The organism is Vibrio sp. F13 (assembly GCF_020806305.2).
Classification (GTDB): domain Bacteria; phylum Pseudomonadota; class Gammaproteobacteria; order Enterobacterales; family Vibrionaceae; genus Vibrio; species Vibrio crassostreae_C.
This window is the reverse complement of record NZ_CP170176.1, coordinates 57,672-115,342: the sequence shown is the minus strand read 5'-3', so window position 1 is coordinate 115,342 and position 57,671 is coordinate 57,672. Positions and strand designations below refer to the sequence as shown.

Below are 57,671 nucleotides of genomic sequence, written 5' to 3'. Positions count from 1 at the left end.
AGGTTACGGAGTTGCTCTAAAGGCTTTAGAAATCAAATGTTGAGAATGAAAAAGCTAGGATATGGTCGGCAATGTATTTGTGTGTGGCGGTGGTTGGGTGCGTCACGCCCCAGAATACATAACTGTCTGAACCATAGGTCGCACAATCATTAGTTAAGCTGTGGCTTCTTAAATAGTCCGCGGCTGAGCTTCGATTGATATTAAGACAAGCATCACTCGCGTTTCGAAAGCCATGTTGTTCTGGGTTATCGGTAATGCTGGCGAACAACGCACTTGCATCGAACAACACCACGTTTTTCCCTATACCTTGGTAATACTCGGCTTGAGCTTTGATGAACTGGTTGAATTCTAAGATCTTGCCACGAACTTTTATTATCTCTTGTTCGGTAGAGTATTTGAATTGAGGGGCTTTGGTTGCATCGGGTAAGGTGAACAGCAGGATATTGTTCGCACCAGATTCTGTTAAGCGGATCAGCGCGCTGCTAAAGTCAGCCTTTACATCGGCGACTTCTCGGTTGTAATTCATGAAGTCATTGAGGCCAAACTCTAAAGTAAACAGTGAGTTTTCCGGACGATAGTTTTTGGCGACTTTCATGTAGGTCAGATAAGAGGTGACTTGATCATAAACACCAGTCAATGCCACGTATTGGTTGGTACCTGCGGCGCCACCCACAGCCCAGTTATACAGAGGGACATCTTTCGCTTTTGCTAAATACTCCGTCCAGACTAAACCATTCGAAAAGTGCCCTAAAAACCACGAATCTGCGTTCGGAAAAACCCATTGTGAGCCATTAAATAGATTACCAGTGTCGGACAGGCTATCACCAAAGGTGACAATACGATTGATGCTACTGGCTTGAAAAGCGTTGTCGTTGGTCCAGATTGAGTGGTTGTAAGAGAAGCGATTATCTGCGGCAAAGTAGGTGATGTCAGCGGCGTCATGTTGGATGTCGAGCGTCTGTTCGCAACGTTGTTTAATTTCCGATTGCGGGGCATCGCTGTAGAACATGTTTTTGAATGAAACGGAAGACCACCAATATCCGTTGATCGTGTAGTAATCACCACTCTCTTTCTTTGCCCACTTCCAGTCGGTGGCTGGGGAATCATGAGAGGCATCGGTTCGATACCAACATCTAACATATGAATAGGTCTCTGAGCCTTGTGCACTGAGTACTTGTGCAGATGTAATCGATTCAGGTGTTGGTATTGAGTCTTCAGCGGCATAAGCGCCAAAAGGCAGGGCTAACGTGAGTATTAAAGCCGTATTTTTCATCACTGTATTCTCTTTTATATTTAGATGAGCCAAACAGAAACGCTGTTGCTTGTTTCTTGTTTCTTGTTTCTTGTTTCTTGATAAGTGGATAAGTGGATAAGTGGATAAGTGGATAAGTGGATAACTGGTACGACCTATATCTAAAATCAATAATTAGCGTCAATATATTCAGGGTTGTGGTGTGTCGTTAATGGAATAAGCCTCAAGTTATCAACGAGTTTTTGGTTGAAAAATACCTGTTTCCAAACGGTTATTTGTCGAATAATTTTGGTTTATTGAGAATGTTGAATTGATATTTGAGTCGGGATATTGAAAGAACAATCTCATCAACCTTAGTTAAATGTTAATTTAATCAATTGCTTATGTTTTGTTCTCCTGATTCTGTTTGCCTGATGTTCATCGCACCTGTTTAATTCAAGTTCGCCATCACAAATATGAAGTCGTTACTTTCTGTTTTATAAAATCATCATCTACGGTTCTTTTACTCATCAGAGGTCTAATCTGTTTAAGGAAAGAGCATTGAAAAAGATATTAATTTGGACGATAGCCTGCCTATCCAGTTTTGGCGTATATGCCGGAACGAGCGCATCAGCATTAGAAGCCAGGGGATACACTGAAACGAAATACCCCATTATGTTGGTACATGGTCTGTTTGGTTTCGATACATTAGCGGGCGTTGACTATTTCTATGGCGTACCTGAATCCCTAACCAAAGATGGCGCGAACGTATATGTCGCTCAGGTCTCTGCAACCAACAGTTCAGAGGTCCGTGGTGAACAGTTACTCAGCCAAGTTGAAACGCTGTTAGCTGCAACAGGAGCAAGTAAGGTGAATCTGGTTGGTCATAGCCACGGTGGGCCTACGGCTCGTTATGTTGCGTCAGTTCGACCTGATCTTGTTGCTTCAGTGACCAGTATTGGCGGTGTACATAAAGGTTCTAAGGTCGCTGATCTCGTTCGAGGGAACGTATCTGAAGGCTCTGTCACAGAAGGTATCGCGGTTAAATTAGCAGGTGGATTAACGACACTGATTAACCTTTTATCTGGTGGAACGGATCTCGACCAAGACGGCCTCGCTTCTCTTGAAGCATTGACCACAGAAGGCTCGCTAGCCTTCAACCAGTTTTACCCTGAGGGCGTTCCGACGTCTGAGTGTGGCGATGGTGAGTGGCAAGCAAGTAACGGCGTTTATTACTATTCATGGACAGGGTCTTCCACTTTTACCAACCTTCTTGATCCTACCGACGGAGCGATGACAATCCTAGGCTTAGCCTTCAACGAACCTAATGATGGCTTAGTAGGAGCATGCAGCGCGCATTTGGGCAAAGTGATTGGTGATGATTACAAAATGAACCACCTAGATGAGATTAATGGGTTATTGGGAATTCACCACTTGTTTGAGACAGATCCTGTAACTCTATATCGTCAGCATGCCAATCGATTGAAGTTGGCTGGCTTGTAGTCTGCAAAGCCGTTTAATAAGAAAACAAGGGAAGTATGATGAAAAAGACCGCCATTTTGTCGATAACCACGATAGCCCTGATGAGCACAGCGGCGGTCTTTTTATATCTAAATAATCAAGATACACATACTGACGACGAACAACGCGTCTCCTCATTGAAAGTCACCTCTCAGCAAGATACCGACATCGATAACGCATCAGCAAAAGACATGATGGAATATTTCGTGTCAGGTAATACAGAATTAACCCTTGAAGATATTCGAGACAACGTGGCGAAACACCACGAACAATCATCAACAACCGTGGTTGATGAAGCACTGTTTGCCAAATATCTTGAGTATAAGTCGGCACTGACATCGTTGGACGTGCAGTTCGGTACCACATCCATTTCCGCTGATGATCTACGTGCACTCAATCAAGCGCTCCTTGACCTCCAAGCTCAGTTTTTCAGTGAGAGCGAGATAAGTATTCTGTTTACGCACGACAACAGAATGAGAGAAATCGCCTTAGAAAAGTTACTTCTGAAACAGGAGGGATTAGAGGATGAAGAATACCAACAAAGACTCGAATCCTATCTATCTGAGCAACCTGATTATGTTCAGTCGAGTCACCAGAATCAGGTGTTACTCCAACAGCTCTCTAGCTCTGAAGGTCTCGATGAACAGGGTAAATACTTAAAGAGAAGCGAACTTGTCGGTGAAGAAGTAACCCAGAGACTTGAAGCACTTGATAAACAAAGAGCGGCCTTTGAAGACTCGTTAGAGGTCTACTTCGCAGAACGAAATGATGTCTTGAAAGATTCATTCCTATCAAAAACCGAACAACAAGAGAAGATTGCGCAACTTAGGACTGAACATTTCCTACCAGAACAGCTTAGAAGGGTAGAAGCGATTGAAAGAATTCGAGCGGCTGAATCTCGTCAGTAGTGTCTAAAAGCGAAAAACCAGCCATGATGGCTGGCTTTTTGTTTATCGGCGAGTTCTAAAGAGCATACAGCCTGAATCTGTTTGCCTTGAACTTCGTACCTTGAAGCCTATACCTTAAAGTAATCCAACTGCTGCTTCTGTTGTTCTGCTAGGTTAGAAAGCTCGTGGCTTGCTGCAGCGGCTTGAGTAATGCCGGTAACGTTTTGGCTTACTAGGCTGTAGATGTTTGAGATGTTACGGTTGATGTCTGAGGTTACTTGGCTTTGCTCTTCGGCGGCAGAGGCAACCTGAGTGTTAATCTCAGTCATGTCCGTTACCGAGTTAGCAATGCCTGAAAGCGCCGCGCTTACTTCACCTGCAAGAGTTTGGTTGTGTTCCAGCATAGATAATGAGCTGCTCATGCTTTCATTCGCGTTACCGGATTGAACCTGCAAACCTTCTATGATGGTTTGGATCTCTTTGGTTGAATCTTGTGTACGTGCCGCTAGCATTCGAACTTCATCAGCAACCACTGCGAAACCACGACCGCTTTCACCTGCACGAGCGGCTTCGATTGCTGCGTTAAGCGCCAGCAGGTTAGTTTGTTCAGAGATACTTTGAATTACCTCAATCACTTTACCAATCTGTTCAGAGTGCTCTTTTAGCGTGCCCACAACATTTGCGGCTTCGCTTAGCTGAATCGCCATCTGTTCGTTAGCTTTGTTGCTTTCATTAAACAAGCTCATGCTGTGTGTCGCCATTTCGTCAGCTTGCTTAGACGCTGAGTCGGCTTGTACTGCGTTTTCATTAACGTGTGCTGCTGTGCTTTCCAATTGGTTCACAGCAGAAGCAACTTGCTCCACCTCTTGCTTCTCTTGGTCTGAGTTAACGCTGGACTGTGTCATTACAGCCGCTAGCTCTGTCGACGCAGAAGCCACTTCGATACTGATTCGAGACAGCGAGCTTACCGTGTCACGCAGCTGTTCAACAGACTGGTTTACGTCTTGCGCTAGGCGTGAGATTTCGTTGTCGCCATACTCTTCTGCTTTAACTAACAAGTTACCTTTTGCTACTTCCCGCATCGTTTCTTGAATGTTGCTGATCGGCTTAACAATGATACCAGCCAGCGTCCAACTGATAATTAGAGCTACAGACAGGATCACCAACAGTGCAATGGTCGCAGTAGTCAGCGTGCTAGCGTGTTGCTGGCCGTTGATGTCGACCTCTTGAGTGGCAAGCAAGTTCAGCTTTTTAGACAGAGTATTGATCGCTTGCACCATTTCATTACCCGCATGTCGGTATTGGTCGATTGCGATCTGGTAGCGGTTTTCAAAATCTGAAGATAGTGATGCATCGCCGTGTTTCGCTCTTAATAGCGGAAGCATGGTGGTACGAGAAAAATCGACATAGTGATTCATCGCTTTGTTCATCGCGGCCACTTCATCTTGCATGCCTGGCACTGTGTCTAATGAATTCAGTAGGCGAGTATTCTGATCGCGTTTTTGGTTTAGTGTTTCAACCAATGTTTTTACGTCATCAGCATTGAATAGACTGTAAATCGCTTTGATGCGCATGCCATAGCTGTTGTCGACGATTTCGCTAAGTTCTTCTTTATGTAAGATTAACTGGTCGGTTGCTACTGACACATCTTTGAATGCACTTTCTAGTTTTTCACCACCGATAATGACACCGGCTAAAAGTAAGACAACGGAAAATAGTACGGGTACAAGAATTTGTATTTTGATTGATAAGCCACTGAGAAGTTGGCGCATGTAATGTCCTTCTTTGAATAAAATAAAAAGATGAGAATTATTATTATTAGAATTAGTTGGCGATTCTAACTAATGAGACTGACAATTCAATCAGTAAAGGCTTTGATTTCGTTATATGCGATAGGTATTTGATATAGATGGTTGTTTATTGTTCTAAATGGCGATAAAGGTGGATCTTTTTATCCATCGTGTTAGGGCTAATTGATTGATAAATAGAGAAATATATTGGTTAGTATTCGATATAAATAGGGAAGGAAATCTAGCTTTTTGGTGCTCAAACGATGGTGAGACCTGCATTCACTAACTGCATCTGATGGGGGCGCGACTATCAATTCATCGAGTAGGAGAGAAATTAGCCATTAATTTGTAGTTGTCATATAGGCTTCAATTAAGTGAAACACAACTGTCACATTCGGATTCTAAAGTAGGCCTCGTTCAAGCAAAACATTACGGCAATAACGCCACTAAAGGAAATTTGTGATGAAAAAGACAGTTATCGGTGCAATCGCACTACTAGGCGCTCTAACAGTGAATACAGCTTCAGCTAAAGAAACTATCTCTGTAGTTGGCTCTAACAGTGCTTCTCCACTGGTTGAAGTTTTTGCAGAAACCTACATGAATAAAGGCGAACCAGTGTTCATCGAAATTCAAGCACCAGGTTCTTCTGCAGGCATCAAAGCAGCAAAAAATGGAAGTGCTGACCTTGGTATCTCTTCTCGTGACCTAAAAGAAGAAGAGAAAACAGCTGACCTGAAAGAGCTAGTTATCGCTCGTGACGGTATCGCAGTTGTTGTTAACCCGAACAACGAAGTATCTGCTCTTACTGCTGAGCAAATCACTTCAATCTACAAAGGCGACATCACTAACTGGAAAGATGTTGGCGGCGCTGATAAACCAATCGTAGCAATCACTCGTGATACTGCATCAGGTACACGTGGTGCATTCGAAGACATCATGAAGCTTAAGAAGAAGATTGGCGATAAGAAAGTATCGGCTATCTCTCAACGTGCACAAGTTGCAAACGGTAACGGCGCACTTAAAGTTTCTGTAGCAAGCAACCCATACGCTATCGGCTTTATCTCTCTAGGTACAGTTGACGAATCTGTTCAAGCTCTAACTATCGACGGCGCTGCTGCGACTGTAGACAACGTTAAGAACGGTTCTTACAAAGTTGCTCGTCCATTCCTAGTTCTTTACAAAGCAGGCGCTCCAACAGCTGAAACTCAACAATTCCTAGATTGGATGGTTGCAGATGAAGCTCAAGCTATCGCTGGTAAGAAAGGCTACATCACAGTTAACTAATCTTAACTGACTCAATCTTAATTATTGCTCAGCCTGCTTTAGGCTGAGCCTTTTCTTTCAACTTTGTTTATTTCGAGCTCTTATTGAGCCACAAAGTTTGAGATTTTATATATGACCATCGCAAATAGTGAAAAGCTTATGAATACTGAAGCGACTCAAATCAACAAGCCAAGTCTACGTGCTAAGAAGCGCATCGACTGGAGAGAAAGAATCTTCCACGGCTTGTTCTTATCGAGTGCTGTAATCGGCATCGTATCACTAGCCGTTATCGCTTACTTTATCGTTGCAGAGAGTATCCCTGCATTCCAAGAGGCCGGTGTTTCTGGCATCGTTCTGGGTGTTGACTGGTTACCTCCAGCTCTATTCGGTGTTGCAACCATGATTGTTGCATCGATTGTTTCGACACTTGGAGCTGTAGTTGTTGGTGTGCCAGTTGGTGTATTAACCGCTATTTTTATTGCTGAGATTGCTCCAAAGCGTCTTGCAGATATTATTCGACCAGCAGTTGAGCTTCTAGCGGGTATCCCGTCGGTAGTTTACGGCTTCTTCGGTCTAGTAATTATCGTTCCAATGATTCAAAACGTTTTCCAAGTACCAGCGGGTAACACTATCCTGGCGGGTATCATTGTTCTGGGTATCATGATTCTTCCTACCGTTATCACGGTTTCTGAAACTTCGATTCGTGCGGTACCTCGTACATACAAAGAAGGTTCACTTGCACTGGGTGCTTCGAAAATCTACACGATTTTTAAGCTACTCGTTCCTGCTGCACGTTCAGGCATTATGACTGGTGTGATTTTGGGTATTGGCCGCGCACTTGGCGAAACGATGGCAATCATCATGGTTATGGGTAACGCGCCAGCAATGCCAGAAGGCATTTTGGACTCTGCTCGTACGCTAACAGCAAACATTGCAATTGAAATGTCTTACGCAAGTGGCGTTCACGCTAACGCACTGTACGCAACAGGTGTTGTACTTCTAGTGTTCATCATGATGTTAAATGGTGCTCTACTTTATCTTAACCGTGAAAAAGCGAAGTAGGCGAGGATAAGTAATATGGATCGCGTAAAACTAAAACAAGCACGTCAAACCAAAGATAACATCCTAAAAGGTTTTATCTGGGCAGCTGCAGCTGTAACCGTTGGTTTCTTATTCTGGATTATTTGGTACATCCTATCGAACGGTCTGCAATACGTAGATTGGAACTTCATCACTGACGATTACACTCGTACTGGTGAAGAACGTGGTATTTTCCCAATGATCATTGCCACGATCTACATGGTAATCGCATCGATTGCGGTAGCCGCGCCACTGGGCATCATGACGGCGATATACTTAACTGAATATGCGAAAGTAGGTAGCCGATTGGTGAAAATGATTCGATTCTGTACTGAGTCGTTAGCTGGTATCCCATCGATCATCTTTGGTCTGTTCGGTATGACCTTCTTTGTTTCGATTCTTGGTCTTGGCTTCTCGATTCTGTCGGGTGCACTAACGCTAAGTATCCTGATTCTTCCTGTAATCATTCGTACTACAGAAGAAGCATTGATGGCAGTGCCACAAACTTACCGCGAAGGCTCATACGGCCTTGGCGCTTCAAAAATCTACACTATCTGGCGTTTGATCTTACCAAGCGCAATGCCAGGTATCTTAACTTCGGTCATTCTTAGTATTGGTCGTGTAATTGGCGAATCAGCACCTGTATTTTTAACAGCAGGTATGGTGGCACGTGTTCCTGAGTCGGTATTCGATTCTGGCCGTACACTAACGGTTCACCTATATAAGCTGACAACAGAGCTATTTACTATCGATGAGTGGAACCAAGCCTACGGCACGGCGACAGTCCTAATCGTACTGGTTCTCTTGATCAACATGGTTACAAAACTGATTGCGAGACGCTTCAACACGGCAACTTACTAAGCTCATTAGCTGGCTCATAAATAAAGCGAGCCCCCGTGATAAAGAAAGCATCAAGTTAGACACGAATTTAAGAATTTAGAGATTACGAACATGAATAAATTTGATATTGAGAACCTAGATCTGTTTTACGGCGACAACCAAGCGCTTAAATCTATCAACCTGCCAATTCCAACTCGCCAGGTTACTGCTCTGATTGGCCCGTCTGGCTGTGGTAAATCAACACTATTGCGTTGTTTGAACCGCATGAATGACCTAATTGAAGGCGTTACGATTAAGGGTAAGCTGGATATGGATGGCACTGACATCTACGGTAATATCGATGTCGCTGACCTACGTATCCGCGTAGGCATGGTATTCCAAAAGCCAAACCCGTTCCCAATGAGCATCTACGAGAACGTGGCATACGGCCTACGTGCTCAAGGGATCAAAGACAAGAAACACATTGATGAAGTAGTAGAAAGTTCACTACGCAGTGCGGCACTTTGGGATGAAGTGAAAGACCGTCTTAAAGCACACGCATTTGGTTTGTCTGGTGGTCAGCAACAACGTCTATGTATTGCTCGTACGATTGCTATGGAACCGGATGTAATCCTGATGGATGAGCCTACATCGGCACTTGATCCAATCGCGACACACAAGATTGAAGAATTGATGGAAGACCTGAAGAAAGACTTCACTATCGTTATCGTAACGCACTCAATGCAGCAAGCGCGTCGTATCTCAGACCGCACGGCTTTCTTCCTAATGGGAGAGCTTGTAGAGCACAACGAAACGAGTGTTATCTTCAGCGAACCAAAAGATGATCGTACTAAAGGTTACGTAAACGGTGACTTTGGTTAATTCGATTAACTCAGTGCTGTTTTAGTTTTTTAAAGGACAGCACGCTAACTGAAACGCAGGTTAGATAATCGAATAGATCGACAGAATTATCACTATAACTATAAGCGATGGAAGTTTTGCCCCACTATAGGTGGGGCTTTTTTATGTGTCTAAAAAATCCCCAATGTCGATGTGATTTTGGGCAGAGAATCCCATTTTTGTCGTCCTTCTCATGCTTGTGATAATGTTAAAGGTGAAACTGCGACCCGCTTAACATCTCATTTTTACTTACATTGATTGCATATCAAGCCTTCTGTATTTTTGCTTTATTCTTAATCGCCAATGGAAGGAAGCTGTGCCTGTTAAAGCCTTTGCAAAACAAATATCTGCGACACGCGACCATCGTCTGTTGGCTGAGTCTCTTTTTGACTATCTGGTTAAGGTACTTACTCCAAAAGGGATAGGAATATTTGCTGAACCGACGCCGGAGAGCGACGCATTACCGCTTTTTTCTTATGGCGACCTAACCTCATTGGCGAGCTACCCCTCTACATTTTGGCCGTGGGTCTCGCAGTTTGATACCGCAGACGGGGTTTTGCCAATGGCTATCAATACCTGCAAGTGGGAACACATGAAAGTGCTTGGTGGGGAGTCGTTTATCATGATGCTCGACAACGCACCTGCCTCCAGAACTTATTTAATTGTTCAAAATTGCAATGCTGAGAAGGTTAATCAAACCTTTGACCAAGATCTTGATGTCCTTCAACTAGCCGCAGCTCGCTGGCAGTGTATTCGTGCGGAAAAGAACGCTGCGCTGGAGATAAAATACAGAGACACACGTGAAGCGCAGTACCTTGATGAAATTAAGCTGCGAGAGCTATTTGTTGAGAACATGAAACTAGTCCATCAGGTCGCGTTAGAGCTTTCTAATCCTGACTCTTTGGATGCTTTGTATAAGGCTTCTGTTGAGGCAGTGCGCGACCGTCTAGGCTTTGACCGTGCGATCTTCATGTTACTCGATATGAAAAAGCGCTGCTTTAGTGGCACTTACGGCACCGATGAGCGGGGAAAAACTAACAGCGAGCATCATACTCAGTACGATTTACATCAACTTGAAGCCGAATACATTGAGGCGTTGTCTGACAATCACATCAACCTAGTTATTATTGAGAAAGCGCCGCTATACACCGAAGGCAAGGTCGTAGGGCAAGGTTGGAATGGCATGTTGATCTTACGTGAAGGGGATAAACCCGTCGGTTGGATCGCAATGGACAATTACATTCACCGTTCACCCATCACTAATTATCAAAAGCAGATGCTTGAATCCTTTGGTTCTCTGCTTTCTCAGATCTACATTCGTAAACGGCAAGAACAGAATATACGGATGTTGCACTCAAGCATGGTGGAGTTGTCTCGTTGCGATAGCGTCAGTGAAGTGTGTAAATCGGCGGTGAGCTTTGCTATTCAGCATTTAGGCATCGACCGACTGGCCGTTTTCCTCACCGATAAACATTGCAGTTACATGCAAGGCACGTGGGGCACGGACATAAAAGGCGACATCGTCGATGAATCCTACTATCGCTCTGAGCTGGTGGAGCGTGACATTGTAGCTGCAGCTCGCGCTTGCCCTAATCAAGTTGCCTTTGAAGAATCGGTGCCTATTTATCACGATTTCAATATTGTGGGTGTCGGTTGGACGGCAATGACGATGCTCACCACCAATATGGGTGAGCCGATTGCGTTTATTGCCGCGGATAATTTGCTAACTCGCAGCCCTTTAACCTCACAACTGCGTGAAGTGATACGTATCTTCGCTTCGAGTTTAGCGGAGGTGCTACAGAGAACTATGGCGCAAGAGGAGCTCAAAAAGCTCAATGAAACGCTAGAGCAAGAGGTCAGTAAGCGCACTCAAGAGCTTGAACGAGCCAATGAGCAGTTGGATATCATCTCTAAGCTTGACCCTCTGACACGCCTTGGAAATCGTCGTATGTTGTCGCAGGTTTTAGATGATCTCAATTGTGATGATCAAGGGGCATTTGCCACAGAGCACGAAGTCACGTTTGGACTCATTCTTGTTGACCTTGATCACTTTGGTTTGTACAACACGGTTTACGGGCATACGGAAGGTGACGCTGCTCTGCGCACTATAGGCAAGATACTGAATGCCCATGTTCACAATGATAAAGAAACCTTCTGCCGGATTGGCGGAGAGGAGTTTATGTTGTTGATGATTGGCACGAATCACTCAGAGACAAAGCAACGTGCAGAGTCGATTAGAAAATGCATTGAAGAGGCAAAAATCCTGCATTGTGAAAGTAGTACCAGCCCATATTTAACGGCATCCGTTGGCTATGCCTCGATAACGTCTGACCAGCATCAGTTCGATTTTGATTTGTTGTATGGCAAGGCAGATAAAGCCTTGTATCAAGCCAAAGACTCGGGGCGAAATCGAATTGTTTCTGCCTTAAAACGTAAAAAAGTCACAGCCTCTCTTTCTTAAAATAAAGGCCGTTGATCTCAAGATGATCAACGGCCTTTGTGTTTTACTGTTCTTGATGAACAGCGTCGACTAAAGATTTTCTAGCGAACTATTATGCTTTTTACTCGCAACTCTCTTGGGCTTCTTCACCGTTTTGATTGCCAGCTCAGGGCTCCATGTTTGGGCTGGTGAACCGGCTTCACCATAAAGGCTTTGGTTTAGCTTGGTGAGTTCGGCTTCAACGGTTTGTAACGTCTCATCACTTAGATCTGTATTTTCATATTTCCATTGCTCAAATAAGGTTCTGGTCATCACGCCATCTTTCGTTCTTAGAGCTTCAATAAGCGCTTCTGCGGTATCTGATTGACGTTCAACAGTGTGTGTTGGTTTTGTCGTTACACCGCGGCGTGACCAGAAGTAGAATGCCAATGCTGAGCTGATTAGCCACAAAGCTGCAAATAGGGCGGTGAGATAAGGCCAGATCCCAGGGCTATCCACAGTAACAACCGTCGGGCTTACTTGTTGGGCGGGCGTAGCAGTTACTGGTGGAGTGCTTGACGTTGCGCGATCACTTGCTTTTACCGCTAACTCTAGCCCCTGCGCTTTGCTTGTTTGTTCTGATTGCAAATCGGTGTTAAACCAAGCTTGAGACACATCAGGAAGCGAGATGTTTCCTGCCTCTTTCGGAATCAAGACTTGCTTGTAAACAACGACAGAATCACCTGACTGAGTTGTGCCAAATTGCGGCTTCTCTTCATAAACACGTACCGAATTAGGGTAGGTGATATTCAGTTTTGGCAGCTGGTGTTGCGTTAAGTTGCTAGCCGTCATCGTGATGGTACGAGTTAACGAATCACCCGCTTCCATTTCAATGGTTTGGTTGTCGCCTTCTAAACCATTACTATTTCCCAGTTGATTGCCTTGGCTATCTGACCATTGTTGAATCAGTTTGAAGTTTGATGTTGGTAACCACTCACCTTGGTAGCCTTTTGGTACGTCCTTCACAGTTACATCTAAGATTTCAACGGGCGTGTCGAGCTGGAACAGACGCGTTGTACTGGAGTTGTTGGTTGAGTAAACAACGGCTCCATTCAGCTTCGGTCCATTCAGCTTAAACTGTCCGGCCTTTTGTGAAGAGATACGGAAAGACTGTTGAACTACCGTCACCTCTTGTCCATTGAGAACGTCTTGAAATTGCTTCGATTCACCAATAGGTTCCACATCTAAGCCTGAAGAGCTCGGTGGCGCGATTTTCGGATCTTGCAGCCTTCTTGGGTCAGCTTTGATGATGAGTTTTACATCAAGCTCAGCCACTTCTTCTGGGTACAGCGAGTTCTTGCTGAGATTAAGCTGGAACTCTGCCATATCATGTTGAGTTGGAGCGGCTTTGTTAATTGCAACATTGATGGTGATAGGCTTGGTTTTTGCCCCTTCAATATCAAAACTCGGGATTTGCAACTTACCCAAACGCAGTGGAGCAAGGCTAATGTTCCATTCACTTGATACCGAACGGCTGCCATTGACGATTCGCATCGAAGACCCAAAGTTTGGTGTGCCAACATAGAAATCCTGCTGGAGCGCTGTTAGATCTAGAGCATCAGAGGAGACCTTTTCATCGGTTGCAACTCTAAGAAGGAACACTTCATCTTTGGTGACACTGTTATGTGAAACGCTCGCCACGGCGTTTGCAGCCAATACTGAGAAGGACGAGAAAGCTCCCAACAACAATGTTAGGAGTACGGATAAAAATGGCTTGTTTAAAAATCGCATGGTTACCACTTTTTGTTCTGGTTGTTAGGAGCACTTTTTTGTCGTGCTTGTAAAATCATTTGCGCTTTAAGCAGTTGGCTCGGGTCACGGGCGCTTTCTACTTGCTCAAGTTTTCGCATGTCAGGGTCGCTCGACAGAGGTTGATCTGAGGTTTGTGCTACAGCTTGCTGACTACTTTGCTCACCATCTTCTTTTGAAGCTTGTTGTGCGCTAGCACTTTGAGGTGTAGCGCCTTCTTGGTCACTCTGTTTCGGCTGATCACTGTTACTTTGTTGCGTGGCTTGCTTGTCGTCTTGTTTAGACTTTTCAGAGTCAGAGTGATTTTCAGGTTGGCCTTGAGATGAGTTTTGGTCTTGGCTACCGCGTTGATCTTGGTTACTGCTTTGATCTTGCGACTTGCCACTGGAGCTTTGTTGTTGATCCTGAGAGCTTTGCGAAGAATCATTTTGCTGACCTTGCTGACCTTGCTGACCTTGCTGACCTTGCTGACCTTGCTGACCTTGCTGATTTTGGTCATTTTGGTCTTTGGAGTCAGAATCGCCTTGCTGTTGCTGTTGCTGTTGCTGTTGCTGTTGCTGTTGCTGTTGCTGTTGCTGTTGCTGTTGCTTCTGAGCCTGTTCGACAATCTCTAGGTTCTTCTTCGCATAAGCATGTTCAGGGTTGCTTTCAAGAATACGTTGATACTCTTGGATCGCTTGGTCGTACTTACCTTGTTGGGCTTGAGCGTTAGCAAGGTTGTAGCGAGCATCTTCACTAGAAAGCTCTTGCAGCGTCTGCTCTGCGGCTTCGAAATCACCGGCTTTGTATTGAGCAATGCCTTTCCACTCTTGTTGGGTGAACTGTTCAGCAGCTTGTTGGAAGTCCTCGTCCTGATACAGCTGATAGCCTACTTGATCATTGGTTTTCCACGGGTTCGCAAACGCAGTATTTGGTTGGCTAAAAGAGATAACTCCAGCTAAGGCACACCAAATAACCCCTTTCCTGAATAATCCAAGTGCCGGAAGTAATAGCAAAGGCAGTAACCAGAAACCGTTGTTCACTCTGGTGTTGAGTGAGTTCTTGGTCTTGGTTACTTCCGATGTTGTTGCAACGCGGTCGAGGTAGCTCGCGATGTGTTCAACATCTGAGTTATCAAATTGAACTTCAGTGAACGTGCCACCATAGCGGCGTGTAAGCTCGCGCATGTTCTTCAAGTTGGTTCTTGCCACCACGGTTTGTCCTGAGTCGCTTTGCAGCATCGACCCCGTAGGTAACGAGATTGGCGCACCGTTTTCACTCCCTACAGCTAGAATCGACAATGTCCAATCGTTGCCAGAGAGTAGGGAGTCGATCTGCTTCTTCTCTTGGTCATCGATGTCATCAGCAATCAATACCAAATCACCTTGGTAGATCTTCGCGCGAGTCATCATATCAATCGCAAGCTTAACGGCTGATGCGGCATCACCACCTTGATAAGGCATGATATCTGGCGATAGGTTAGGCACTAGGTTTTTGATGGTGTTGATGTCTGACGTTAGCGGGCTAATGGTGTAAGCATCCCCAGCATACGCCACCATGCCTGTTAGCCCTTCTTTCCACAATGAAAGCAGATCCAGAGCCTTGTATCGCGCTTGAGTTAAGCGATTCGGCTTAATGTCGGTGGCATACATAGACATCGACATATCCATGATCACAACTCGTGCCTGCGTTTTTTCAAAGCTCGGCTGTTCGTTTTTCTCGAAGCTTGGTCCAGCTAATGCAATAACGCCGACCAGCCACCAAATTCCGACGTAAGTACTGCGATTTTTCGATGGCTTACTCGATTCTGGTGCCAAGTATCGCGCGATGTGTGACGCGAGTAATCCTTGCTTAGATTGTGTCTTGCTCAGCCACCAAATAGCGGGCAGCACGACAAGCGCCAAGAACCAATATGGGTAGATAAAAGTAAAGTTAGACATTGTTTCTCCTAATGGCTAACAGCATAAATGCGAAGAACATTGCCGCCGACAGTGGCCATACAAACCACTCTTGTTGCGGTCGCCAGATCTTAGTGGCGTTCGTCACGGGCTCTAACTGGTTAATGGTGTCGTAAATCGTCGCTAACTCTTTGCTGTCACGCGCTCGGAAGTACTGACCGCCGGTGCGTTTGGCAATTTCTATTAGTGTACGTTCATCCAAGTCTTGAGCAGTATTGACTTTGCGCGTCATGAAGAACTCTTTGACCATCATCTCGCCTGCACCGACACCCACGGTGTAAATCGTTGCGTCGTATTTCTTTGCAATATCCGCCGCTTCTAATGGGTCTAATACCCCGGCGGTATTACTGCCGTCGCTGAGTAGAATCATTACACGTTGGGGCGCATCGCTATCGACAAAGGTTTTGGTGGCAAGACCAATACCATCACCAATCGCGGTTTGAGTACCAATCAGTTTTAACACCGCTTGATTGAGCTGTTGTGAAAGCGTATCTCTATCTAGCGTAAGCGGGGTCTGCAAGTAGGCGTGATCAGCAAATAACACCAGTCCAACTCGGTCGCCTTTTCGTCGCTCAATAAAGTCACTCAATACGCGTTTCACCGCCGACAAGCGGTCGATGTATTCGCCATTGAACTGCATGTCTTCTTGGCTCATCGAATAGGAGAGGTCGACAACCAACATCAAATCACGATGTTTCGGTTGAAACTCTACCGGTTCGCCATACCATACAGGGCGCGCGCTCGCCGTAACCAGCAGAAGCCAGATAATCACGGACAACGCCTTTGGTAAGCGACTGCTCGGTGTTTTGGTATTACTGTCTTCTGGCAGAAATGGAAGCCTTAGGGCATTGCTCGATTCTGACTTTGGTGAGAACAAGTAAACGAGCAACGGCAGTGGCGCGATGAAGAACATCCACCACCAAACGAACTCGATGTTTAGCAAGTCCCTGCTTAGAAACATAGTGCTTAGAAAATCACTCATAACGACCTCGCTTTGGAGGAAGTGCTTTGCGAAGCCAAGTTTCGCAATCATTAACCAATTGCTGTTGAGCCTTTTTCTGTTCGTCGTTCATTAGGGCTACATCTTGATAGAGCGCTTGTTGCCACTGGGATTGTTTTGCTACAAATAACGGCTTCGCCAATTGCGCATCTAAGAACTTCAACCAATCATCACCAGACAAACCTGCAATTTTTTCACGAGGGAAATAGCTCAGTGCTGCTTGACGAACGATGTCTTGAGCTTTGCTCGGAGACAAGCCATCTTGGGACTGACTATTACTAAAGTAAGACAGCGCTTCTTGTTTCGCCTGTTGATTGTTTTTTCTACGTTTTAGAATGAAAAACACCAAGGCAATCAGGAAAATGGCTGTGATAATGACTGCCCACCAACCCCACGCCAAAGGCCACCAAGTCGGGGCGTCTGGCGCAATCACCGGACTTAAATCTAAGGGCTGTTTCATGACTGAGCTCCTGATATCTGGCTCATGAGTGACTGCGCACTCGACAGCGAGCTATAAGGTATCGCGAGAGATAACCCCATCTGTTGCAGCTGCTGTTTCTTAAGCGAAAAAGCATGGTTAAGCTTTTGCTTTTCTTTATTAGAAGAGAAATTAAACCATTGAGTTTTGCTGCCATCGGTGACCTGTTTAGAACCTTTATAGGCGGTTTCACCCTGCTCTAGCGGATCGTAGAAATGCACCAGACGTACTCTGTTGTGTCGGCGAATTTGACTGATAAGTGAGTAGTCACTTTCTTGGTAACGCACAAAGTCACTGAGCATAATAATATCGCTTCCTTTAGGGCAAAGCTGGTGCAGAGATTTCAGTCCATGCTCTAAGGTCGTGTCATTATGATTGTCGTGATTAGTCAGTGCCGTATTATTGATTTCTATGACTTTTTGCAAAATACGCAGTGGAGCATGGTTGCTTGCACTTGGCTTAATCTCAATGACCTCTTTGCCAGTATCGATCACCGCGCCAATTCGATCTTTTTGAGCCACAGTAAGCCAGCACAGTTGGCTAGCAAAGTGTGCAAGTTGAACCGATTTCAGCAACAAGGTTGAGCCGAAAATCATACTGCTTGATAGATCCAAGAATAAAATGACAGGCTGTTCTCGTTCTTCAGAGAAAAGTTTGGTATGCGCTTTGCCCGTTCTGGCTGTTACACGCCAATCAATGCTGCGAATGTCATCTCCCGCTTGATATTGACGAACTTCAGAGAAATTCATCCCGCGACCTTTACGGTTGCTCTCGTGTTGGCCGTTAAGCTGTGACCAAAGGCTCTTGGCGGGAGGCAACCAGCGAACAGACTGCGCTTTGTATTGCAGCAGCTCATCCAGATTTAACGTGACGCCGTCACTATGGTTGGGTAGTTGATTATTCATGCGCGTATCCCTATGCGCTGCCAACCAATGAAATAAGGTGTGCGATCACTTGGTTTGCGGTGACACCTTCAGCTTGTGCGTGGTAGCTGCGCAGTAGACGGTGGCGTAACACAGGGAATGCCATCGCTTGAACGTCTTGTGGCGTGACGTAATCTCGTCCTGCAAGCCAAGCGTGAGCGCGGGCACAACGGTCTAACGCAATGGTTGCACGAGGGCTGACACCCATGTCTAACCATTGATCAAGTTGGTCACTGTATTGCTTAGGTTGGCGAGTCGCCATAACCAGTCTGATGATGTACTGCTCAATGGTGTCTGCCATGTGAATGTTGAGCACTTCTTGGCGCGCTTCAAAGATCGTTTGCTGAGATATCTGTTGTGGCTGAGCTGATTCGTTACCTTGAGCCTCACCACGGTTGAGTCGTAAGATCTCAAGCTCGCTTTCCATATCTGGGTATTCAACCTCTAGGTGAAGCAAGAATCGGTCTAACTGAGCTTCCGGTAGCGGGTAAGTCCCTTCTTGTTCAATTGGGTTCTGTGTTGCCATTACCAAGAACAACTCAGGCAGCGCATAGGTTTTTCGACCGGCAGTTACTTGTTTCTCTGCCATTGCTTCCAGCATTGCCGCTTGAACTTTCGCCGGAGCTCGGTTGATCTCATCCGCTAGAATCAATGAGTTGAAAATCGGGCCTGATTGGAAAGTGAACTCCCCAGTCTCAGGGCGAAAAATGTCGGTACCCGTCAAATCAGCTGGCAACAGATCGGGAGTGAATTGAATACGGTGGAAGTCACCCTCAACACAGTCAGCCAATGATTTTACTGCGCGAGTTTTTGCTAAGCCGGGAGGTCCTTCAACGAGGATATGACCATCTGCTAAAAGGGCGATCATCAGTTGCTTAACGAGCTCTTTTTGACCAATGATTTGAGACTCTAGATAGTTTTGAAGGACTTCGAAATTTGTTTTGTGCATTTTGGACTCTCTGGGTATCCATTTGATTTTTATTTTGAGTATTGGTCACTGATTTCGAGGAAAAAGTTCCAGTACATTTGCGTAATTTATTTTTTCAAAATTGGAAATATTTACAAGTGGTTAGCTAAAAACATCGTTAGGTTGTGATTATTACTATATCAATTGGTTTTTATATACAAAAGCTCGGCGGTGGGGAGTGGTTTGAGTTCGGTTGGGTCTCAGGGGGTGAGAACTAAAATTGACTCTCGACAATGCGGTATTTGCTTAGTTAATTCATGCTCAAGGTGAATGTTTCTAATTGTTACATCATATTTGCAGTTTTTTGAGAAGAAAGTCTCTAGTTTTATTGGTTGTGGCCGATACATCACTCAGATTGTGCATTGCTTGTTGGAGTGCACTAAAAAAGTCCTGTTCAGGGTATACCAATAACGAGCGATTCTTTTTAAAGGTCCAAATATGTTTAAAACTAACTCTCTGAGTATCAAGCAAAAAGTTGTACTTGGAATTACCTTTGCGGTTCTTGCATCGACAGTGATTGTCGGCGCAATGGCACAACAACAAGCAAGAGATGTATTAAGTCATCGATTGATCGATATTGAACTTCCAGGAATGCTAGAGCGAATCAATGGTGAAATTGACCGAGAAGTCTCTCAGCTATTACTAGCGGCGGAGCAAATTGCTTCAAATGAATTTATTTCTGATGCTATCGAATCGACCGATCGCGATCCCGCACTAGAAAATAAACTGGTGAAACAGCTGAACAATGTTCGTAACCAGTATCAGTTGAACGATGCCTCAGTGGCGAACCGTCAAACTGCTTACTACTGGAACCAAAATGGCTTCCTACGTCAGTTAAACCAACAGCAAGATGGTTGGTTCTTTGGCTTTACGCAATCTGGACAGCCGACCATGGTGAGCATGTTCCAAGAAGCCAATGGCGAAGTGAAGATGTTTGCTAACTACCAACAGCCTTCTGGTTTGGCTATGTCTGGTCTATCAAAGTCGATGGATGACATGGTTAACCTGCTGAACGGTTTCAAGATTGAAAATACCGGTTTTGTCTTCTTAACCGATAGCCAAGGTGATGTTCAAATTCATCGCGAGCGTTCTCGCAGTGACTCTTCACTTCAACAACTTTACGGTCCTCAAGCAAGCCAACTACTGAACAAGTCGGGCTTCAACCTGATTACTACAGAAAGCCAAGGCCAAGAGCTGTTCGTGGCGAGCTTGTATGTGTCTTCAATGGACTGGTTCGTTATTGGTGTGGTACCAACCGGTGAAGTGTTTGCTGAGCTTGATGCGACTGCGCAGAAGATGTTGATCATGACTGCGGTTGTGGCGTTAGTCTTTATCCTAATGGGCGTAGTTCTGGCGAACAGCATTACTCAACCGATCAAGCTTTTGGCTAAGCGTTTCGGCGACTTAGGTGAAGGCGACGGTGACCTTGCACAGCGTATCGAAGTGAAAGGCAACGATGAAATTGCACAGCTTTCAAAAGGCTTCAACGGATTCATTGAAAAGATTCACGAGTCGATGAAAGAGGTGTGTTCGACAAGCCAAGCGCTTCAAGTGGCAGCAGAGAGTGTCTCTAACAAAGCCCACATCACCCACGACAACAGCCAAGAACAGCGTGACCAAACGCTTCAAGTGGTGGCTGCCATTAACCAAATGGGTATGACCATCAGCGAGATTGCATCGAACGCGGCAACCGCAGCAGAAACGGCTACCCAAGCTTCAGGCAATACGGAAGTAGGTCGCTCTGTGGTGAACAAAGCAAAAGACGCGATCAGCCGTTTGGCGCAAGATATCGAAAGCACGGGTCAGGTAGTAGAGCAACTGGCTTCTACAACTCAAGACATCGGTTCTATTCTGGGTGTTATCCGTGATATTTCAGAGCAAACTAACTTACTCGCATTAAACGCAGCGATTGAAGCAGCCCGTGCCGGTGAGCAAGGTCGTGGTTTTGCGGTTGTAGCGGATGAAGTACGTAACCTAGCAAGCCGTACCGCAGATTCAACGGAAGAGATTCAAAAGATGATCAACCAACTGCAAAGCGATGCGAAAGATGCAGTAACGGCAATGAGTGCGGGTAAGGTGATTACCCTTGAAGGTGTATCGGCGTCGGATGAAGCGGTAGACGTGCTGAGTGGTATTTCAGACCGTATCGTTGATATCACAGACCGTAACACTCAAGTGGCAACGGCAACGGAAGAGCAATCAACCGTAGTTCACACCATCAACCAGAACATTGAAGAGATTAACGCAATCAACGAAGTGACAACGGGCACGGCTGAGCAACTTGCAGAAGCGAGCCAAGAGCTTCGAGACCTTTCTTCTCGTCTAGATAAGATGGTTGGTTCGTTTAAGCTTTAATCCCTTTAAGCTGTAGCATGGCTTAGAAAGAGACATAAACTAAGAGCTGGATTCATTTAATCGTGAATTCAGATCTTTTTATTTACGGGCTTGTTTTCTTCTAACTGACGTTCGCTTGATCTGGTTTCAGGCTTTGCACTCAATCGCCCTAGCATCATAGGGCGTAAATGAGTAAAATCTCGTTAGGTTTAATATTTAGGTAAGTATCATGAGCGATTTTGAAAAAGAACTAGAGCAGATGACTCAAGAGATGGGCGATGAGCCTGAGGTGAAACTGCCATCACTTGAAGAGCAAAAAGCAATTGTTGCTGAGTTCAAGCGACTAGAAGCGGAAGGCAAACTGACACCTGAAGTGTTAGAGAAGCATTTTGGCCAGTTCAACAAACAGAATGATACGCCAATTCACTAAGTTGATTTAGACAGGTTTCATGTCTGAAAGAAGTGATATTAGCGGTTGGGTTCATAGCCTAACTAACAGATAAAGGTCTAGCGCTTGCTAGACCTTTTTTATTGCCGCTAGCGAAAGACCGAGTGGCTGACTCATGAACTATTCAATGTAAGTGAAACTCGTATCCAACACATAAAAATATCCAGCACATAAAAAAATCCCCCTTACTGAGTAAGAGGGATTCGATATGGGCAAGTTATATCCTAAAAGGCTAAGCGATTAGTCTGTGCCGTATTCTTTGTACAAACGACGACATGCGCGGCCATCGCTGTGGAACAGGTGACAACGGTGCGCTGGAATACCAATCGCCAACTTGTCACCTGATTCGATTTTCAACGTGTCAGGCTGGCGATAGATAACATCAGCATCGGCACTTTCAAGGTTTAGGTAAACCTGAGTTTCGTTACCTAGCTTCTCTACCATCATCACGTCAGCTTCAATCGTCGCGTCACCTGATTCAGCAGACATCAAGTGTTCAGGGCGAATACCCAGAGACATACGATCGCCAGCATTGACAGTCGTACCATCAACAGGGATCCAGAAAGTCATACCGTTAGAAAGTTGAACTTGTACGCGTTCTGCTTCAGCTTGTTCAATGTGTACCGACATGAAGTTCATCTTCGGTGAACCAATAAAGCCAGCAACGAAACGGTTTTGAGGGTAGTGGTAAAGGTCAAGCGGCTTACCGACTTGAGATACATAACCACCATCAAGAACAACGATCTTATCCGCCATTGTCATCGCTTCCACTTGGTCGTGGGTAACGTAGATCATGGTACAACCCAGTTGACGCTGTAGCTTGGTGATTTGCGAACGCATTTGAACACGTAGCGCGGCATCTAGGTTTGATAAAGGCTCATCAAGTAGGAATACGTTTGGTTGAGAAACCAGAGTACGACCAATCGCAACACGTTGACGTTGACCACCAGAAAGCGCTTTAGGTTGGCGCTCAAGAAGGTGACCAAGCTGAAGGATTTCTGCAGCATGTTCAACGCGTTTGTCGATCTCAGCTTTATTTGCGTTTGCTAGCTTAAGACCGAAAGACATGTTGTCGTATAGGTTAAGGTGAGGGTAAAGCGCATAAGACTGGAATACCATACCTACGCCACGCTTTGACGGTTCAACGTCATTCATGCGTTGGTCGCCAATGTACAAATCACCAGACGTAATGTCTTCTAGACCTGCGATACAACGTAATAGCGTCGATTTACCACAACCTGATGGTCCAACGAATACTACGAATTCACCTTCGTTGATGTCTAAGGTTACGTCCTTAGAAATCTGTACATCACCATATGATTTATAAACGTTTTTTAACGTGACACTCGCCATCTAGCTTGTCCTCGATCGATCAAATTTTAAGTTTTACTGCTTATCATTATAAGAAATTTTTGGGTCAGCAGTAACTGTAGGAATTGGTAAGTATTGAGTGAGTAAGAAAAAAGTGGGTGAGACTTGGCTTCTTTAACCAAGCCCACCCGTCATAGCCAAACTGATGCCCATTTCCCCCACATCCAGCTAAACCTCCCCCGTGATTCAATCACAGATTTAGCTCGATGCTAATATAAGACACCAGCGGGCAGTGAAGCCAACTAAATGAATAATGCGTCAACGCATAACACTTGCCGGTAAAGGGTTCTTACTATCCACTCTTGGATGAATGCAGTTTCGGTGAATTGGCGTAAGGGTACATCCTCCTAATGGAAAATTAACTAGGGGGAGTAGGAGGGGAGGAGTAGATAAATGGGGTTATTAATAATTGGCGATCCAGTTCAAATAAATCCACCACGTAACGGTGATGTTGATCACGATGAGTATACGTTTTGTGATTGCAGTCTCTAATCTGACCGGATGGCGATCACGAATTTAAGCCATAATAGCTAGGGCGTAGTGGCTGGGATGATGAGCTAGGGTCTGTTTTCTCAGATCATAACCTCCGAAAACTGGCTCGTCTTGGTAGATGTGCCCTACGTATAAATATAAAAAGGATATTCACATGAAAAACGCTCTAAGCGCTGTAGCTCTAGGTACAATAGTTGCTCTGGGTTCTTTTGGTGCAAATGCTGCTATCGAAGAAGGACAACTAACAATCTGGGTAGGTGGTGACAAAGCTTATGAAGGCATGGCTGAAGTAGGTAAACGCTTCGAAGAAGATACTGGTGTTAAAGTAACCGTCGCTTTCCCTGACAAGCTAGAAGAGAAATTCCCTCAAGTAGCAGCAGCTGGCGATGGCCCAGACATGATCTTCTACGCACATGACCGTTTTGGCGGCTATGCAGAAGCGGGACTTCTTGTTGATATCAAACCTTCTAAAGAAACTAAAGAAGGCATCGTAGACTTCGCATGGGACGCTGTTTCATACGAAGGTAAAACAATCGCATACCCTGTTGCTGTTGAGTCAGTTTCGCTAATTTATAACAAAGCGCTTGTTCCTAACCCACCTAAGTCTTGGGAAGAAATCCCAGCACTTGATGCTGAACTTAAAAAAGACGGCAAGAAAGCGATCATGTGGCCTCTACGTGGCGGCGCTTACTTCACATGGCCTCTACTTGCAGCTGACGGCGGTTACGCATTCAAACAGACTGCAGAAGGTTACGACATTAAAGATGCGGGCGTAGCGACTGATGGTGTTCAGAAGTCTCTAGGTTTCATCGAGAAGATGGTACAAGACAAGGTTATCTCTGCAGACATGGATTACTCAGTTGCTGAGTCTGAATTTGTTGCGGGTAACGTTGCAATGACAATCAACGGCCCTTGGGGTTGGGAAAACATCAAGAAAGCTGGCGTAGATTACGGCGTAACAACACTACCTAAGTTCAACGGTAAAGCGTCTAAACCTTTCGTTGGTGTATGGGCAGGTGGTATCAGCACTGCGTCTCCAAACCGCGACCTAGCTGTTGAGTTCATGGAAAACTACCTACTAACAGATGAAGGTATGAAGAGCCTGAACGACGACAAGCCACTAGGCGCTGTTGCTCTTAACTCTTTCCAACGTCAACTAGACAGCGATACTCGTATTGCAGCAACAATGGACAACGCGATGAACGGTGAAATCATGCCTAACATCCCTCAGTTCACAACATTCTGGTACAGCATGGAAGAAGCGATCGGCAACGTAGTTGACGGCCGTCAATCAGTAGACCAAGCACTAAAAGCTGCTGAAGGTCGTATGGTTAAGTAACACCCAGGCACTACCTTTTAAGGAGAGGGTAACCTCTCCTTACTTTTCTATTTTTTATCTATATCGCTAGCAGGTTCCTCTATGCAGTCAGTTCAAGGTACAGATGCTATCCCAGCACCATCAAGCCTTCCAGGCAGTAAAAGCGTCTTCATTAAATGGGGGTTGCTTGGTAGCGTTGGCTTAATAAACGGCTACGCTACAATTCTAATGTATTCTCGCGGTGAGCTCGCTTTTGCGCTGCTTACAGTGATCTTAACGGCTTTGGCACTTTACATTTTTGGTAGTAAAAAAACTTACGCCCACCGTTATATTTACCCAGGTATTGCCGGAATGATCTTGTTCATTCTTTTCCCATTGGCATACACCGTAGGGCTTGCGTTTACTAACTACAGCGCGAAAAACCAACTTTCTCTAGAGCGTACTCAAACCGTTCTTTTAGACCGTTCTTTCCAAAGCGGTGAGAGCTACCCATTTACTTTGTACAAGACAGATGACGGTCACCAGATCGTTGTAAAAGATGGCGATCAACTGTTAGCGACTGACGTATTTTCTCTAGACAATATGACAGAAACAGAGATGGACCTATCTGTTATTGAGTCTGCGCAAGGTGAAAAAGAGAAGATCAAAGCGATCATTCAAAACCGAGCAGCAATCAGTGGTGTTGATTTCAATCTACCTGACGGTGGTGACATCCGCATGAGTGGCTTACGTAAGTTTGCTTCTGTTGCTCCGCTTTACACGCTACAAGACGATGAAGAAACGTTAATCAACAATGAAACGGGTGAAGTTCTCAAGCCAAATATGGATGTGGGTTTCTACCAGCCTGTTGATGCAAATGGTGAGTTTACGGGTAATACCATCTCTCCAGGTTTCGTGGTTAGCATTGGTACGCATAACTTTGAGCGTGTATGGAAAGATGACGGCATTAAAGAACCGTTTATCAGCATCTTTATTTGGACGGTTATCTTCTCGGTATGTACCGTAGCGTTCACGCTAGTTATCGGCCTTGTATTGGCTAACATCGTGCAATGGGAAGAGTTGAAAGGTCGTTCTATTTATCGTGTTCTACTGATTCTGCCTTACGCCGTACCCGCGTTTATCTCGATTCTTATCTTTAAGGGTCTATTCAACCAAAGCTTTGGTGAGATCAACATGGTGCTCGAGAATATCTTCGGCTTAAGCCCGAACTGGTTCTCAGACCCTATCTTAGCGAAAACCATGGTGTTGATGGTTAACACATGGCTAGGTTTCCCTTACATGATGATTCTATGTATGGGTCTGCTTAAAGCGATTCCTGATGATTTATACGAAGCGTCAGCAATCGATGGTGCGAACTTCCTTGATAACTTCAAGCGCATTACGTTCCCATTGATGATTAAACCGCTTACACCGCTATTGATTGCAGCGTTTGCCTTTAACTTCAACAACTTCGTAATGATTCAACTATTGACGAACGGTGGCCCGAACATGATTGGTACTTCTGAGCCAGCGGGTTACACAGACTTGCTTGTAAGCTACACGTACCGAATTGCATTCGAAGGCGGCGGCGGTCAAGACTTCGGTCTAGCAAGTGCTATCGCAACGCTTATCTTCCTATTGGTTGGTGCACTAGCGTTACTAAACCTTCGTTTCACTAAACTGTCTCAAGATTAAGGAGCACGACAATGGCTATGGTACAAGGTAAAGGCCTTAAATACCGAGTGTGGGCAACGCATGCAGTGTTGTGGTGCTTCTTGGCAATGATTATCTTCCCACTACTGATGATCATCGCGATCTCGTTCCGTGAAGGTAACTTCGCAACCGGTAGTTTGATTCCAGATAACCCATCATTGGAACACTGGAAGTTAGCATTGGGTATGTCAGTAACGAACGCAGATGGCTCGGTAACGTCACCTCCGTTCCCTGTGCTAACTTGGTTATGGAACTCAGTGAAGGTTGCAGGTATCACATCGATTCTGATTGTGACACTGTCTACGACATCGGCTTACGCGTTTGCTCGTATGCGCTTTAAAGGTAAGAACACAATCCTGAAAGCGATGATGATTTTCCAAATGTTCCCAGCAGTATTGGCTCTAGTAGCAATCTACGCGCTGTTTGACAAACTTGGTCAATACATTCCGTTCTTAGGCTTGAACACACACGGTGGTCTAATCTTCTCTTACCTAGGTGGTATTGCACTGCACGTATGGACGATTAAGGGTTACTTTGAGACGATTGATAACTCTCTGGAAGAGGCAGCAGCCCTTGATGGTGCAACGCCTTGGCAAGCATTCAGACTGGTTCTACTACCGCTGTCTGTGCCAATCCTAGCGGTTGTGTTTATCCTATCTTTCATCGCGACAGTGGGTGAGGTGCCAGTAGCGTCTATCCTACTTACAGATGTGAACTCTTACACGCTAGCAGTAGGTATGCAGCAGTACCTATACCCTCAGAACTACCTATGGGGTGACTTTGCGGCAGCGGCTGTACTATCAGCACTTCCGATTACTATCGTGTTCTTACTTGCTCAACGTTGGTTAGTTGGTGGTTTGACGGCAGGTGGTGTAAAAGGATAAGCTGTACTCTATAAGAAAGAAAAAGAGCGACCGTTAGGTCGCTCTATATTGGCATTTTTATTACATCATTTGGTTTGGCCGCCGATCAGTAATAAAAATAACCCTCAAGTTACGCATAGCTGGCTACTAATCAGGTTCCTTACGCTATTAATGATTAGTGGTTTTTGTAACTCTAACCCAGGTATTTACTTGGGTTTTTTTATGCCTGCTACTTTTTGTTTTTTGTGTCAGCGTTATACCAATCCGGAAAATTAACTGATCAGGTCAGTCCAATCTCTTGTACACATTTTTGTGACGCGATCTTTGCACTCAAGAAATCCATTCCAAGCGCTACAGACCTTCGAAACAATATCGTTATAATCAATGAAGTTTTGGTTTGCTAGATAGTGTTGCCTTAACCAACTCCACACTTGCTCTATAGGGTTAAGCTCTGGTGAGTATGGCGGCAATTTGATAATACTGACATTATCAAATGGGTTAGCAATATCATCGGTATGCCATCCTGCGCCATCCATTATTACCACTGAATGACGGTCTTTTTCTGTGACTTTAGATATCTGCTCTAGATGGTTTATCATGATGTCTTTGTTAACCCAAGGGACGACCATTGCCTCACCAATCCCTCTCGATGGGCACACTGAGCCAAACAAATAAGCGTATTCAAATTGCTGCTGTTTTACTACGCGAGGTCTCGTTCCACGAGTAGCCCAAAGACGTGTTGTTGTGTTCTGCTGACCAAACCTAGCTTCGTCTTGAAACCAGACATCAACACTCTCTAGCCCAATATGGCCGGGGATCTTAAGGATCGTTTCGATTTGGAATTTTTTTAAAATCGTCCTGTATTTGCTGTGATTGTTTAGGGTGTTTGGAACGAGAAGTTATCCAAGAAAAACCCATGTGGTCGAGGAGATAATAGATGGAATTAGGGTGGTAGTGCTTGTCAAAGTGTTTAACGATGTAGTCATGTATATCGCTTCCAACAAGGCGGCCACCAGAAGGTGATTCAGCTTCTTTTTTTATGAAGGCACTGAGTTGAGCCCGCTGCTCATCGGTGAGGTATGCAGGCCTACCAGTCCGAGGTTTTTCTTGAAGTCCTTCTAGGCCTTCTTCAAAAAAAATCCGAACCCATTTATTGACACTGGTTCGACTGACTTTGAGAGATTTTGCAATTTGTGTACGAGAGAGGCCGTCTTTAAAGTGTGCTAGCGCAAGTAAACGCATCTTCATCTGAATGGTTTTTTGCTGGCTCGCAAGCTTTTTGAAGTCAGTGTTATTAAGGCTATCCATGGCTAAATTTCACAATAATTCATCAATCTTAATTAGATCACATTTTTACTTTAATTGGTATTACTCGTTAACTATCGCGCTCATATCTACTTTAAAACCCAAAGTTTCGAGTTACTTCTCTCCTAAATACCGACCACTTCATTTTGGTTACTTGTAGAAATGAACTAGTCTCACAAATCAGACACTCAGTATAAGTGGCTGTTGTACTATTGATATGTTGTGAATATTCCAATGCGTGATACTTCAATGATTTGTATGCAACAAAACCTGAAATTGCACTGAAAATGTATGGGTAAGCGAGAGGTAGTTACAGAATATCCAAGTGACATTCATGAGGGTTATGGAGGTAGGTTTATTTATGCTTCTGGTTTTTGGTGGGACTTAGAAGTTAGAACTCTTTACTAGAAGGAGCACAACCTAAGTGTTGCAACAACACATAGATACTTTCTTGATCGAGTGCCACGCGACGAAATAGATCGGCAAATGTCGGATCTCCACCGAAACACGTTTGGATATAGTGGTTGATTTCATTGCTGTCGTAGCCTTCGACGTACAAAGTTCTAACCCATTGGTACTCAACAGCCTTTAAATTGTTCAGTGTAGACTCGCTAAGAGTGGGGCGTATGACGCTCAAGAGTGGCTCCAAGAAATTCAAATGCATCTATTATGATTGGCGGTATTTAATCAGAGCAAAATGACGACTTTATTACAGTCAAAATAAATCAGTGAACAAGTGCCGATTCATTTCAACCTTTGGCTGGGTATCACGCTCTTATCGTCTGTATTGGGTGTGCAGCGGATTTGGCTGTGTAGAGCACGAAGGTATCAAATAGATCAATGCCAAGCAGGCGCTTGGCATTGTAATAAGGTTTTGTAGGGGGAGGGCAGCTGGTGGACCTTACTTAAGGTACTTCACGTGAGCTTCCATCTCTTCACCAATCTGTTTTCGCATGTTCATTAGGCGAATAGCCGAATCTCGTAATTCGATGTCTTCTGGCGTCTCTGGTATCCACTCTGGCACTTTAGTCGGATTACCATTCTCATCGACAGCGACCATAATAACGATACAGTGAGTTGTTAGGCGGTTATTGAGCTCTTTAGGGTCGCTTGCTTGCACGTCGATAGCGATATGCATTGAAGATGAACCTGTGTAAATGACCTTTGCACTTACTTCCACAAGGTTGCCTACATGAATTGGGGCAACGAATCGAATTCCGCCTGCATAGGCTGTTATACAGTATTTACCGCTCCAACCTGCGGAACAAGCGTAGGCTGCTAAATCGATCCACTTCATTGCTGCACCACCATGAACTTTACCACCAAAGTTCACATCCCCGGGTTCAGCTAAAAAACGCAGAGTAACGTCTCGTTTACCATTTTGTCGGCTATTGCTACTGCTCATCTATCTTCCTTCATTATTATTTTGCTGCGTAACATGCTTGTTACTTGCTAGTAACAATATACTTAAGATGACATAAGTTAAAGCGGATAATCTCATGGTTAAGACTATTTTTTTCAAACAGATGATCAGTTGATGAATATTGGTGCTTAAAGGCGTATCAGGCGAATGGCAAACATGGATGAAGTGATATCAAGCAAGAGAATAGAAATACTGATTAAGTCACTAGATAGGTCGATTGCAAAAAAAACACCTAGCGTAATGCTAGGTGTTTCTAAGCCGTGTGGTACTCATGTCGGTACTTTTTTGTGTTAGCCAACCAACCGCTGTTGATTTGGTTTAGTTAAAGTGGCTGTATCTCAGATACCACTAAAGTGGTAGTGATTATTGTTTTCTTATCAGCTCACTTTTACTGTTTTAAAAAGTATAGATCCTTCGCGTAGATATTTCCTTTCGGATTATTGTTTGGGAAGCCTTTTAGTGTATTTCGCACTAATCGTGTGTGATTTTAATTATATAAAGGTATAACTGCTGAAGAATAGTTGAGTAACGACTCATCGTGCTGATATAAAGTAAAGCGTTTAGACTAATCTTCCGTTTTACTCGCTTGCTGTAAGGGCTCATCATAGTATGGATTACAGTAGCCACTCTCATTTGCTGTGTGAAACGTGAGTTTGAATTTTTACCCTAATGTGAGCGTTGGGTAATGCGTTTAGCTTTGTTGAGGGAGAGGAGCCTCAAGCCTTGGTTTTCTTCTGATTTGAGCAAGGATGACACCTGAAATCACCATCACACCACCAATGATGTGGAACTGGTTAATCTCTTCGCCAAGCCATGTCGCGGCTAATACGATCGCTACAACCGGAAGCAAGTTCATGAACATCGCGCTTGAGTCAGCACCAATGGTGTCAATCGCTTTCACCCACATCCAAGGCGCTAAAATCGAAGCGGCAACCGCTGCGTAAGCTATCAATGGGAGCGCTTGTTGCGGTGGTAAAAGTTGTTCGCTGGTAAGCCAAAGTGGCGTAAGCATCGCGACAGCAAACAGACCCTGAATGTATATCACCACCCAGCTACTGATTGGCATTTTCCAGCGTTTCAGTAGTACACAGTAAGAAGCATAAACAAAGGCTGCAATTAGCATATAGCCATCGCCTTGAGTCAATTCTTGATGCATGAAGAATAACGGATCGCCTTTGCCTAACATCAGGGCTAAGCCTGATAGTGACAACACACCGCCAACAATACTCAAACTAGAAATCGACTTGTGCAGCAAAGGGACGCTTAAAAATACACTGACCAATGGAACCAAAGAAGTGATTAATGCCATGTTAGAGGCGGTTGTGGTTAAGCCTGCGTAGTAACCTAGAGATTGGTTCAACACCATGCCCAAAAAGCCGAGGAACGCTAATTTAGATAAGTTTGGCTTAATGACAGCCCACTGCTTCATCACTGGGCGAATACAGAAAGGCGTGAGAATTAACATCGCAAAAAACCAGCGGTAAAAACTCATTGCGCTAGGTTCTATGGTGCTTGCAGCAAGCTTGTTGACGATTGCATTGGCGCCCCAGATACAGACTGTAAAAAATGGTAATAGGTAATGCATGTGAATTCCGTGGCGAATGAGTTGGTGCGGCTAGTTTGACAGGTCGTTATACTTACAAGTATCTTTAGAAAGACATTAAGCGCGATAGGAAGACAAGTTTGAAAAAACACTCCAGAAACCTTCATCCATCCTTATTAATTGATAAGGCACCATCCAACGTATTTATGAATTTTGAAGCGTTTCTTTCGAACACTGAAACCCGAGTTCATAGCCACTCATGGGGACAGGTTCAATTGATCAGTGGTGGTATATTAGAGATGGAAGCGGAAAGCACTCGATTTCTAGCGCCACCACATCTAGCGATTTGGGTACCGGCCGGGGTGATGCATTGCAGTTATAACCGTAAGCCTTTGGACTACTGTTCACTAAATATCGCCCCAGAACTCACGCAACACCTGCCAGATAAAACCAGCCTTATAAAGATCACGCCGATTGTGTCTTCTATTATCGATGATTTTCGCGATCGTGGGATCAATGTTGCGGAAACCGAGCAAGACCAAAGGCTCGTTCAGGTACTGCTTGACCAACTTGCGCAGCGTGAGGTTGAACACCACTTCTTGCCTTCAACCGATAATAAGTATCTAGCGCCTATATTGGCTTCTGTTGAAGAGAACCCAACCGATGAAGTGACGCTGAAAGATTGGGCTGAACGTGTCCACACCACGGAAAGAACCCTTTCTCGCCACTGCCAGACCGAGCTTGGAATGAGCTTTACCGAGTGGCGACTGCGAGTGCGCTACCTATACTCAATGGACTTGTTGAGAAACGGCCAATCGGTTAAAGAGGTCGCTCTTACATTGGGTTATAACCAAGCAAGCCCATTTATCACCATGTTCAAACGTTACGCGAACCAAACGCCAGAGCAGTATAAGAACCGTTTGTTGTAGCTCGGTCTTGTTGCCAAAAGAACGGATGTTTGCGCTAGTTAGTGCGTAGATAGACCACAAGTGAATACGTGCAGTATGAGCTTATGGAATCGCCCTTAACAGCCCATATATTTCGCTCTGTTGTTCGGTGACATCCTCATAGTGTTGGTTCAATAGAGCACTGTTGCTGCCCACTTTGAACAGTATGTACGTTTCTCCGTCGACCTCGAACCAATTGAAGGTTCCATGCTGGTTATACGTGGTCATTGTTTTGTTTATCTTCATGAGATATACATTAGCAGCGCAAGACATGCAGACGTACATAAGCCAAAGAAAGAAAAGAAAAACCACGAGCCTAATACTGTTTTTTCTTTTCCTACCTCTTCATTACTTTGCTGCTAACCAAGTTCACGAACCTGAGCCTTGGTAAGGTTTAAGTCTAGTCTTTCTATGTATCTGTTGAGTTCGTCATTGTGTACTGAGCTAATCATGTTCTATCTCCCCTAAGCATTTGATTGGTATTTTAGGGGAGCTCAGTGTTTGGTTAAATTAGATATTTTGTAACAAGCGTTTAGATAAATAGAACATGATGAATGGCAAAAAGCCTCCGTGGTAGAGGCTTTGGTTAAAAGTGGTTTAGTTGATGGTTATCGCGATGTATTTGTTGTCAGATTCCACCTTTATTAATACACGACTTAATACCCAGTCAACTCCATATAGCCAGCTCCGGAATGAGAACCTTTAATCATGATTGGCCCCTCCCAATAAGGAACCGAAAGCGGCATTTTGGCATTTGGATTGAGTGCCGAGACGGTCAGTTCGATTTGTTGAATTGGAATCGAAATTTGCCATTCTGTCGGGTAATCGCGTCCTTCAATTTCTGTTTGATTAATAGCAGTTAAGCTGATGTCTTGCTGCTTAATCGTGATGCCGGAGCCATCTTGATTCATCAACCTTGCATGGGAATAATTGGCTTTGCCTGTTGTTGAGTTTCGAAGTTGAAATACCACCAAGCTGGTTTCATCACTCAGCCTCAGCGCAAACCAATCCCAACCTTGTTGTGAGTCGAGTAAAAACTGAGAGCTCCACTCTCTGTCTATCCAACCTTTACCAGACACCTGATGCGTGATGCCATCAATGGTTACTTCGCCCGATACATCGATGAATGGTTGGCTGTAGTAATAGGAAGCCACTTTGCCATCGCTACTTTTAGTGCTGTAGCCTTGTTCGCCTTGCTTTTGATAAGGCGCGTTGTTGGTTAACTTAAGCGAATATCCAAATTGACCCGAGTTAGCGACCAATGTAGCTGGGAACAGGTCATCGGTCGTCGACGTCCATTGCCAATCATCGAGGTAAACACGAAACGGCGAATCGCTTACACCCGCCAGTTCAGCTTGGTCACGTGACCATTTTTCATCGGCATAGTGTTTATTTTTAGTGGTGACAGCGCTGTGCGCCATGTAAATCTGCTGACTTTGCCACGTAGTTTCCTTGGTGCTATTGCCACTTTCATGTGGTGCAGCCGCAAAGCGGAACTGTGTCCATTGCACACCTAACACATTGTCTTCTTCATCAATTAAGTTTGCGGTTAAATACCACCATTCATGACGAAAATCTGGATGTGCTTGATGGTCGGCAGGGAAGGCGATGTCGATACCTTTAACTACCGGTGTGAATTGATCAGTCTCTTTTTGTGTTTCATCGTCGGTTTGTTTTCCAGTGCCAAGTATTGAGCCCATATTTTGAGCTGATGGTTGAGTGGATTCATCGCACCCTAAAAGGAGCAAGATGCCAAGTGTGAGAACGAAAACTCTCATTGTTCGATTCATCACAACACCTCACTCTGTAAACTGGATACCACGGGTTTGCTGACCAAACGCCACAGTGGAATCAAGGTCGCAATCACTGCCACTAAAATGGTGATGGTTGCGATGCTGAGTGCATCACTCCAATTCCATACGTAATTTAAGCTCCAACCAAAGGCGCGTAGGGTAACGATGTCCGTCAACACATAACCGACCATAGCGCCGAGTGGTAAAGCGATAACCAGAGTGAAGGCGACCAGAACAACGATTTGCCCGACCACCATTGCCATCAATTTTTTCTGACTAACACCGAGTGCATACAGCCTTGCAATGGCGGCTTTACGTGCATCGAGCAACATGAAACAGGCGCAGAACAACCCAATCACCGCCACCATTAATGTGACGCCATTAAGCGCCCGCGTGATGGCAAAAGTTTGTGAGAAGATCTCTAAAGCGATCGATTTGATCTGTGCTTGATTGTAAAGCTGACCTGGGTGCAGATTGAGTTGTTGGCGTAACTGTTCGTACACCACTTGTGGGTCGCCAGAGACTTTGATTCCCAAGCTGGTGGGTAAGTCAGTAAATCCGCTTTCGATCCACAAATTAGGTGCAAGTAACACTTCGCCATTCGGTGAGCCGTAATCGTGGAAAATCGCCCCGACGATGAGCGCTTTGTCTTGGATCGCGTCGAGCTTGAGTCGGCTTCCAAGCGGCAAGCCGAGCTTCACTGCCGTAGGTTCGCTGATCGCCACGAATTCACCTTGGTAAAAGCGCGTCCAGAAATCATCAAGGTGGGATTGAAATACCATGGTTTGCTCAAGTGTGTCTTTGTCTTTGGTGCCGAGCAAAGTAGGTAAGCCCTGCAAGTTATCATCGACATAATATTGCTTATAAACGGTTTCAACATTTTCAAACTGCTCTAACGCACGTTCCACATTCGCGATTTCACCTTGGGCAGGGCTAACGTAAATATCGGCATGTAAGCGCTGTTCAAGCCATTGCTTTAACGTGGATTCAAAGCTGCCGACTAAGGTATTCATTCCGATATTGGCGGTGACAGCGAGAAGCAACGCCATCATGGCAAGGGAGAGAGGGGAGATAAGTTCACGCAGCTCAGCGAACAGATATTGTATTAACCCCGATTGGGTGCGTTTTTCGCTCCAGTTCGCTAGCACGCTGAGCGTTTTGGGCAAATACAAAGGAATCGACACCACTAACACACCGAGCCATGCCATGGTGAGGCGGTGATGTTCGCTCATCCATAACCCTGCTAACGCTAGAATAGTTAATACTGACCCGATAACAAACAGCTGATTTTCGTTAGACGTTTCCGGCGCTTGATAGAAACCGCCATGGGAAGAGAGGGGTTGTCGCACGCGCTGTTTAAAGTGCTGCCAACACGCGACAAGCGTTGCGGCCAGCGTGAGTAGCAGTGCCTGCACTAACCATTGCCACTGCCATGTGCCGGGAAGCAGTGTTGCACCATAAAGTTGCTCAAGCGTTATCGCGACGGTTGGGTGTAGCCAATGGCTGAGTTGAATGCCGAAAATGAAACCAAGCGACGCGCCTAGTGTGACTAAAAGAGTCAGCTCGACTAACAGAGCTGAAAATACGATGCTTGGCGCAATGCCGGCTTGTTGAATTTGCACCAACAGCCGATTACGTTTCAGCAGACTATATTTCACACCGTTGTAAGCGATGAATAGGCCAACCAAAAACGCCAACAAACTCATGGCGGTGAGATTGAGGTGAAAGCTATCGGTAATTGAACCGAGATCTGTGCTTTGGTTGTTGGAAATCCATTGCCCTTGCTCGCCAATAAGGCTTTGCCATTTATCCTGTGTGTTGCTGTTCGTGTCGCTCTTAGTGTCAAAAATAGCGATGTAGCTCAGTTGCCCTTGCTTGTTAAGCAGTTGCTGAGCGAACCCAATATCCATCAACATTCTGCTACCGAGCTGCCATTCATCTGGTAGCACTACCACTTGAGTGAGCACTTCATCCAAAGTGAGTGCGTCTACTTCGTCCAAACTCTGGTGCTGAGATTGGCTAATCATCACAATGGGTTCACCCGCTAAGAGTTGCGGCAAAGGTAAGGCATTGTCTAACAGGGAAATGTTTGGCTCTTTGGCTTGAGTATTGCTTTTTTCGTCGATGCGAGCGTGGCGAGATCTTGAAGTGAGGGCGGCGATTAGCTCACTGCCTTGTACCGACCAACGACGACCTTGCTCGTCTCTCACTCGTCCTTCAATCACGGGTAGTGCTGCGCTTAATCCATTCTGTCTTAGCTTGAAGTAGAGCGATTCTGGTAAATAGTTTTGCCCTGCTGGTGGAATGATCAGGTTCTGCGCTTGGGCGCTAAGTTGTTCGGTCGATTCTGCATAACTGCGCTTGGCATTGAGGTTGATGGCTTGCACTGCGACAAACAAGGTGACCGCTAACACAATGCCGATCAGAATCGCTGCGGCTTGCAATGGTGATTGACGATAGTGCGCCGCGAATAGATTCAGAGTCAGTTTGGTATGGGTGAGCTGGTTCTGAGCGAAGCCAGTTTGCTTCATTGGATTACTCACAACGCTGCTGCTCTTGGGGTTAGATCGGCGTTCCTTAAACAACCATCATCTAACACCAATTTTGTCTGCATAAAGCTGGCGCATTCTGGGCTGTGCGTAACCAAAAGCACCGCAGTGTTGCCTTGAGTGGTGATTTCACTCAGCAGCTTCATAACCTCTAACCCTGCTTTGTGGTCGAGGTTGCCTGTGGGTTCGTCGACAAGCAATAGTTTGGGTTTATGGGCTAGCGCGCGCGCTATTGCGACTCGTTGTTGCTGACCGCCAGAGAGTGCGGATACATGTCTTTCGAGTAACTCGTTGATACCCAATGCATCAACTAAATAATCGCACCAGTCGCTCCATTTTTGTTGATTCAAATGGAGCGGGAAGGCGATGTTTTGTTTTACGTTGAGTGGGGTTAGTAAGTTGAACTGTTGAAAGATCACGCCTAGCTTTTGATGGCGGAATCGGCTCCACTGTGGATCTCTCCAATCTGATGTGTTCTCGTTATCGAGCCACAACTCGCCACCAGTTAGAGGTTCAAAGCCCGCGATTAGGTTGAGTAAAGTACTCTTTCCACTGCCACTCGCCCCTGTTAAAGCCACGCTTGCGCTTGTCGCCAAAGCGAAGTCGACATTTTCCAGCACGTGATGGGTATCGTTGCCATCAACAAAGCTTTTGCTGGCATGTGTAAGTGTGACAATTGGGCTTTCCATTTCCTTTCCTTATAACCAAAACCTACCATCAAAAGGTGTCGTTACTTGTGGCAATTACTGAAGCGACAAGCTCTATAAAACTGTAGACAACAATTTGAAAAAGAAAGCGATTTATATCGAATAATTAATAACTTGTACTGCGAAAAGAGAGAAATAGATCAGTGTGAGGAGGAATACAGGTGTTTGTGGGAGCTTAGAGTCACCTCAGAGGCTTTCGAATTTATCGTCAGACGGTTCGTGACCACGTTTAAGTGCAATAAATCATGGTTTAACGTGTTAAAGGTTTTCTTTATGAAAGTGTGTTGGGGGAGGGGGATAGTGCTGTTTTTCTAACTTGTTAATGCCCCCAAGTTTCTTAGAGTATTAATTCTCTTGTTTTACCCACTTTAGTTAGCCAAGTTCAACTAATCATTGTTTCATGTTTACTTGGTGGATTCTTATTACTGTCTCTGTGCAGACATTTCGTGTCCTCCCCTCTCCTGAGTTATACGCTTTGGTCTAAATAGGCAAGTATTCGCAATATCATTCAATCTATGTAAGTGGTGATTACAAGCTGTTCTAACAATTATAATTCCTTATTAATGAATGACTGTTTTTATAAGTTTCGGGCATTTGTGTTTAATAGTCCACAATATCAGTCACAAATCGGTCAATAACGGGCTTGATGGCGATTTCGTCACAGTTTTGCCATTTTTTCATTGGTAAATTAATAATCAAGCAAGCGGGAGACCATTATGAGAAGCTTACAAATTGTTGAACTAATAAATGATCAAAGAAGTGCAACCGTCGAAGAAATAGCAGAAGCCTTTAATGTTTCTGTGGAAACCATTCGTCGAGATTTAAAAAAGCTTGATGAATCGGGCGCACTTAAAAGAGTTCATGGTGGGGCTATTAGTGTTCAAGAAATTGATGAAGGTCTTTCTTTTCATGCGCGTTCTAAGGACTATATAGAAGAAAAGGAATTACTGGTAAGCAAAGCGTTAGATTATATTAAAGAAGAAATGGTAATAGGTTTAGACGCAAGTTCATCGAGTTGGTGTCTCGCTCGAGAGATTCCAAATATCAGTTGCACTATTATTACCAATTCTCTTCAGAATGTTATTGCCCTTGAAGGTAAAAGTAATATTAATGTAATTTGTACTGGTGGCAGTTATTCCGAGAAGTACAGTAGTTTCTATGGTCCACTAGCAGTGGAGACACTGGCTAATATGTCTTTGGACGTCTGCTTCTTTTCCTGCGTTGGGTTTGATTATGACTCAGGATTTTGGGATTCAAATGAATATAACTATCAAATAAAAAGAAGTTTTATCGATATATCTGATCAAGTTATTCTAATTGCCGATAAATCTAAATACAAAAAAAGAAGTCTTCTTAAAATATGTGATAACGAATCGGTAGATGTAGTAATAACTGATTTGTAATAACGTGAAACAAAATAAACTTTAAAATAAAAATAAATAATTTAATTAATAAATAAGGATATCTTATGAATGATACTCTCAATATAAGTTCGTCTGAAACACAGAGGAATAATAAAATAGAGGTAATACCAAAGGAAATTAAATTTGCTTTTTGGCTACTATGTTGTTGTTTTGCCATGTGGGGTTTGGCAAATAACATGACTGATGTACTTATTGCACAGTTTCGAAAAGTATTTACTTTAACCGATATGCAATCCGGTTTGGTACAAACGGCTTTCTATGGCGCTTATTTTTGTTTGGCTCTTCCCGCTGCGCTTTTCATACAGCGATACAGTTATAAAGCCGGAGTGCTTTTGGGCCTTGGATTGTTTGCAACCGGCGCACTGCTATTTTATCCCGCCGCGCAAGCAATGGAATATTTACCTTTCTTGCTGGCATTATTTGTTCTAGCTGGCGGTCTCTCCATTCTAGAAACAAGTGCCAACCCATACATATTAGCGATGGGTCCTGAAGAAACCGCAACTCGACGTCTAAATATTGCTCAAGCTTGTAACCCTATTGGTTCGATCACTGGGGTGTTAATTGGCAAATTTTACATCTTATCGCAACTAAACCCTGCAACGGATAGTGAACGTGCGGCCATGGCTGCTGACGAACTAGCGAAAATTCAATCTGACGAACTGTACGCAGTAATGATGCCCTATATGGGCGTAGCAGTTGTTATTGCTTTAATTTGGCTATTGATTCTTAAAACTAAGATGCCGGCCGCAAAGGACACAAGTACTACCGGTGAGTCTACATTTGGTCAGGCGTACCGCCGTATTGTCAAGCGAAGCCACTTCACCAAAGGCGTGTTAGCTCAGTTTTTCTATGTCGGTGCGCAAATTGGTTGTTGGTCATGGACTATTCGTTACGTGATGCAAGAAGTCGGCGGTACAGAAGCAGAAGCATCAACATACCTACTGACATCTATTGTGATTTTCTCTGTCATGCGCTGGGTTTGTGTCGCGCTGATGAAACACATTGAACCACAAAAACTACTTGCTGCTTTGGCTGCGATCGCTGCGATTTTAGTCGCTGTAATCATGGTAGTGGGTGGGTTAGCAGGAGCTTATGCACTAGTCGGTGTGTCTGCATGTATGTCTCTGATGTTCCCGACTATTTTTGGGCTATCACTGAGAGATTTAGGGTCTGATTCAAAGTTTGGTGGAAGCTTCTTAATCATGGCAATCCTGGGTGGTGCACTGCTAACCGCCATTATGGGGCAAATCTCAGATGCAGCAGGCATTGGTGCCGCATTTGTTATCCCATTCATTGGCTTCGTTTACCTAGTGTACTACGGCGCAAAAGGTTACCAAGTTAAGTAAAGAATTATCCACAGGGGCAGCATTAACCTGCCCCCTGAATTAAAGAAATAATAAGGAACATCAATGATGTCACAGTTAGTTAAAATCGGTATTCGTCCTACCATCGACGGTCGTCAAATGGGTGTACGCGAATCTCTTGAAGATCAAACTATGGGAATGGCTCAGCGCGCAGCTCATTTTATTCAAGAGAATATTCGCCATGCTAGCGGAGAGAAAGTGGAGTGTGTCCTTGCCGACTCTTGTATTGGTGGTGTAGCAGAATCTGCTGCGACGGCTGACAAATTTAAACGTGAAAATGTGGGCCTTGTACTGACAGTAACACCGTGTTGGTGTTATGGCACAGAAACCATTGATATGGACCCGCATACACCAAAAGCCATCTGGGGTTTCAATGGTACTGAGCGTCCAGGTGCAGTATACCTAGCCGCCGCGATGGCAGGCCACTCACAAGTGGGTTTACCGGCATTCTCAATTTACGGCAAAGAAGTGCAAGACGCAGGAGACGAGTCAATCCCAAGTGACGTACAGGACAAGATTCTTCGCTTCTGCCGTGCAGGTTTAGCCGTCGCGTCAATGCGCGGTAAATCTTATCTCTCGATGGGCTCTGTATCTATGGGCATCGCGGGCTCTGTGGTTAACCCTGAGTTCTTCCAGAAGTATCTGGGCATGCGTAATGAATATGTCGATATGACAGAAATCAAACGCCGTTTGGATCGAGAAGTCTATGACAAGAAAGAGTTTGAACTGGCACGTGCTTGGGTACGAGACTGGTGTAAAGAAGGTAAAGATTATAACGGCACACCTTTCACCGAAGAGCGTAAAGCAGAGGATTGGGATACCGTCATTAAGATGACCATGATCATGCGCGATTTGATGCAAGGCAACCCAAAACTTGCAGAGCTAGGCTTTGGTGAAGAATCGCTAGGACACAATGCTATTCTGGCTGGCTTCCAAGGTCAGCGTCATTGGACCGATCATTTGCCCAATGGCGATTTTTCAGAGGCCATCTTGAACTCCTCATTTGATTGGAACGGCATTCGTGAACCAATCTGTGTGGCAACAGAAAACGACGCGTTGAACGGCGTAAATATGATGTTTGGTAAGCTACTGACGGGTGAGGCTCAGGTTTTCCATGATGTTCGTACCTACTGGTCTGAAGATGCGGTAGAGCGTGTGACAGGGACCCGCCCAGATTCCGGTTTCTTGCACCTGGTTAACTCTGGCTCAGCAGCGCTCGATGGGGCAGGTAAAGCGAGAACAGCTGATGGTAAGCCGGCGATGAAACCGCACTGGGAACTGACACAAGCCGACGTTGAAGCGTCTCTAAATGCAACGAAATGGTGCCCAGCCATTGAAGAATACTTCCGTGGGGGCGGCTTCTCGTCTCAGTTCCTAACTGAAGGTGGCATGCCATTTACTATGCATCGAATCAACATTATCTCGGGTATTGGTCCAGTGCTGCAAATTGCTGAGGGGCACTCTATCGAACTGCCAGAAGATGTTCATAATACCCTAAATGAGCGCACTAACGCGACTTGGCCAACGACCTGGTTCGTCCCTCGCTTGACTGGCCAAGGCGCATTTAAATCGGTTTATGACGTTATGGCAAACTGGGGCGCTAACCACTGTGTTATCACTTCAGGCCACGTTGGCGGCGATTTAATCTCTCTCGCTGCAATGCTGCGTATTCCGGTATCGATGCATAACGTGGATAGCCAAGACATCTTTCGTCCGCATACTTGGTCTGCATTTGGTCAGGATGTTGAGGGACAGGACTATCGCGCTTGTCAGAACTTCGGCCCTATCTATAAGTAATTCAATAGGTAACTAATTTTGCCTGCCCCAACTTGGGGTAGGCCTTAAAGGGGTGAGTTATGTCGATTGCTATTATTCTTGATTGCGGAGCCACCAACGTCCGCTCTATTGCGATTAACCAGCAAGGTGAAATTGTTGCGTCGCACTATATTGCTAATGAAACGCTACAGAATGGCACTAAACATGTTTGGGATTTTCAACAGATTTGGAAAAAGCTTGTTGAGTGTTCAAAGCAGGTAACGGCTCAAATTAATTCGACGGATATTGTTGCCGTTTCTGTCACTACCTTTGGAGTGGACGGGGCGCCCTTCGATAAAGATGGAAAGCAGATCTATCCCATTATTTCTTGGAAATGTGCTCGTACCGCGCCTGTGATGAGCCAGATCTCGCAAGATATTGACCGCGATGAACTGTATTTGACCAACGGCATCGGGGATTATTCGTTCAATACCTTATTCAAGCTTAAGTGGTTGAAAGACAACGAACCAAAAGTCTATAGCAATATGGATAAGTGGGTGTTTATTTCGTCGATGTTGACACAAAAGCTGACGGGCGAATTAACAACCGATCGAACGATGGCTGGCACGTCGATGATGACGGACCTAGACAGCGGTGACTGGAATGAAGGGGTATTACAGTACCTAGAGCTGACGAAGGCGCACTTTCCTCCCATGGTTGAAGCGGGCGAAATAGTGGGTTGTTTAAAAGACGATGTCGCCTTCCTGCTTGGCATTCCAAACAGAGTTCCAGTGATTTCAGCAGGTCACGACACTCAGTTTGCTTTGTTCGGCTCTGGTGCCAAAGAGAATCAGTCTTTCTTAAGCTCAGGGACTTGGGAGATCTTGATGGCTCGTTCGCCACGTCCTCAGTTAAAACCTGACTATCTCAAAGAGGGCATGACAACAGAGCTTGATGCTAAAAATGATTTGTTTAACCCAGCAATCCAATGGCTCTCTAGTGCAGTAATGGAATGGGTCGCCAACACCTACTTTACGGATATTGCCGAGAGCAGCAGTAAATACGCGGTGATGGTTTCGGAAGGGGAAGCGGCCCCTATCGGTGCAAATGGCGTTAGGTTCGATCCATCCTTTTTACTTGGTGGTGACGGTAAAGGAAATGGTGCGATTACTGGCCTGTCCATTAATGCCACAAGGGGCGAGATATACCGCGCCGCTCTAGAAGGACTGGCCTTCAAACTCAAGAGCAGTCTGCACTATCTTTCCACGACTTGTCGCTTAAATACCGAGTGTTTAATGGTGGTGGGTGGTGGGTCTAAAAATAGACTGTGGAACCAAATAAGAGCTGACGTTGTTGGCATCCCTATCCATGTGGTTGAACAGCCTGAAGCCACAGTGACGGGGGCAGCGATGTATGCCTTTGCAGGGGCTGGGGTATTTATTGATGCCAATCATGCCCAAGAAAATATGAAGCCTGCTTACCAAGTCATCACCCCGTCTGAGAGCCGTGAACAATACGCCCAGTTATTGGAGGAAATACACAATGCTTAAAGGAATCCATCCGGCAATAAGCCCAGAACTGCTTGCCGTATTAAGTCGAATGGGGCATGGCGATGAAATTCTGTTTGCCGACGCCCATTTTCCTGCGGAGACGTTTGGATCGCATGTGGTGCTAAGAGCCGATGGCGTGAATATCGATACGCTGTTAGAGGGCACAATACCGCTATTTGAGCTCGACGTGTACTGCCAAAGCCCGCTGATCATGATGCAAGCAGTAGAGGGTGACCAGCTCGACCCAACAGTTGAATCGAAATACATGGCGGCAATCACAAAGACCACGAAAGACAAGCCTGCATTAGAACACATGGATCGTTTTGATTTTTACGACCGCGCCGAAAAGTGCTTTGCAGTTGTACTGACGGGCGAAACCGCTAAATACGGAAACATCATTTTAAAGAAAGGCGTAACGCCAGCTTAAGGAAGTAATACGATGACAATAACAAGAAATGAACTAGCACAAGACATTATCGATACATGCTTAGAGATGACTAAGCTGGGATTAAACCAAGGCACCGCAGGTAATGTCTCGGTGCGCTATGAAGGTGGTTTATTGATCACTCCAACGGGTATTGAATATGAGAATCTGACACCGGAAAAGATCGTTTTTGTAAGCGAATCCGGAGAATTTGAGGAAGGCAAAATTCCATCAAGCGAATGGGCTTTCCACCTAACCTGCTACCAAGCGAGAGAGGATTGCCATGCCGTTGTTCACAACCACGCCATTAACGCGACAGCAGTGTCTATACTCAATCGTCCAATCCAGGCGATCCACTATATGGTTGCAGCATCGGGCGCGGCAGAAATACCTTGTGTACCTTATGCTACCTTTGGCTCTCCTAAGTTGGCTGATTATGTAGATGCTGGCATTCGTCAAAGTAAATCTATTCTTCTTCAACATCATGGCATGATCACCGTTGGTGAAAATCTGAAGAAAGCATTGTGGTTAGCACATGAAACCGAGGTATTGGCTGAGCTTTATCTCAAGTGTGCAGCGATTCAGCCAGACGTTCCAGTGCTTCCAAACCAAGAGATGGATCATGTACTCGATAAGTTCAAGACGTATGGATTGCGAGTTGAGAAGTAATTGATATCGGCCCGATCCGTCGGGCTCTTACCGTAAAGGAATGACTATGGTGTTTGCATTAAATTTACCAAAACTATCATTATCCGGCGTAGGTGCGGTGGCAGAATCTGTTGCAGTGTTGGACTGTCGACCCGTAAAAAAAGCAATGATAGTGACAGATAAAAACCTTATTGAATTGGGGATATTAGATTCTCTTTATTGTGCACTCGATGATAAAGGGTTCGATTATGTCACCTTTGATAAGGTCACCCCTAACCCGACCGTTAGTTTGGTTAATCAAGGTGCTGAGTTTTACCAACAGAGCGGGTGCGATTGTTTGATTGCGGTTGGTGGCGGTAGCCCTATTGATTGTGCGAAAGCGATTCGTATTGTCACATCAAATGAAGGCGAAATCACCGATTATAATGGGGTCGGCCTGGTTAAGAATAGCGGTGCGTTCTTTATTGCTATTAATACAACGGCGGGAACAGCGGCGGAGATGACGTCCAATTCGGTGATTACCGATGAGAAGAATCTCGTTAAGATGGTGATCGTCGACACCAAACAGATTCCAGATGTTGCGGTTAACGACCCATCATTGATGGTTGGTTTGCCTGCCTCTGTTACCGCTGCAACGGGTATGGATGCGCTGACCCATGCCATTGAGTCGGTTGTGACTCCTGGCGCCCATCGTTTAACACTTCCGACCGCACTCGAGGCGGTTAAGCTAATTGCCAAATGGCTGCCTATGGCAGTAAAGGATGGAGCGAACATAGAAGCTCGGTCGGCACTTGCTGATGCGCAATTTTTAGCGGGGATGTCGTTCAACTCAGCCGGATTAGGCGCGGTTCATGCGTTGTCACATCAGCCTTCGGCAACACACAACCTAGCGCATGGCGTTTGTAATGCTATCTTGCTGCCTGTGGTGAGCGCATTCAATGCTCAAACGATTCCAAGTGCGTTTAGGGAAGTAGCTGAAGCGATGGGTGGGGATACGTCTCAGTTAGACGACACTAATGCAGCCCTATTAGCGGTGGACCTGATTTGCACGTTGTCTCGTGAAGTGGGTATCCCTTCTGGGCTGGCTCATCTTGGGGTTAAGCATGCGGATATTGATGGTTGGGTTCAAAAAGCCATGGATGATGTTTGTATGGGAGGCAACCCAAGAACGTTGACCAGTGAAGACGTTTATCACCTTTACGAGTTGGCGTTATAGCAACCGTGTAGTGGTACTGTAGTGGCTGAGTGAATTTGGCCACTTGATTGGAGGTTTGCAATACTTGAAGTGATTCATAAATCACTAATTTGGGAAACTCGCTGAGAAGATTTTGTCCAACTATGAGTTGGCCTTTGCAGATCATTCATCCAATATTAACCGTTTTACTCAGTACAGATGTGGTGTTGGAAAATGGGAACAAAAACGACCTAACCACGCTCTAAGCGTCGTTAAGTCGTTATTGGTTTGAGGTCAGGGATTAATTGAGCGCTTCAATCAGAGTGATTTCGCGTTTGATCTGCTTACTCTCTTGCTCAGTTGCTTGCGCCAGTTTCTTTTCGCGTGTGGTTATGGCAGCTTGTTTCGCTTCGTCAGATTTGAACATCAGTTCTTTTACGTTGATAGAAGCGATGTTTGTGTAGCGGCCATCGTCACTGGTCGGGATTGATATGGTTTCATCATTAATCAATGACTTCACTATCTCTCGTTGTTCATTATAACGGCTTTCTAAACCAGAAAGTGCCCATCGTTGTTGAGGTTTACCTTCATACTGACCGTTCCTTTCTTCTTTAAGATATTTGATGGTCATATTACGGATTGTGCCTGCTTCTTCTCCATACTCTGCTTCCGTATCAAAAAGTACAGGGAACGATTCGCCTTCTAGCACGCCGCCTTTCTTGGTTAGATGACCCATTCGATAGCTATTCATACCAATACGGATTTCTGTTTGATCAGTAACCGGTGTGCCATCTGCAAACGCAAGGTTGGTGATGCGTGTACCTGCAGGTTGAGTGAGGTCTATGGTATAAGTTACGCCTGCGAAGAAGTCATTGGTTGAGTATTTTGATGCTCTACGGTCAGGGTTAAAGCTGTAGGTTACATCGCCAGGTTGCACTGAGTTGAAGTAGCCCGCAGACCATTCCATGTAGGTTCTTAACTCTTTGCCTGTCATCTGGTAGACAGTGATTTCGCCACCCGCGTATTGGTAGTTGTACGCGATGTCTTTGGCTTTAATTGGGCCAACATCGAGCTCTGCATTGTCGTTGTCTATTTGAAGTGCGATGACATTGGCTTTGGGTGCATAGAAGAAGCTCGCTTCTTGGTATAGCGCACTGATGCCGGTGTCTTGAACGTGGACTTGAGGGATACCGCGGATTTCGTTTTCTGGGACTAAATCAACGCCGGTAAGCTGAGCGACAGGTCTGTTCGCCATTTCTCGGAGTTGTTTGTGATAAGGCTGGTATAACTCGTCCATATTCTCATCAGAATCTATACCTTTAATTTTATAGGTGAAGCTGTCTTTGTTGACGAGAGTGAATGTGCCATCGCGCTCTTCAAATTGAAGATCGATACGAGATAGGGCGCGGCCATATCTGTCGGGTTCAGTAATAATAACGCCATTTACAACGGCTTTATCGATGCGAGTGTGCATGTGGCCAGCGACGATGGCATCAAGCTCTGGGTTTGCATTGGCAATGTCGGTGACACCGGTGTCGGCAATGTCATTCTCGTTCTCAATTCCCATATGGGCAACCAATATGATGGCATCCACTTTATCATCAATCTCTTTGACGATTTTCTTCACTTCCAAGGTTGGATTAGTGAAAGTGACGCCTTCTAAACGGTTGGTACCTTGCGCAAAGACCTCCGTCATTGGGGTATCCATTCCGATCACGCCGATCTTAATGCTACCGCGTTCTAGGATGGTGTAACCAGGCAGGAATGGGTTTCCGTTTTTGTTCTTGATGTTGCCACCGAGAGACTGCCCTTTAAATTGGGTAACGGCCCTGTTGAGGGTTTTGAGGCCAAAGTCGAATTCGTGGTTACCTAAAACCCACACATCGTATTTCATGTGATTAAAGCCAAGCATCATTGGATCAACGGGCTCGTCTTTGAAGGTTTCTACGAAGTTGCCTTGGATGGTATCGCCAGCGTCGACAAGGATAATGTTAGATTGCTCTTTGCGGATCTCACCAACTTTGGTCGCGATTTGGCTCAAGCTACCACGCGTGTTGAGTTTATCTGCCGCGTAATCCCACGCCATAAAATGACCGTGGATATCTGAAGTACCCAGTATCGTGACATCGTGTATATCGCCATCAGCTGCAAAGGTGGGAAAGGCTAGAGAGAGTAGGATGGCGCTTGATAGTATGTGTCTTTTCATAAGTATGTTCACATCGTGGTTTTAAGTATGACGCTACCATATAGAATCGAGGTTATCTTATGGGTGATCAGTATCATATTTCTAATGATATAACTAATTGATGTTTCAAATAAATGTGATTCATGACCATCTCGTAACCACTTAAGTTATGGAGAAATGCACCACAACTCTTCGCTATCTTTTCAATCTTCGATTTCTTTAATCAAACTTCCTAAGCGATGGTGTATTAACAAGCACGCTTGTAAGCTGTTGAACGTCTTGCCTGTTGAAATAAACAAGGTATATATCGTCCAACTCTCACTTACTGTGGCAGTAAGATGATCTTGCCCTCTAGGCGTGTGGTTTTCGATTCAATGAGATCAATCGCGGTTTGCACTTCATCGAATGGTAGATAGCGGTCAACGTCGAGCTGAATGTCGTTTGTGATGAAGTGATCTAGCATGGTCGTGAACTTATCACGGCGAACATCTTTACCTTCTGCTTCCTCCCAATAACGCAAGAAGAAGGTGCTGAAATCGATGTGTTGGTTTTTCGCGTACTCAAAGAAGCGTGGCTCGTAAAAATCCAACGACAGCGTCCCATAGTTGATAAAGCGCCCGTTGTTGCCAAGGGTGTGAACAAGATCGGTTCCGGGTGAGCCGCCAATCGCATCAAAGGCAACGGTTGGCATAGGCAAGCCTAATGCCTTAATTTGAGAAACTAGATCAGCGTTCGCATCTATCACCCAACAGGAAGTGGCAGGGTATTGTGTCTGCTGTGATGTAACGACAATGATGTTGAAGCCGAGTGATGCTGATAACTGGGAGAAGATCTTACCGATGGCTGAACTGCCCGCGTTGATGATCAACACATCCTCTTGGGTCAGCTTGGCTATTTCTGTCGTTAGCACCCATGCGGTTAGCGCATTAATGTACAACTGACAGGCGTAGCCATTGTCTAAATGTTGAGGAATTTGGAACAGATCATCTGGTGATACATCGACATAGTTCTGCCATGTTCCACTGGTTGCCACAAGCACTCGTTGATTCACTATAAACTCAGCACTGCTGGATTCTACAATCCTTCCTACCGCTTCAAATCCCGGTACTCTCGGCGGCTGATGGCTATGTTTGTATTGGCCCACACCATAAATCGACAACAGATCACTAGGGTTGATGTTAGTCGCTTCAATTTGTACGCGAACTTTATCTTTGTCTAGTACCCCTAAAGCGACATGTTCTAACTTGAGAGATTCTTTTGGCTGACCGAAACGGAACTGGCTAATTCGGGTATTTTGCTTAGTGTCAGTCATAGTTTGGGCACCTTTATGGATTATGAGTACTGCATCGATTTTAAGTGTAGCGTGTTCATAAATAATCTTGGGTCGGAAATGTTGCTCAACATGGCTGGTGTTGGCAGACAATCGTCATCAACGTAGTCGACATATTCTGCCGCCGAATCAAAGATCAAAATATCCAAAGCCAAACGATCCAAGCCATATCGGCCTCGGTGGATCATGTCCGCTGAAAACACCAATAAGTCACCGGCGGCTAATGGTATCTGCTTACCACCAGAGATGTCATCGCTGCTCACTTTGCCGTTTTCTTCTTGGCGAACATTGTACTCTTCTTCGTTGTCCCAACGCTTGTGTGTGCCAGGGATAAGTTCCATACCTGGCTCATCAAAAATGGGCACTCGCAGATGCAATACCTGGGTTTCCATGATGACTTTCATTTGGTCATCAACGTCGTAATCGTATTGACAGTCACGATGCCAGAAGTCTTTTTGTTGCGGATTTACTGGGTTGAAGAACAGCTGTGTATTCATGAATGCTGGTTTGTTCGGAATCACCGCATCAACCACGTTCATCACTTGTTTCGAGCTGATGAAGTCGAAAAGCACGCTTCTATCGTCGGCGAGCAAATACTCGCTTCCCGTAATTAAAGACGAGTTAAATGCTTCTTCTTTATAGAATTCTTCGTTGTCTGCTTTCCATGATTCATGAAATTTCAGCACGACTTTTCTAAGCGATGCAATTTGAGCTTCATTGAAATAATTTCTGATAACAAAGTAACCATGTTCGTCGTAACGGTCACTTAATTGTTGGCTGTTTTCTACCACTGACTACCTTCGTTCATTCTTTGCTGTATAATAACTAAGGTCAACAGCCCTAGAGATTTCTTGGGCGCATAATGCCAGACAGTCGTCATTCAACCAAGTAACGAGTGCAGAAGCCTGTAGATTCAGTGATGCGATAAAACTCTATGGGGGCGAGTGTTACATGCCTATCCATATCATGGACTCATGCGATAAAAATCTCCGCATATGTGATCTACCCCCTTTTTTTATAAAATAAAAAGATTCACATGGTGAATGTTTTTGTGGTTTGCATGATTATTGACCATGTTGAAATTTGGTTGCGTATGGAAGATAGAAAATCATGGATGGTTTTTCGCTGGATATGAGAACACTTAATTTTATTATTATTTTGTTCTCTTTCATTTACTGTATTGGCTTGTTGTTATTTCAATTCACTCAACAGTCCATTAAAGGGCTTTCAATCTTTTCCATTTCAATATTTGTTATCGGAACAGGGCCGTTGATGTTGAGCCTAAGAGGGGAGTTCCCTGATTGGGTCACCGTTATTGGTGCCAATATGGTCATTGCGCTTGGTTTTCATCTCGCCTTGTATAGCTTATGTCTGTTTCGAGAATACTCTCTCAAATGCACCTACCTCAGTAGTCTAATGATGTTGGCTCTTTTGCCATGTTTTATTTACTTCACGTTCTATGAGCCTTCCATAAAGGCTCGAATTATCCTCATTAGTTTATATCTGGCTTTTGTGACTCTTTGCACTGCCTTTGCGGTATTAAAGGGCCGGCGTGATGACTTGACTCTAGGTATTCGGATGATGGCCTTGTCATTTACGATATATGGCGGGTTTATGGTTTTTCGAGTTGTGGTGACGCTATTTTCAACTGAGCTCCAGGATTTCATGGCGGCCACTCTCATTCATCAACTTGCCTTTTTAGTGAGCATCGTTCTTATTGTGTCGATGAGCTTTACAATGCTTTGGCTGATTAACGCAAGGTTGCTTAGTTCTATTCACGAGCTGTCCTACAGCGATCCTCTAACGGTACTGGGAAACCGCAGAGCATTAGATGAGATGGTTCCAGTTATCATGAAGCAGGCGGAAACTGCACCTGTTAGTGCCATTATGATGGATATTGATAATTTTAAGTCGATCAATGACCAACACGGACACATTGTAGGTGACCTCGTGATCAAGTCTTTTGCTGAAATGGTTCAAAGTGCGATAAAAACATCGCCTAAAGCCAGTGCGTTTCGTTTTGGCGGAGACGAGATAATGATTTTATTGCCTAATGTCGATTTCCAACAAGCTCAGGTTATTGCCTGCAAGTTACGATTGTCTATTTCAGAGGTATCAGCAGTACAAGAACATGAGATGTTTCTGACATCGAGTTTTGGTGTTGCTCAGCTTCACCCGCATGAGAGTTGGAATGGGTTTATTAGCCGAGCCGACAAAGCGTTATATCAAGCGAAAACAAACGGTCGCAATATGACTTCAATTTGTCCTAGTCATATTAACGAGCTCGTCACTGCCACATAACCAATACTGCTGCGATAGAAAGCAAGATGAGCGCAAGAATGTCTTTGCGCGCGATGCTTTGCCCTAACCAGAAATAGGATATCAACACCATGAAGATCACTTCGACTTGCCCGAGTGTCTTTACGTACGGCACGGCTTGAAGCGACATCGCGCTAAACCAACCCAGAGAACCGATAACACTCGCTAAGCTTGTCATTACGACCAGTTTCGACTTCTTGAATATCAGGCGCAGCGTGTCGCGTTCTCTGAAAAAGAGATACGTACAGATAATCACTGTCTGAAGGGAAATGACGAGGAACAGCACCCAAGCAGCGCTATGAGGGAAGGGCAACCCTATGCTCAAACTTGCTTCCCGTACCCAAAGAGACGTTAAAGCAAAGGCGGTGCTACACGCCATACCTAATAAGAACACTTTCGGGGACAAGCTTCGCCAGCCAGAAGCGCTACTCATGATTAGCACGCCTAAAGTACCAATAAGTACGCCGACCCAACCTGTTAGTGTCAAAGCAGTACCAAAAAACAATACGGATAGCACAGCAGATACGGGGGCTTCACACTTGGCTAAGCCTGCGCCTATCGCATAGTTTTCGAGCTTGAAGAGCATCACCATTAAGCCGGTCGCGAGGATCTGCATGATGGCGGCAGCAACAATATAGAAAACAAACTCACCCGAAAAATCCGGTGCGGATACGGGCTGCCATTGATAGAGGGCGCAGAGGTAAATAAGGGCGATAGGGCTAGCCCAAATAAATCGCGCTAACGTTACGCCAGCCACGCTCATGGTGCCACTTAATTTACTTTGAAAGGCATTGCGCCAAGATTGGCTAAAGGCGGCAAGGAGAGTAAAGGCTATCCAACTAAAAGACATGACGCGTCCATGTGTTATGTAATTTGGTGGTGATACTAACAAAAAATCACTTGATAAGAAGTGTCATTATCTGTTTATAGCCACAGGCTCACCTTTATTCTCTATTCGGCAGTAGAGATATCTTCAACAGTTCGATGCTTTCTTCAGAAGATCGGCTGTTTCTTGTTTTTGAAATAGAACAGCGCGCTGATCGAAATGAACAGTAAGGTGAAGTAATAGAAAAACGAAGACAGTGAGGCCAAGAAGGCAAGGTTCTGTTCTATTTCTTGTTCGGTGAAGCCCTGAGACACCAACTTATAGTAGTAAGCGTACAAGATCCCGATCAGCCCGTATCCGAGGTTAAACATTAAACCTTTGAAACTAAGAACGGTGGCTCGGTTGTGCGATTCGGTCTTTTTATTCAGGTGGTAGCTGATGAAAATGTTCATCGTCATGATGATAAAGATTAACACCAACGCCGGAATGACCCCGTAAATCGACCAACCTAAACTGATCCAGTAATAAGTCGCCATGCTTGCTAAACCCATGACCACAATGAAGGTTTTAGGCTCAATACTCTCTGCTAATCTTCGGCTTTGTCCTGCCAATATAATCTTAAGCAAACTTATACCCGCACCAATAAAACCAAAGTAGATAATTGGAATATCAATCGCCAGATAGTATTGGCTGTTCATGGTTAGGAACATGCGTGAGGTGTGTTCGAATAGGCTGTAGTAGAGCAAGATGAACAGCACGTAAGGCGTAGCGAATACCCATTTACCTGCATCGATCGTCAATTTAAGACTTGAGATGGTGGTTGCCAATTTGCTTTGACCGCTTGGCATCACCTTCTTTTCTTCGCGCATATTAATCGCGGCATAGATAGCGATCATCGCTACAAATAGGGTGGCGAACACAGGAATACGCATCAGATCTTTGGTGCTTTCTGGTTCGGCTAGTCCAAGGAAATGAAAGATGTTCGTCATAAAATTCACGTCGTACATCGCCGCACCAATTAGTGTGACAAAGATACCGACCGTTGAGGCGACACGAAGCTGGATTTGCAGCACTCGAGGCCACAACTCTTCATTGCCTTGTTCTTTTAAGGTGTCATAAGCCAATGCCTCGTCAGCACCGCTGGCCAGTGCCATCGCTAAGCCACTGAGAATCCGGTTAATCAGAAAAACAATGAACACCAAGTCTGGGTTTCCGGTTGGTACGAGCGCTATCATGGCGATCTCAACAAACATCACAATCGAAGACAGCACCACCAGTTTCTTGCGGCCTAAGGTATCGGCGAATGCACCCGACGGTACTTCAGCAAGCACAATGGTGGCCGCCCAAACTACATTGAGCATCGCGAATTGAGACAGGGTTAACCCGTAATCTAAATAAAGTAGGGTGAATATAGGGTAGTAAAAACGCGCAAAGTAGCTGCTTCTAAACATTAAGAAGTAGCGGACATTGGGAATTTTAAGGATCTCTTTGAGCGTCATGATAATTTCAGTAATTTAGATAACACATTATTATGTATAACCCTTTTACTCTTTTAAATCATGAATTGTTGTCAAATCCCTACAATATCTGGTTTGGGTGATCTTCGAGAGCATGGTTCATGGTGGGTTATAGGCTTCTGTTCTCCAAATCACTTCCCCCCATTCATTTAGTTTGTGGTGCTCGTTTCACTTGTTCGACTGATTTTGGTGCAAGATCGAAATTCTACAACGTCGCTCTCGTATTTACATCTTATTGTATGATTTAATTATTGGTAATAACGATACGCAATGAATCCAATGTAATTGAGGAAGCGAGCATGATCTTAGAGTCATTCAGTCTGGAAGGTAAAGTAGCGATAGTGACGGGCTGTAACACGGGGCTTGGGCAAGGTATTGCATTAGGCCTAGCGGAAGCCGGTTGTAAGGTTGTCGGTGTTAACCGAACAGAGCCTGAAGAGACTATTGAGAAAATGAGTGCAGCAGGTCATTCGTTCCTAAACGTGAGTGCTGATCTTCTCGAGCAAGCGTGCATTCCAGGGGTTATAGAGCGCACTTTGGCTGAGTTTGGCCAAGTCGACATTCTCGTGAACAATGCAGGAATTATTCGCCGCCAAGATGCTATTGAGTTCTCAGAGCAAGATTGGGATGACGTAATGAACGTGAACACCAAGACGGTGTTCTTTATGTCTCAGGCTGTTGCAAAGCAATTTAAGGCTCAAGGTACTGGCGGAAAGATCATTAACATTGCATCGATGCTCTCATTCCAAGGTGGCATTCGAGTTCCTTCCTATACGGCTTCAAAAAGTGCTGTGATGGGAGTGACACGTGCTATGGCGAACGAATGGGCGCGCGACAATATCAATGTGAATGCGATAGCACCCGGTTATATGGAAACGAACAATACTCAAGCTCTGCGTGAAGATGCTGAGCGCAATCAAGCGATTCTTGAGCGTATTCCGGCTGAGCGTTGGGGTAAACCGCAAGATATCGCAGGTCCTTGTGTGTTCTTAGCATCATCAGCATCGGATTACATTAATGGCTATACCATTGCTGTTGACGGTGGTTGGTTAGCACGCTAGTTGGTTTTTTATTCTAAATTTTGAGTTTGCAGCAATCTTGCAGGAGAAGATAAATGAAAATCGCTTTAATGATGGAAAACAGTCAGGCAGGTAAAAATGCCATGGTTGCAGCTGAGCTAGAGTCAGTGGCGGGTGGCATTGGTCACGATGTTTTCAACTTAGGTATGACCGACGAGAATGATCACCACTTAACGTATATCCACTTAGGTATCATGGCCAGTATTCTGATCAACTCAAAGGCTGTGGACTTTGTTGTGACGGGATGTGGAACAGGGCAAGGTGCTTTGATGTCACTGAACCTGCACCCGGGTGTGGTTTGTGGTTACTGCCTAGAGCCATCAGATGCTTTCTTGTTTAACCAAATCAACAACGGCAATGCTCTCGCTCTCGCTTTTGCTAAAGGCTTTGGCTGGGCAGGTGAACTCAACATTCGTTATATCTTTGAAAAAGCGTTCACAGGCGAGCGTGGTAATGGGTATCCACTAGAACGTGCAGAACCACAGCAACGTAATGCAGCAATTTTGAATGAAGTGAAAGCGGCGGTGGTAAAAGATAACTTTATTGATTCTCTGAGAGCTATCGACCAAGATCTAGTGAAAACAGCGGTTGGCAGCGAGCGTTTCCAACAATGCTTCTTTGAGCATTGCCAAAACCAAGAAATCGCTGATTATGTTCGTTCACTTTTAGATTAATTAGAGCGTTTAGTTCTGATAGAGCCAGCCTTGTTCGGCTGGCTTTTTGATGAATAATTAAAGCAATGTAATGAGACAAACAGTAATCAACTGGCTAAATTGCGATTCGTGTTTTCCTGCATCTACTCTTCATCTTCGGTTTCTTTGGAAGCATTTGAGGCACAGCCTTTCTCTAGCCAGTTATCGAGCACGCGTTGCAGTGCCTTCAAAGAGGTTGGCTTCTCTAGGCGACCATCCATCAGTTTGCTGATCATATCTAACTCGTGTTGTCCTGATTCGCCAGATAAAGCAATGATTGGCGTTTGAGGAGAGCGTGCCTTGATGATTTGGCTTGCGTCAAAACCATTCATTATCGGCATTTGTACGTCCATTAAGATCAAATCGACCTTGTGTGTTTTGAACAGCTCGACGGCATTCTCGCCGTTTTTAGCTTGTAAGCTATTTACGCCAAGTCGACTCAGGTACATCTGAACAAGCGTGCGTTGCACTTCTTTATCATCGACGATAAGCACGGTTGGAGCCAAATGGTTCTCTGGGGTTAGCGTACTTGTTGGCTCTGAACTTTGCGTTTCCGCTTGGTTATCTGGCTTAACTTCTGCGTTGGGTTTGTTTTCAGTTGTGGTTTGATTACTTTTCCAATCATTGAAGTAAGGCGTACGAAGTGCGTCTGCTTTGGGTGCATTGGGTACTACCGGGAAGTACAGGTGGAACTCAGTAAACTCCCCAAGTTTAGAGTGGCACTCAACTCGGCCGCCAAATGAACGCATCACACGTTGGCAATAGCCAAGCCCTAGGCCGCTACCACCGCTTTTTTGGTAAGAGAAGAAGTCATCAAAGATCTTATGTGCAATGGCTTCGTCAATGCCAGGGCCGGTATCTCGGAATATCAGAACGTTCTCGTAAGGCCCTGTGTTGGTGCTGATCTCAATTTGGCTTTCTGGATAAGAATCAAAGTAATAGATTGCATTACGTATCAGGTTGAAAATAACGAAATTGAATAAGGTTTCATTGAGCTTTGCTACAAAATCAGCGTGTTGTGGTAAACGAATGCGTTCAATGATCTTTTCATTCTCAAAACCATAGTGGCTTACGGCTTGATCTACGGCTTTGTGGATAGAGGTCATGGCCACAGGGCCGTGTTCAGGCGTACTGTCACTGACTTCGCGCAGGATGATATCAATCAGTTGTCGCCCGCGTTGAATCGCCGCTTGGCCATTCTCAATATCCTTTAGGATTTGTTTAGCTGGGGCTTGGTTATCAATGTGCTGTTTTAACACCTCAAAATGCAGCTGCACTTGAGCCAGCGGGTTACGCATTTCGTGTGCGATAGAATTAGCAAGCGCGCGACTTTGGCGAATGCGTCTATCGGCTTCAATGGTGCTTTGTACACGAGTTAACAAGGTTTGCAGTGCAGAGATCTCTTCGTTAGAGAACATCTGATCGTTGCTCTTGTGTGACGATACTAACAAGTGCGTGACCGATTTCCCCTGACCAAACAGAGGCATCACCAAAGCGGTATCGTTGGAGCTCATCTTGTCATACAGGGCTTTGATTGAGCGCTTGGCTGGTGCGGTGTAATCAAGCTCCTGAGAC

45 protein-coding genes and 1 pseudogene (1 of these 46 only partly in view) are annotated in these 57,671 nt (G+C 45.0%); 23 read left to right on the top strand and 23 right to left on the bottom strand.

Translation table 11 applies throughout. The annotated features are described in order from the left end of the window. Positions 1-25 precede the first annotated feature (25 nt). Positions 26-1,273 (bottom strand): SGNH/GDSL hydrolase family protein, encoded by a 1,248-nt coding sequence (locus LMH68_RS15500; RefSeq protein ID WP_229648274.1) that lies wholly within the window; start codon positions 1,271-1,273, stop codon positions 26-28. Positions 1,274-1,792: 519 nt separating this feature from the next. Here LMH68_RS15500 and LMH68_RS15495 point away from each other — a divergent pair. Both LMH68_RS15495 and LMH68_RS15490 read left to right on the top strand, forming a co-directional pair. Then, complete coding sequence (locus LMH68_RS15495; protein WP_050546492.1) at positions 1,793-2,734, top strand: lipase family alpha/beta hydrolase; 942 nt, start codon at positions 1,793-1,795, stop codon at positions 2,732-2,734. Positions 2,735-2,772: 38 nt separating this feature from the next. Continuing rightward, entirely contained in the window at positions 2,773-3,660 is an 888-nt protein-coding gene (locus tag LMH68_RS15490; protein ID WP_017064252.1) for a lipase secretion chaperone, read from the top strand. A gap of 107 nt (positions 3,661-3,767) precedes the next feature. On the opposite strand, the gene LMH68_RS15485 is transcribed toward LMH68_RS15490, so the two are convergent. After that, the gene (locus LMH68_RS15485; protein ID WP_229648262.1) at positions 3,768-5,411 is read right to left on the bottom strand and encodes a methyl-accepting chemotaxis protein; all 1,644 of its coding nucleotides are present in this window, start codon (positions 5,409-5,411) and stop codon (positions 3,768-3,770) included. Positions 5,412-5,891: 480 nt separating this feature from the next. On the opposite strand from LMH68_RS15485, the gene LMH68_RS15480 reads away from it, so the two are divergent. The 5 genes from LMH68_RS15480 to LMH68_RS15460 all read left to right on the top strand — a co-directional run bounded on the left by LMH68_RS15480 (position 5,892) and on the right by LMH68_RS15460 (position 11,952). After that, the gene (locus LMH68_RS15480; protein ID WP_017064254.1) at positions 5,892-6,713 is read left to right on the top strand and encodes a phosphate ABC transporter substrate-binding protein; all 822 of its coding nucleotides are present in this window, start codon (positions 5,892-5,894) and stop codon (positions 6,711-6,713) included. A 111-nt stretch (positions 6,714-6,824) separates the two neighbouring features. Continuing rightward, positions 6,825-7,754 (top strand): phosphate ABC transporter permease subunit PstC, encoded by a 930-nt coding sequence (pstC, locus tag LMH68_RS15475; protein ID WP_017064255.1) that lies wholly within the window; start codon positions 6,825-6,827, stop codon positions 7,752-7,754. 15 nt (positions 7,755-7,769) lie between these two features. Continuing rightward, a complete protein-coding gene (gene pstA / locus LMH68_RS15470) occupies positions 7,770-8,633 on the top strand; it encodes a phosphate ABC transporter permease PstA (RefSeq protein ID WP_229648261.1) in 864 nt (287 codons plus the stop codon). A 90-nt stretch (positions 8,634-8,723) separates the two neighbouring features. Further along, positions 8,724-9,473: a phosphate ABC transporter ATP-binding protein PstB gene (pstB, locus tag LMH68_RS15465; protein WP_229648260.1), complete on the top strand. Its 750-nt coding sequence runs from the start codon at positions 8,724-8,726 to the stop codon at positions 9,471-9,473. 334 nt (positions 9,474-9,807) lie between these two features. Next, entirely contained in the window at positions 9,808-11,952 is a 2,145-nt protein-coding gene (locus LMH68_RS15460) for a diguanylate cyclase (RefSeq protein ID WP_229648259.1), read from the top strand. Positions 11,953-12,021: 69 nt separating this feature from the next. Here the strand turns inward: LMH68_RS15460 and LMH68_RS15455 are convergent, their stop codons facing one another. From LMH68_RS15455 to LMH68_RS15430, 6 genes are read right to left on the bottom strand one after another with little or no spacing between them, the layout of a single operon-like run. Next, positions 12,022-13,701 carry a BatD family protein gene (locus LMH68_RS15455; RefSeq protein WP_229648258.1) on the bottom strand — a complete coding sequence of 560 codons (1,680 nt, stop codon included), beginning with the start codon at positions 13,699-13,701 and terminating at the stop codon, positions 12,022-12,024. A gap of 2 nt (positions 13,702-13,703) precedes the next feature. After that, a complete protein-coding gene (locus LMH68_RS15450; RefSeq protein WP_413755997.1) occupies positions 13,704-15,638 on the bottom strand; it encodes a VWA domain-containing protein in 1,935 nt (644 codons plus the stop codon). Continuing rightward, a complete protein-coding gene (locus LMH68_RS15445) occupies positions 15,631-16,638 on the bottom strand; it encodes a vWA domain-containing protein (RefSeq protein ID WP_017065686.1) in 1,008 nt (335 codons plus the stop codon). The genes LMH68_RS15450 and LMH68_RS15445 overlap by 8 nt, the downstream gene beginning before the upstream one ends. After that, the gene (locus LMH68_RS15440) at positions 16,631-17,116 is read right to left on the bottom strand and encodes a DUF4381 domain-containing protein (protein ID WP_017065687.1); all 486 of its coding nucleotides are present in this window, start codon (positions 17,114-17,116) and stop codon (positions 16,631-16,633) included. The genes LMH68_RS15445 and LMH68_RS15440 overlap by 8 nt, the downstream gene beginning before the upstream one ends. After that, positions 17,113-18,039, bottom strand: a complete 927-nt coding sequence (locus LMH68_RS15435) for a DUF58 domain-containing protein (RefSeq protein WP_229648410.1) — start codon at positions 18,037-18,039, stop codon at positions 17,113-17,115. Before LMH68_RS15435 ends, LMH68_RS15440 begins: the two co-directional genes overlap by 4 nt. Before the next feature lie 10 nt (positions 18,040-18,049). Then, positions 18,050-19,006 (bottom strand): AAA family ATPase, encoded by a 957-nt coding sequence (locus LMH68_RS15430; protein ID WP_017072421.1) that lies wholly within the window; start codon positions 19,004-19,006, stop codon positions 18,050-18,052. A 456-nt stretch (positions 19,007-19,462) separates the two neighbouring features. Between LMH68_RS15430 and LMH68_RS15425 the strand changes: the two genes are divergently transcribed. Both LMH68_RS15425 and LMH68_RS15420 read left to right on the top strand, forming a co-directional pair. Further along, positions 19,463-21,379, top strand: coding sequence for a methyl-accepting chemotaxis protein (locus tag LMH68_RS15425; protein WP_017067914.1), 1,917 nt, complete (start codon positions 19,463-19,465; stop codon positions 21,377-21,379). A 208-nt stretch (positions 21,380-21,587) separates the two neighbouring features. Then, positions 21,588-21,788 carry a hypothetical protein gene (locus LMH68_RS15420; protein WP_010431457.1) on the top strand — a complete coding sequence of 67 codons (201 nt, stop codon included), beginning with the start codon at positions 21,588-21,590 and terminating at the stop codon, positions 21,786-21,788. A gap of 258 nt (positions 21,789-22,046) precedes the next feature. Here the strand turns inward: LMH68_RS15420 and malK are convergent, their stop codons facing one another. Next, complete coding sequence (gene malK, locus LMH68_RS15415; RefSeq protein ID WP_081229370.1) at positions 22,047-23,159, bottom strand: maltose/maltodextrin ABC transporter ATP-binding protein MalK; 1,113 nt, start codon at positions 23,157-23,159, stop codon at positions 22,047-22,049. Between the two features lie 664 nt (positions 23,160-23,823). Between malK and malE the strand changes: the two genes are divergently transcribed. The 3 genes from malE to malG all read left to right on the top strand — a co-directional run bounded on the left by malE (position 23,824) and on the right by malG (position 27,563). After that, entirely contained in the window at positions 23,824-25,008 is a 1,185-nt protein-coding gene (gene malE / locus LMH68_RS15410) for a maltose/maltodextrin ABC transporter substrate-binding protein MalE (protein WP_017060048.1), read from the top strand. A gap of 81 nt (positions 25,009-25,089) precedes the next feature. After that, positions 25,090-26,661 carry a maltose ABC transporter permease MalF gene (gene malF, locus LMH68_RS15405; protein WP_017060049.1) on the top strand — a complete coding sequence of 524 codons (1,572 nt, stop codon included), beginning with the start codon at positions 25,090-25,092 and terminating at the stop codon, positions 26,659-26,661. An 11-nt stretch (positions 26,662-26,672) separates the two neighbouring features. Then, positions 26,673-27,563, top strand: coding sequence for a maltose ABC transporter permease MalG (gene malG, locus LMH68_RS15400; RefSeq protein ID WP_017060050.1), 891 nt, complete (start codon positions 26,673-26,675; stop codon positions 27,561-27,563). A 251-nt stretch (positions 27,564-27,814) separates the two neighbouring features. Here malG and LMH68_RS15395 read toward each other — a convergent pair. The 5 genes and pseudogenes from LMH68_RS15395 to LMH68_RS15375 all read right to left on the bottom strand — a co-directional run bounded on the left by LMH68_RS15395 (position 27,815) and on the right by LMH68_RS15375 (position 31,855). Further along, positions 27,815-28,850, bottom strand: a protein-coding gene (locus tag LMH68_RS15395) for an IS630 family transposase (protein ID WP_141707904.1) whose coding sequence is annotated in 2 segments (ribosomal slippage) — positions 27,815-28,390 and positions 28,392-28,850 — 1,035 coding nt in all. Because the reading frame shifts where the segments join, the coding sequence is not laid out codon by codon here. A 388-nt stretch (positions 28,851-29,238) separates the two neighbouring features. Then, positions 29,239-29,511: a hypothetical protein gene (locus LMH68_RS15390; RefSeq protein WP_019822928.1), complete on the bottom strand. Its 273-nt coding sequence runs from the start codon at positions 29,509-29,511 to the stop codon at positions 29,239-29,241. 237 nt (positions 29,512-29,748) lie between these two features. Continuing rightward, positions 29,749-30,252, bottom strand: coding sequence for an acyl-CoA thioesterase (locus tag LMH68_RS15385; RefSeq protein WP_017064263.1), 504 nt, complete (start codon positions 30,250-30,252; stop codon positions 29,749-29,751). A gap of 406 nt (positions 30,253-30,658) precedes the next feature. Beyond that, positions 30,659-30,913: pseudogene (locus tag LMH68_RS15380) on the bottom strand (peptide ABC transporter substrate-binding protein); the annotation flags it as partial. A 48-nt stretch (positions 30,914-30,961) separates the two neighbouring features. Further along, positions 30,962-31,855: a DMT family transporter gene (locus tag LMH68_RS15375; RefSeq protein ID WP_017065645.1), complete on the bottom strand. Its 894-nt coding sequence runs from the start codon at positions 31,853-31,855 to the stop codon at positions 30,962-30,964. A gap of 98 nt (positions 31,856-31,953) precedes the next feature. Between LMH68_RS15375 and LMH68_RS15370 the strand changes: the two genes are divergently transcribed. Continuing rightward, positions 31,954-32,742: an AraC family transcriptional regulator gene (locus LMH68_RS15370; RefSeq protein ID WP_029235520.1), complete on the top strand. Its 789-nt coding sequence runs from the start codon at positions 31,954-31,956 to the stop codon at positions 32,740-32,742. A 674-nt stretch (positions 32,743-33,416) separates the two neighbouring features. Here the strand turns inward: LMH68_RS15370 and LMH68_RS15365 are convergent. From LMH68_RS15365 to LMH68_RS15355, 3 genes are read right to left on the bottom strand one after another with little or no spacing between them, the layout of a single operon-like run. Continuing rightward, positions 33,417-34,538 (bottom strand): lipocalin-like domain-containing protein, encoded by a 1,122-nt coding sequence (locus tag LMH68_RS15365; protein WP_372127926.1) that lies wholly within the window; start codon positions 34,536-34,538, stop codon positions 33,417-33,419. Between the two features lie 11 nt (positions 34,539-34,549). Further along, the gene (locus LMH68_RS15360; RefSeq protein ID WP_229647405.1) at positions 34,550-37,084 is read right to left on the bottom strand and encodes an ABC transporter permease; all 2,535 of its coding nucleotides are present in this window, start codon (positions 37,082-37,084) and stop codon (positions 34,550-34,552) included. An 8-nt stretch (positions 37,085-37,092) separates the two neighbouring features. Further along, the gene (locus tag LMH68_RS15355; protein WP_102428548.1) at positions 37,093-37,791 is read right to left on the bottom strand and encodes an ABC transporter ATP-binding protein; all 699 of its coding nucleotides are present in this window, start codon (positions 37,789-37,791) and stop codon (positions 37,093-37,095) included. Between the two features lie 734 nt (positions 37,792-38,525). Between LMH68_RS15355 and LMH68_RS15350 the strand changes: the two genes are divergently transcribed. The 7 genes from LMH68_RS15350 to LMH68_RS15320 all read left to right on the top strand — a co-directional run bounded on the left by LMH68_RS15350 (position 38,526) and on the right by LMH68_RS15320 (position 46,190). Beyond that, positions 38,526-39,212: a DeoR/GlpR family DNA-binding transcription regulator gene (locus LMH68_RS15350; protein WP_229647401.1), complete on the top strand. Its 687-nt coding sequence runs from the start codon at positions 38,526-38,528 to the stop codon at positions 39,210-39,212. 197 nt (positions 39,213-39,409) lie between these two features. Beyond that, the gene (gene fucP, locus LMH68_RS15345; RefSeq protein ID WP_017059999.1) at positions 39,410-40,579 is read left to right on the top strand and encodes an L-fucose:H+ symporter permease; all 1,170 of its coding nucleotides are present in this window, start codon (positions 39,410-39,412) and stop codon (positions 40,577-40,579) included. A gap of 66 nt (positions 40,580-40,645) precedes the next feature. Then, positions 40,646-42,394 carry an L-fucose isomerase gene (locus tag LMH68_RS15340; protein WP_029236428.1) on the top strand — a complete coding sequence of 583 codons (1,749 nt, stop codon included), beginning with the start codon at positions 40,646-40,648 and terminating at the stop codon, positions 42,392-42,394. A gap of 59 nt (positions 42,395-42,453) precedes the next feature. Further along, positions 42,454-43,902 (top strand): L-fuculokinase, encoded by a 1,449-nt coding sequence (fucK, locus tag LMH68_RS15335; RefSeq protein ID WP_017059997.1) that lies wholly within the window; start codon positions 42,454-42,456, stop codon positions 43,900-43,902. Next, positions 43,895-44,329 carry an L-fucose mutarotase gene (gene fucU, locus LMH68_RS15330; RefSeq protein WP_017059996.1) on the top strand — a complete coding sequence of 145 codons (435 nt, stop codon included), beginning with the start codon at positions 43,895-43,897 and terminating at the stop codon, positions 44,327-44,329. Before fucK ends, fucU begins: the two co-directional genes overlap by 8 nt. An 18-nt stretch (positions 44,330-44,347) precedes the next feature. Then, on the top strand, positions 44,348-44,995 hold the full coding sequence (locus LMH68_RS15325; protein WP_029236427.1) for an L-fuculose-phosphate aldolase: 648 nt from the start codon (positions 44,348-44,350) through the stop codon (positions 44,993-44,995). Between the two features lie 46 nt (positions 44,996-45,041). After that, entirely contained in the window at positions 45,042-46,190 is a 1,149-nt protein-coding gene (locus LMH68_RS15320; RefSeq protein WP_017059994.1) for an iron-containing alcohol dehydrogenase, read from the top strand. 259 nt (positions 46,191-46,449) lie between these two features. Here LMH68_RS15320 and LMH68_RS15315 read toward each other — a convergent pair whose 3' ends face one another. From LMH68_RS15315 to LMH68_RS15305, 3 genes are all read right to left on the bottom strand, one after another. Then, positions 46,450-48,354, bottom strand: coding sequence for a bifunctional metallophosphatase/5'-nucleotidase (locus tag LMH68_RS15315; RefSeq protein WP_229647400.1), 1,905 nt, complete (start codon positions 48,352-48,354; stop codon positions 46,450-46,452). Positions 48,355-48,655: 301 nt separating this feature from the next. Next, the gene (locus LMH68_RS15310) at positions 48,656-49,645 is read right to left on the bottom strand and encodes a zinc-dependent alcohol dehydrogenase family protein (RefSeq protein WP_017059992.1); all 990 of its coding nucleotides are present in this window, start codon (positions 49,643-49,645) and stop codon (positions 48,656-48,658) included. Between the two features lie 20 nt (positions 49,646-49,665). Next, positions 49,666-50,454, bottom strand: a complete 789-nt coding sequence (locus LMH68_RS15305; RefSeq protein WP_229647399.1) for a phytanoyl-CoA dioxygenase family protein — start codon at positions 50,452-50,454, stop codon at positions 49,666-49,668. 319 nt (positions 50,455-50,773) lie between these two features. Between LMH68_RS15305 and LMH68_RS15300 the strand changes: the two genes are divergently transcribed. Continuing rightward, positions 50,774-51,964 (top strand): GGDEF domain-containing protein, encoded by a 1,191-nt coding sequence (locus LMH68_RS15300; RefSeq protein ID WP_136981756.1) that lies wholly within the window; start codon positions 50,774-50,776, stop codon positions 51,962-51,964. Here the strand turns inward: LMH68_RS15300 and LMH68_RS15295 are convergent. Continuing rightward, positions 51,951-52,832, bottom strand: coding sequence for a DMT family transporter (locus LMH68_RS15295; RefSeq protein ID WP_229647398.1), 882 nt, complete (start codon positions 52,830-52,832; stop codon positions 51,951-51,953). The genes LMH68_RS15300 and LMH68_RS15295 overlap by 14 nt on opposite strands. A 143-nt stretch (positions 52,833-52,975) precedes the next feature. Beyond that, positions 52,976-54,307 (bottom strand): MFS transporter, encoded by a 1,332-nt coding sequence (locus tag LMH68_RS15290; protein ID WP_229647397.1) that lies wholly within the window; start codon positions 54,305-54,307, stop codon positions 52,976-52,978. 317 nt (positions 54,308-54,624) lie between these two features. On the opposite strand from LMH68_RS15290, the gene kduD reads away from it, so the two are divergent. Together kduD and LMH68_RS15280 are read left to right on the top strand one after the other, a co-directional pair. Next, positions 54,625-55,386 carry a 2-dehydro-3-deoxy-D-gluconate 5-dehydrogenase KduD gene (kduD, locus tag LMH68_RS15285; RefSeq protein ID WP_017067926.1) on the top strand — a complete coding sequence of 254 codons (762 nt, stop codon included), beginning with the start codon at positions 54,625-54,627 and terminating at the stop codon, positions 55,384-55,386. A gap of 53 nt (positions 55,387-55,439) precedes the next feature. Continuing rightward, on the top strand, positions 55,440-56,078 hold the full coding sequence (locus tag LMH68_RS15280; RefSeq protein ID WP_017059986.1) for an RpiB/LacA/LacB family sugar-phosphate isomerase: 639 nt from the start codon (positions 55,440-55,442) through the stop codon (positions 56,076-56,078). 122 nt (positions 56,079-56,200) lie between these two features. Here LMH68_RS15280 and LMH68_RS15275 read toward each other — a convergent pair whose 3' ends face one another. After that, positions 56,201-57,671, bottom strand: partial view of a hybrid sensor histidine kinase/response regulator gene (locus tag LMH68_RS15275; protein WP_229647396.1) — the 3' portion only. It continues 1,139 nt past the right edge of the window; the window shows 1,471 of its 2,610 coding nt (coding positions 1,140-2,610); its start codon lies beyond the right edge, outside the window; its stop codon occupies positions 56,201-56,203.

Excerpts from the sequence above, each read along its gene's own strand:
- LMH68_RS15500 (WP_229648274.1), bottom strand. The coding sequence starts at position 1,273 with ATGAAAAATACGGCTTTAATACTCACGTTAGCCCTGCCTTTTGGCGCT.
- LMH68_RS15490 (WP_017064252.1), top strand. The coding sequence starts at position 2,773 with ATGAAAAAGACCGCCATTTTGTCGATAACCACGATAGCCCTGATGAGC.
- LMH68_RS15485 (WP_229648262.1), bottom strand. The coding sequence starts at position 5,411 with ATGCGCCAACTTCTCAGTGGCTTATCAATCAAAATACAAATTCTTGTA.
- LMH68_RS15480 (WP_017064254.1), top strand. The coding sequence starts at position 5,892 with ATGAAAAAGACAGTTATCGGTGCAATCGCACTACTAGGCGCTCTAACA.
- pstC (WP_017064255.1), top strand. The coding sequence starts at position 6,825 with ATGACCATCGCAAATAGTGAAAAGCTTATGAATACTGAAGCGACTCAA.
- pstA (WP_229648261.1), top strand. The coding sequence starts at position 7,770 with ATGGATCGCGTAAAACTAAAACAAGCACGTCAAACCAAAGATAACATC.
- pstB (WP_229648260.1), top strand. The coding sequence starts at position 8,724 with ATGAATAAATTTGATATTGAGAACCTAGATCTGTTTTACGGCGACAAC.
- LMH68_RS15455 (WP_229648258.1), bottom strand. The coding sequence starts at position 13,701 with ATGCGATTTTTAAACAAGCCATTTTTATCCGTACTCCTAACATTGTTG.
- LMH68_RS15450 (WP_413755997.1), bottom strand. The coding sequence starts at position 15,638 with ATGTCTAACTTTACTTTTATCTACCCATATTGGTTCTTGGCGCTTGTC.
- LMH68_RS15445 (WP_017065686.1), bottom strand. The coding sequence starts at position 16,638 with ATGAGTGATTTTCTAAGCACTATGTTTCTAAGCAGGGACTTGCTAAAC.
- LMH68_RS15440 (WP_017065687.1), bottom strand. The coding sequence starts at position 17,116 with ATGAAACAGCCCTTAGATTTAAGTCCGGTGATTGCGCCAGACGCCCCG.
- LMH68_RS15435 (WP_229648410.1), bottom strand. The coding sequence starts at position 18,039 with ATGAATAATCAACTACCCAACCATAGTGACGGCGTCACGTTAAATCTG.
- LMH68_RS15430 (WP_017072421.1), bottom strand. The coding sequence starts at position 19,006 with ATGCACAAAACAAATTTCGAAGTCCTTCAAAACTATCTAGAGTCTCAA.
- LMH68_RS15425 (WP_017067914.1), top strand. The coding sequence starts at position 19,463 with ATGTTTAAAACTAACTCTCTGAGTATCAAGCAAAAAGTTGTACTTGGA.
- LMH68_RS15420 (WP_010431457.1), top strand. The coding sequence starts at position 21,588 with ATGAGCGATTTTGAAAAAGAACTAGAGCAGATGACTCAAGAGATGGGC.
- malK (WP_081229370.1), bottom strand. The coding sequence starts at position 23,159 with ATGGCGAGTGTCACGTTAAAAAACGTTTATAAATCATATGGTGATGTA.
- malE (WP_017060048.1), top strand. The coding sequence starts at position 23,824 with ATGAAAAACGCTCTAAGCGCTGTAGCTCTAGGTACAATAGTTGCTCTG.
- malF (WP_017060049.1), top strand. The coding sequence starts at position 25,090 with ATGCAGTCAGTTCAAGGTACAGATGCTATCCCAGCACCATCAAGCCTT.
- malG (WP_017060050.1), top strand. The coding sequence starts at position 26,673 with ATGGCTATGGTACAAGGTAAAGGCCTTAAATACCGAGTGTGGGCAACG.
- LMH68_RS15390 (WP_019822928.1), bottom strand. The coding sequence starts at position 29,511 with ATGCATTTGAATTTCTTGGAGCCACTCTTGAGCGTCATACGCCCCACT.
- LMH68_RS15385 (WP_017064263.1), bottom strand. The coding sequence starts at position 30,252 with ATGAGCAGTAGCAATAGCCGACAAAATGGTAAACGAGACGTTACTCTG.
- LMH68_RS15375 (WP_017065645.1), bottom strand. The coding sequence starts at position 31,855 with ATGCATTACCTATTACCATTTTTTACAGTCTGTATCTGGGGCGCCAAT.
- LMH68_RS15365 (WP_372127926.1), bottom strand. The coding sequence starts at position 34,538 with ATGAGAGTTTTCGTTCTCACACTTGGCATCTTGCTCCTTTTAGGGTGC.
- LMH68_RS15360 (WP_229647405.1), bottom strand. The coding sequence starts at position 37,084 with ATGAAGCAAACTGGCTTCGCTCAGAACCAGCTCACCCATACCAAACTG.
- LMH68_RS15355 (WP_102428548.1), bottom strand. The coding sequence starts at position 37,791 with ATGGAAAGCCCAATTGTCACACTTACACATGCCAGCAAAAGCTTTGTT.
- LMH68_RS15350 (WP_229647401.1), top strand. The coding sequence starts at position 38,526 with ATGAGAAGCTTACAAATTGTTGAACTAATAAATGATCAAAGAAGTGCA.
- fucP (WP_017059999.1), top strand. The coding sequence starts at position 39,410 with ATGACTGATGTACTTATTGCACAGTTTCGAAAAGTATTTACTTTAACC.
- LMH68_RS15340 (WP_029236428.1), top strand. The coding sequence starts at position 40,646 with ATGTCACAGTTAGTTAAAATCGGTATTCGTCCTACCATCGACGGTCGT.
- fucK (WP_017059997.1), top strand. The coding sequence starts at position 42,454 with ATGTCGATTGCTATTATTCTTGATTGCGGAGCCACCAACGTCCGCTCT.
- fucU (WP_017059996.1), top strand. The coding sequence starts at position 43,895 with ATGCTTAAAGGAATCCATCCGGCAATAAGCCCAGAACTGCTTGCCGTA.
- LMH68_RS15320 (WP_017059994.1), top strand. The coding sequence starts at position 45,042 with ATGGTGTTTGCATTAAATTTACCAAAACTATCATTATCCGGCGTAGGT.
- LMH68_RS15315 (WP_229647400.1), bottom strand. The coding sequence starts at position 48,354 with ATGAAAAGACACATACTATCAAGCGCCATCCTACTCTCTCTAGCCTTT.
- LMH68_RS15310 (WP_017059992.1), bottom strand. The coding sequence starts at position 49,645 with ATGACTGACACTAAGCAAAATACCCGAATTAGCCAGTTCCGTTTCGGT.
- LMH68_RS15300 (WP_136981756.1), top strand. The coding sequence starts at position 50,774 with ATGGATGGTTTTTCGCTGGATATGAGAACACTTAATTTTATTATTATT.
- LMH68_RS15295 (WP_229647398.1), bottom strand. The coding sequence starts at position 52,832 with ATGTCTTTTAGTTGGATAGCCTTTACTCTCCTTGCCGCCTTTAGCCAA.
- LMH68_RS15290 (WP_229647397.1), bottom strand. The coding sequence starts at position 54,307 with ATGACGCTCAAAGAGATCCTTAAAATTCCCAATGTCCGCTACTTCTTA.
- kduD (WP_017067926.1), top strand. The coding sequence starts at position 54,625 with ATGATCTTAGAGTCATTCAGTCTGGAAGGTAAAGTAGCGATAGTGACG.
- LMH68_RS15280 (WP_017059986.1), top strand. The coding sequence starts at position 55,440 with ATGAAAATCGCTTTAATGATGGAAAACAGTCAGGCAGGTAAAAATGCC.